Origin of the sequence: Trichococcus pasteurii (assembly GCF_900112935.1) — a bacterium.
In the GTDB taxonomy this organism is placed as follows: Bacteria; Bacillota; Bacilli; order Lactobacillales; family Aerococcaceae; genus Trichococcus; species Trichococcus pasteurii.
Genome location: NZ_FONM01000005.1, coordinates 1 through 57,671, shown reverse-complemented (window position 1 = coordinate 57,671; position 57,671 = coordinate 1). Strand labels below are relative to the sequence as shown.

At 46.7% G+C, this 57,671-nt stretch carries 56 protein-coding genes (1 of these 56 running past the window's edge); 9 read left to right on the top strand and 47 right to left on the bottom strand.

Annotated elements, in window-relative coordinates; genetic code table 11:
- A protein-coding gene (locus BM184_RS06280) for an alkaline phosphatase (protein WP_218150988.1) crosses the window boundary here: on the bottom strand, window positions 1-12 show its 5' end (the start). 1,383 nt of this gene lie to the left of the window's left edge; the window shows 12 of its 1,395 coding nt (coding positions 1-12); it begins with the start codon at window positions 10-12; its stop codon lies off the left edge, out of view.
- 214 nt (window positions 13-226) lie between these two features.
- Entirely contained in the window at window positions 227-1,066 is an 840-nt protein-coding gene (locus BM184_RS06275) for an ADP-ribosylglycohydrolase family protein (protein ID WP_086943187.1), read from the bottom strand.
- 127 nt (window positions 1,067-1,193) lie between these two features.
- On the opposite strand from BM184_RS06275, the gene BM184_RS06270 reads away from it, so the two are divergent.
- Window positions 1,194-1,481: a hypothetical protein gene (locus BM184_RS06270; protein ID WP_177208566.1), complete on the top strand. Its 288-nt coding sequence runs from the start codon at window positions 1,194-1,196 to the stop codon at window positions 1,479-1,481.
- Here BM184_RS06270 and BM184_RS06265 read toward each other — a convergent pair whose 3' ends face one another.
- The 17 genes from BM184_RS06265 to BM184_RS06190 form a co-directional block, all read right to left on the bottom strand.
- Entirely contained in the window at window positions 1,482-2,087 is a 606-nt protein-coding gene (locus BM184_RS06265; RefSeq protein WP_086943188.1) for a hypothetical protein, read from the bottom strand. It lies immediately after the preceding gene.
- Between the two features lie 178 nt (window positions 2,088-2,265).
- Window positions 2,266-2,751 carry a TMEM175 family protein gene (locus tag BM184_RS06260; RefSeq protein ID WP_256213054.1) on the bottom strand — a complete coding sequence of 162 codons (486 nt, stop codon included), beginning with the start codon at window positions 2,749-2,751 and terminating at the stop codon, window positions 2,266-2,268.
- The gene (locus BM184_RS15505) at window positions 2,748-2,861 is read right to left on the bottom strand and encodes a TMEM175 family protein (protein ID WP_256213053.1); all 114 of its coding nucleotides are present in this window, start codon (window positions 2,859-2,861) and stop codon (window positions 2,748-2,750) included. The genes BM184_RS06260 and BM184_RS15505 overlap by 4 nt, the downstream gene beginning before the upstream one ends.
- 50 nt (window positions 2,862-2,911) lie before the next feature.
- Window positions 2,912-3,232, bottom strand: a complete 321-nt coding sequence (locus tag BM184_RS06255; protein ID WP_086943189.1) for a DsrE/DsrF/TusD sulfur relay family protein — start codon at window positions 3,230-3,232, stop codon at window positions 2,912-2,914.
- A 20-nt stretch (window positions 3,233-3,252) separates the two neighbouring features.
- The gene (gene rsgA, locus BM184_RS06250; protein WP_086943190.1) at window positions 3,253-4,329 is read right to left on the bottom strand and encodes a ribosome small subunit-dependent GTPase A; all 1,077 of its coding nucleotides are present in this window, start codon (window positions 4,327-4,329) and stop codon (window positions 3,253-3,255) included.
- Between the two features lie 64 nt (window positions 4,330-4,393).
- Window positions 4,394-5,593, bottom strand: coding sequence for an ATP-binding protein (locus BM184_RS06245; RefSeq protein ID WP_086943191.1), 1,200 nt, complete (start codon window positions 5,591-5,593; stop codon window positions 4,394-4,396).
- Between the two features lie 180 nt (window positions 5,594-5,773).
- Window positions 5,774-6,121, bottom strand: a complete 348-nt coding sequence (locus BM184_RS06240) for a cyclophilin-like fold protein (RefSeq protein WP_086943192.1) — start codon at window positions 6,119-6,121, stop codon at window positions 5,774-5,776.
- A gap of 51 nt (window positions 6,122-6,172) precedes the next feature.
- Window positions 6,173-7,132: an alpha/beta hydrolase gene (locus BM184_RS06235; RefSeq protein ID WP_086943193.1), complete on the bottom strand. Its 960-nt coding sequence runs from the start codon at window positions 7,130-7,132 to the stop codon at window positions 6,173-6,175.
- 163 nt (window positions 7,133-7,295) lie between these two features.
- On the bottom strand, window positions 7,296-8,900 hold the full coding sequence (locus tag BM184_RS06230) for a phytoene desaturase family protein (RefSeq protein WP_086943194.1): 1,605 nt from the start codon (window positions 8,898-8,900) through the stop codon (window positions 7,296-7,298).
- Window positions 8,893-9,789 (bottom strand): SDR family NAD(P)-dependent oxidoreductase, encoded by an 897-nt coding sequence (locus BM184_RS06225; RefSeq protein WP_218150987.1) that lies wholly within the window; start codon window positions 9,787-9,789, stop codon window positions 8,893-8,895. The genes BM184_RS06230 and BM184_RS06225 overlap by 8 nt, the downstream gene beginning before the upstream one ends.
- A gap of 70 nt (window positions 9,790-9,859) precedes the next feature.
- Window positions 9,860-10,318, bottom strand: a complete 459-nt coding sequence (locus tag BM184_RS06220) for a nuclear transport factor 2 family protein (RefSeq protein WP_086943195.1) — start codon at window positions 10,316-10,318, stop codon at window positions 9,860-9,862.
- Between the two features lie 416 nt (window positions 10,319-10,734).
- On the bottom strand, window positions 10,735-13,005 hold the full coding sequence (gene pflB / locus BM184_RS06215; RefSeq protein WP_086943196.1) for a formate C-acetyltransferase: 2,271 nt from the start codon (window positions 13,003-13,005) through the stop codon (window positions 10,735-10,737).
- A 552-nt stretch (window positions 13,006-13,557) separates the two neighbouring features.
- Window positions 13,558-14,481: a helix-turn-helix domain-containing protein gene (locus BM184_RS06210; RefSeq protein WP_086943197.1), complete on the bottom strand. Its 924-nt coding sequence runs from the start codon at window positions 14,479-14,481 to the stop codon at window positions 13,558-13,560.
- A 95-nt stretch (window positions 14,482-14,576) separates the two neighbouring features.
- The gene (locus BM184_RS06205) at window positions 14,577-14,933 is read right to left on the bottom strand and encodes a hypothetical protein (RefSeq protein ID WP_086943198.1); all 357 of its coding nucleotides are present in this window, start codon (window positions 14,931-14,933) and stop codon (window positions 14,577-14,579) included.
- Window positions 14,917-16,245, bottom strand: a complete 1,329-nt coding sequence (locus tag BM184_RS06200; protein WP_086943199.1) for an MATE family efflux transporter — start codon at window positions 16,243-16,245, stop codon at window positions 14,917-14,919. Before BM184_RS06200 ends, BM184_RS06205 begins: the two co-directional genes overlap by 17 nt.
- A gap of 261 nt (window positions 16,246-16,506) precedes the next feature.
- Complete coding sequence (gene yghU / locus BM184_RS06195) at window positions 16,507-17,295, bottom strand: glutathione-dependent disulfide-bond oxidoreductase (protein ID WP_086943248.1); 789 nt, start codon at window positions 17,293-17,295, stop codon at window positions 16,507-16,509.
- A gap of 121 nt (window positions 17,296-17,416) precedes the next feature.
- Window positions 17,417-17,848: a hypothetical protein gene (locus BM184_RS06190; protein ID WP_086943200.1), complete on the bottom strand. Its 432-nt coding sequence runs from the start codon at window positions 17,846-17,848 to the stop codon at window positions 17,417-17,419.
- Window positions 17,849-18,052: 204 nt separating this feature from the next.
- On the opposite strand from BM184_RS06190, the gene BM184_RS06185 reads away from it, so the two are divergent.
- The gene (locus tag BM184_RS06185; RefSeq protein ID WP_086943201.1) at window positions 18,053-18,427 is read left to right on the top strand and encodes a nuclear transport factor 2 family protein; all 375 of its coding nucleotides are present in this window, start codon (window positions 18,053-18,055) and stop codon (window positions 18,425-18,427) included.
- 387 nt (window positions 18,428-18,814) lie between these two features.
- On the opposite strand, the gene BM184_RS06180 is transcribed toward BM184_RS06185, so the two are convergent.
- Both BM184_RS06180 and BM184_RS06175 read right to left on the bottom strand, forming a co-directional pair.
- Entirely contained in the window at window positions 18,815-19,417 is a 603-nt protein-coding gene (locus tag BM184_RS06180) for a class I SAM-dependent methyltransferase (protein WP_086943202.1), read from the bottom strand.
- Window positions 19,418-19,543: 126 nt separating this feature from the next.
- Window positions 19,544-20,170 (bottom strand): methyltransferase family protein, encoded by a 627-nt coding sequence (locus BM184_RS06175; protein ID WP_086943203.1) that lies wholly within the window; start codon window positions 20,168-20,170, stop codon window positions 19,544-19,546.
- 42 nt (window positions 20,171-20,212) lie between these two features.
- Between BM184_RS06175 and BM184_RS06170 the strand changes: the two genes are divergently transcribed.
- Window positions 20,213-20,392, top strand: coding sequence for a hypothetical protein (locus BM184_RS06170; RefSeq protein WP_086943204.1), 180 nt, complete (start codon window positions 20,213-20,215; stop codon window positions 20,390-20,392).
- Between the two features lie 3 nt (window positions 20,393-20,395).
- Here BM184_RS06170 and BM184_RS06165 read toward each other — a convergent pair whose 3' ends face one another.
- Window positions 20,396-20,965 (bottom strand): YdeI/OmpD-associated family protein, encoded by a 570-nt coding sequence (locus BM184_RS06165; RefSeq protein ID WP_086943205.1) that lies wholly within the window; start codon window positions 20,963-20,965, stop codon window positions 20,396-20,398.
- A gap of 296 nt (window positions 20,966-21,261) precedes the next feature.
- Window positions 21,262-22,644, bottom strand: a complete 1,383-nt coding sequence (gene rlmD, locus BM184_RS06155; RefSeq protein ID WP_086943207.1) for a 23S rRNA (uracil(1939)-C(5))-methyltransferase RlmD — start codon at window positions 22,642-22,644, stop codon at window positions 21,262-21,264.
- A 219-nt stretch (window positions 22,645-22,863) separates the two neighbouring features.
- Here rlmD and BM184_RS06150 point away from each other — a divergent pair, with 219 nt between their 5' ends.
- On the top strand, window positions 22,864-23,262 hold the full coding sequence (locus BM184_RS06150; RefSeq protein WP_086943208.1) for a VOC family protein: 399 nt from the start codon (window positions 22,864-22,866) through the stop codon (window positions 23,260-23,262).
- Window positions 23,263-23,490: 228 nt separating this feature from the next.
- Here the strand turns inward: BM184_RS06150 and BM184_RS06145 are convergent, their stop codons facing one another.
- From BM184_RS06145 to pcrA, 8 genes are all read right to left on the bottom strand, one after another.
- Entirely contained in the window at window positions 23,491-23,901 is a 411-nt protein-coding gene (locus BM184_RS06145; RefSeq protein ID WP_086943209.1) for a thioredoxin domain-containing protein, read from the bottom strand.
- Between the two features lie 124 nt (window positions 23,902-24,025).
- Window positions 24,026-25,057 (bottom strand): diacylglycerol kinase, encoded by a 1,032-nt coding sequence (locus BM184_RS06140; RefSeq protein WP_086943210.1) that lies wholly within the window; start codon window positions 25,055-25,057, stop codon window positions 24,026-24,028.
- Between the two features lie 654 nt (window positions 25,058-25,711).
- Window positions 25,712-27,142: an Asp-tRNA(Asn)/Glu-tRNA(Gln) amidotransferase subunit GatB gene (gene gatB / locus BM184_RS06135; RefSeq protein ID WP_086943211.1), complete on the bottom strand. Its 1,431-nt coding sequence runs from the start codon at window positions 27,140-27,142 to the stop codon at window positions 25,712-25,714.
- A gap of 12 nt (window positions 27,143-27,154) precedes the next feature.
- Window positions 27,155-28,609, bottom strand: a complete 1,455-nt coding sequence (gene gatA / locus BM184_RS06130; RefSeq protein ID WP_086943212.1) for an Asp-tRNA(Asn)/Glu-tRNA(Gln) amidotransferase subunit GatA — start codon at window positions 28,607-28,609, stop codon at window positions 27,155-27,157.
- Window positions 28,606-28,911, bottom strand: a complete 306-nt coding sequence (gatC, locus tag BM184_RS06125; RefSeq protein ID WP_068620989.1) for an Asp-tRNA(Asn)/Glu-tRNA(Gln) amidotransferase subunit GatC — start codon at window positions 28,909-28,911, stop codon at window positions 28,606-28,608. Before gatC ends, gatA begins: the two co-directional genes overlap by 4 nt.
- A gap of 138 nt (window positions 28,912-29,049) precedes the next feature.
- Window positions 29,050-30,183, bottom strand: coding sequence for a CamS family sex pheromone protein (locus BM184_RS06120; RefSeq protein WP_086943213.1), 1,134 nt, complete (start codon window positions 30,181-30,183; stop codon window positions 29,050-29,052).
- Window positions 30,176-32,206, bottom strand: a complete 2,031-nt coding sequence (ligA, locus tag BM184_RS06115) for an NAD-dependent DNA ligase LigA (protein WP_086943214.1) — start codon at window positions 32,204-32,206, stop codon at window positions 30,176-30,178. Before ligA ends, BM184_RS06120 begins: the two co-directional genes overlap by 8 nt.
- A 19-nt stretch (window positions 32,207-32,225) precedes the next feature.
- A complete protein-coding gene (gene pcrA / locus BM184_RS06110) occupies window positions 32,226-34,508 on the bottom strand; it encodes a DNA helicase PcrA (protein WP_177208565.1) in 2,283 nt (760 codons plus the stop codon).
- Window positions 34,509-34,837: 329 nt separating this feature from the next.
- On the opposite strand from pcrA, the gene BM184_RS06105 reads away from it, so the two are divergent.
- Window positions 34,838-35,068, top strand: a complete 231-nt coding sequence (locus BM184_RS06105; protein WP_086943216.1) for a hypothetical protein — start codon at window positions 34,838-34,840, stop codon at window positions 35,066-35,068.
- 147 nt (window positions 35,069-35,215) lie between these two features.
- Here the strand turns inward: BM184_RS06105 and BM184_RS06100 are convergent, their stop codons facing one another.
- From BM184_RS06100 to BM184_RS06050, 11 genes are all read right to left on the bottom strand, one after another.
- Entirely contained in the window at window positions 35,216-35,875 is a 660-nt protein-coding gene (locus BM184_RS06100; RefSeq protein WP_086943217.1) for a GntR family transcriptional regulator, read from the bottom strand.
- Window positions 35,876-35,916: 41 nt separating this feature from the next.
- Entirely contained in the window at window positions 35,917-37,047 is a 1,131-nt protein-coding gene (purK, locus tag BM184_RS06095) for a 5-(carboxyamino)imidazole ribonucleotide synthase (RefSeq protein WP_086943218.1), read from the bottom strand.
- A gap of 214 nt (window positions 37,048-37,261) precedes the next feature.
- Entirely contained in the window at window positions 37,262-37,882 is a 621-nt protein-coding gene (locus BM184_RS06090) for a glycoside hydrolase family 73 protein (protein ID WP_086943219.1), read from the bottom strand.
- Window positions 37,883-37,919: 37 nt separating this feature from the next.
- Window positions 37,920-38,771, bottom strand: a complete 852-nt coding sequence (locus tag BM184_RS06085) for a M15 family metallopeptidase (protein ID WP_086943220.1) — start codon at window positions 38,769-38,771, stop codon at window positions 37,920-37,922.
- 145 nt (window positions 38,772-38,916) lie between these two features.
- On the bottom strand, window positions 38,917-39,453 hold the full coding sequence (locus BM184_RS06080) for a hypothetical protein (RefSeq protein ID WP_086943221.1): 537 nt from the start codon (window positions 39,451-39,453) through the stop codon (window positions 38,917-38,919).
- A gap of 278 nt (window positions 39,454-39,731) precedes the next feature.
- On the bottom strand, window positions 39,732-40,385 hold the full coding sequence (locus tag BM184_RS06075; protein WP_086943222.1) for a CBS domain-containing protein: 654 nt from the start codon (window positions 40,383-40,385) through the stop codon (window positions 39,732-39,734).
- A gap of 3 nt (window positions 40,386-40,388) precedes the next feature.
- The gene (locus BM184_RS06070; RefSeq protein ID WP_086943249.1) at window positions 40,389-41,057 is read right to left on the bottom strand and encodes an ABC transporter ATP-binding protein; all 669 of its coding nucleotides are present in this window, start codon (window positions 41,055-41,057) and stop codon (window positions 40,389-40,391) included.
- Window positions 41,058-41,094: 37 nt separating this feature from the next.
- Entirely contained in the window at window positions 41,095-41,868 is a 774-nt protein-coding gene (locus tag BM184_RS06065) for an ABC transporter ATP-binding protein (protein ID WP_086943223.1), read from the bottom strand.
- A gap of 2 nt (window positions 41,869-41,870) precedes the next feature.
- Window positions 41,871-42,857, bottom strand: coding sequence for a branched-chain amino acid ABC transporter permease (locus BM184_RS06060; RefSeq protein ID WP_086943250.1), 987 nt, complete (start codon window positions 42,855-42,857; stop codon window positions 41,871-41,873).
- Between the two features lie 9 nt (window positions 42,858-42,866).
- On the bottom strand, window positions 42,867-43,745 hold the full coding sequence (locus BM184_RS06055; protein WP_086943224.1) for a branched-chain amino acid ABC transporter permease: 879 nt from the start codon (window positions 43,743-43,745) through the stop codon (window positions 42,867-42,869).
- 234 nt (window positions 43,746-43,979) lie between these two features.
- Window positions 43,980-45,128 (bottom strand): ABC transporter substrate-binding protein, encoded by a 1,149-nt coding sequence (locus BM184_RS06050; protein ID WP_086943225.1) that lies wholly within the window; start codon window positions 45,126-45,128, stop codon window positions 43,980-43,982.
- Between the two features lie 401 nt (window positions 45,129-45,529).
- On the opposite strand from BM184_RS06050, the gene BM184_RS06045 reads away from it, so the two are divergent.
- On the top strand, window positions 45,530-46,036 hold the full coding sequence (locus BM184_RS06045; protein WP_086943226.1) for an FUSC family protein: 507 nt from the start codon (window positions 45,530-45,532) through the stop codon (window positions 46,034-46,036).
- A gap of 68 nt (window positions 46,037-46,104) precedes the next feature.
- Here BM184_RS06045 and BM184_RS06040 read toward each other — a convergent pair whose 3' ends face one another.
- From BM184_RS06040 to BM184_RS06030, 3 genes are all read right to left on the bottom strand, one after another.
- Window positions 46,105-49,923, bottom strand: coding sequence for an ABC transporter permease (locus BM184_RS06040; RefSeq protein WP_086943227.1), 3,819 nt, complete (start codon window positions 49,921-49,923; stop codon window positions 46,105-46,107).
- A 9-nt stretch (window positions 49,924-49,932) separates the two neighbouring features.
- Entirely contained in the window at window positions 49,933-50,634 is a 702-nt protein-coding gene (locus tag BM184_RS06035; RefSeq protein WP_086943228.1) for an ABC transporter ATP-binding protein, read from the bottom strand.
- A 122-nt stretch (window positions 50,635-50,756) separates the two neighbouring features.
- Window positions 50,757-51,284 carry a nitroreductase family protein gene (locus BM184_RS06030; protein WP_086943229.1) on the bottom strand — a complete coding sequence of 176 codons (528 nt, stop codon included), beginning with the start codon at window positions 51,282-51,284 and terminating at the stop codon, window positions 50,757-50,759.
- Window positions 51,285-51,638: 354 nt separating this feature from the next.
- On the opposite strand from BM184_RS06030, the gene BM184_RS06025 reads away from it, so the two are divergent.
- Window positions 51,639-52,904: a BaiN/RdsA family NAD(P)/FAD-dependent oxidoreductase gene (locus BM184_RS06025; protein WP_086943230.1), complete on the top strand. Its 1,266-nt coding sequence runs from the start codon at window positions 51,639-51,641 to the stop codon at window positions 52,902-52,904.
- A 119-nt stretch (window positions 52,905-53,023) separates the two neighbouring features.
- Here BM184_RS06025 and BM184_RS06020 read toward each other — a convergent pair whose 3' ends face one another.
- A complete protein-coding gene (locus BM184_RS06020; RefSeq protein ID WP_086943231.1) occupies window positions 53,024-54,208 on the bottom strand; it encodes a class I SAM-dependent rRNA methyltransferase in 1,185 nt (394 codons plus the stop codon).
- Window positions 54,205-54,858, bottom strand: coding sequence for a VanZ family protein (locus tag BM184_RS06015; protein WP_086943232.1), 654 nt, complete (start codon window positions 54,856-54,858; stop codon window positions 54,205-54,207). The genes BM184_RS06020 and BM184_RS06015 overlap by 4 nt, the downstream gene beginning before the upstream one ends.
- Window positions 54,859-55,118: 260 nt before the next feature.
- On the opposite strand from BM184_RS06015, the gene BM184_RS06010 reads away from it, so the two are divergent.
- Together BM184_RS06010 and BM184_RS06005 are read left to right on the top strand one after the other, a co-directional pair.
- On the top strand, window positions 55,119-57,299 hold the full coding sequence (locus tag BM184_RS06010) for an LTA synthase family protein (RefSeq protein ID WP_086943233.1): 2,181 nt from the start codon (window positions 55,119-55,121) through the stop codon (window positions 57,297-57,299).
- Between the two features lie 81 nt (window positions 57,300-57,380).
- A partial coding sequence (locus BM184_RS06005) for a helix-turn-helix domain-containing protein (RefSeq protein WP_177208564.1) occupies window positions 57,381-57,671 on the top strand: 291 nt, incomplete at its 3' end.

The window sequence follows — 57,671 nt, the reverse complement described above, 5'->3', positions numbered from 1 at the left end:
TTTGTTTACCATTTTCCAATTCCTCCTCATATCGCATACCCAAAAATAGCTTGCTTGTTTCTTTCACTTTCCATATCAGTGTACTCCTTGAATGTCATTTTCTTGTTAACAGTATATATATTTTCTGTAAACTTTGTGAAAAAATAGTTAATTCCAATATCGAATTAGGTGGACGCAACAAAGAAAGCCTGCAGATCAACTATTGATCCATAGGCTTTCCTTTTGGTTACTGATTTATGTCTTTTATGAACCGAACCCATTCCTCATACACCGAGAACTGTTCCGCATCGAAGTAACCCAATGCTCGTTCTTTTATCTGTTCGGGGATGCCATAATGGGCTTCCGCTATCGCACCTGCAATGGCGGCCAGTGTATCGCTGTCCCCGCCAAGCGAAACCGCATTGCGGATGGCATCCTCGAACGAAGTGGATTCCAAGAAGGCCACTATTGCTTGGGGAACCGTCGCTCGGCAATCCGTTGTAAAGCGGTAGGAGTCCCTGATTTCATCAAGAGTGAAATCCAGATCATAGTAGTTTTCCCCAATCCTTTTTCTGATTTCGTCTTTGGATGAACCTGAACGCGCCATGTAGATGGCTGTAGCCGTAGCTTCCGCACCCTTTAGGCCTTCTTCATGGTTGTGGGACACACCAGTGACGGTTTCGGATAGGCGCTGTATCTCCTTTTCGGTTCTGCCTGCATACGCAACCGGACTGATTCGCATGGCCGCACCGTTGCCGAAACTGTTGTAAGGTTTGGGGTCGTCGCTGACGATCCATTGGAAAAACGCCCGGCTGAATCCACAATCGGGATAACGACGGCCGAACGACTGCATGTATTGGATGCTCAGCGTTTCTAGCAAGACATAATAGTCTGCGCTTCTTTCCTGCCCCTCACCCACGGATTCCATAACCTTCTCCGTTTCAATCAGAGCCTTGGCGACAGCAAATGTCATGATGCTGTCGTCTGTCAGCCGGCAATCTTCCGTGAATAGTTCAAAATGCTTGTCCTTGTGATTATTCCACTCGAAACGGGAACCTACTATATCCCCGATAATTGCGCCCAACATAGGATTTCCCTCCATTTCTCGCTTGAAATGTACATCCAACATTACTCCCAAAAAACGACTTCTCCATATCATCCACACATTGAAGATGTATAACTATATTAATTAAAGTAAACAAGGAGATGACCTTATGAATTGCTGCAAAAATAATGACCCAGAAGAAAAGAACCTCCCGACAGAATCCGTCTATCCGCCGAAAACCCATGACCACAACGACGCAAGAGCATCTAAGCACAGCCACAAAAAACACTTCCTGCACTTGGCTTTATGCTGCGGCTTGCCGCTGTTGTTGCTGGTCGTCTTGCCGCTGATCGGCTATCAAGGAATCCTGCTGAGCATCGCGCCGTTCATCTGCCCGATTATGATGTTTTTGATGATGCCGATGATGATGAAAGGACACAATCACAAAGAGAAATAATCAATAGACCTTCAAGTCCTTGAAAAAGCCTTCCGTCCCTTCTTCAACCCATAGTCCGATGGCGCCTTCTTTGTCCGGTCCGTGTTTCAGGTCATTGACCACCAATACGGGATGCTTCGAATTATTCACGTAAAGTTCGGCATGTTCGCCGTCCACTTTGACTTTCAGATCGATCCATTCGTCCAGATCCATGTCAGCGTAGGATTCGTACTCGCCTGGACTTTCGGCTCTGAATCGGTCGAATTTGTAGTCGGGGTATGAGAAATATTGTGTGGATCGGTTCCTTCTCAGTTGGTTTTCATTCCTGCCGTTGGTTGGGCGAATGTATAGCGATTCAAAATGCTCGTTGTTTTCATCGATGCGGAACGCAATACCAAGGAACCCTCTGGCGAATTCAGGCGCGTCCGGCAAAAGACGGCTCAAAACCTTCACTTCTATCGTGCCGTTCTTGAAGGTGGTGCCGATTACTCTGGCATAGGTCGGCTCATCAAAAGCTTTTATTTTCGGATCTTTTATGACCCTAAGCACTTCTGTTCCGTCAAAATCGAGGTTGGTGATAAAGGAATTCACTGCGATAAAGTTCTCTGCTCTCATGGCTATGTTCATACTTTTTTTCCCCTTTACATGAATGATTTGTGCTGTTCTTATCATCAGTCTAGCATGATTTTAGATTCTGTAAATTACGCACAAAAAGGTAAGTATGTAAAAAGGACGCAAGGACAGTCGGAAATTCAGATTGTCCTTGCGTCCTTAAGTCACATTTGCCTTCGTTGCTTCATTATTTTTATGATCTTTCATCCTTTTCGGTGCTGTACAACATGCGCTCAATTCGCCTATCAGGGATCAACCAGAGCAATGCCAAAATCACGTACAGTGCCTGGGCTATCCAAGGTTGAATGATTGCTAACCCGGCAGCGATCATGTAGGCTAGCATGGATATTTTCCCCTTTGTGTCATTACCGATGGCTTGCTTGAGCGTCGAACTGCCCTGTTCAGTATTGATGATCAGTTTTTGCAGCACATTATAGGCAATCGAAGCCATCAGCAACACTATGCCATAAAGTGCTGCGGGCACCGTTGCAGAATGGTTTGCACCCATCCAACCAGATGCGAAAGGAACCAACGACAACCAAAAAAGCAGATGATGGTTAGCCCAGAGAACAGGACCTGTCACCTTTTGAAGAGTGTGCAGCAGATGATGGTGATTGTTCCAATAAATCCCGACATAAATAAAGCTCAGTATGTAGCTCAAAAACGTTGGAAAGATCACAAAAGTGACTCTATCCCTTGCTCTTCCGGAATCTTCAATTCCAGGACCATGATAGTGATGATAATCGCCAACACACCATCGCTGAAAGCTTCTAGCCGATTTTCCCCCATAGCAATTTCCCTTCTATAATATGCAGGAGCTCATTAATTTCAGTGGTTTTTCAGAAAGTAACGACCTTATCCGCCCACTCGACCATCTGGACGCAATCGATCATGGTGCTGATCGGGCAAACCTCCGAACCTTCCATGTTGCGTGACTTCAGACAGGTACCGCAAGCCAATATTTCTCCGTCCAACTCGGCAAAAGCTTGTACTTGTGTAGCCACATCGTATTTTTCGTGGGTCATGTTTTCGATTTCGACGGCTTCGCCCATCAGGAAAACTTTCACCTCATGTCCGGTCTTCTTCGCGGTCACGGCGAACCTCATGGCGTTCCAGGATTTTTCGTATTCCTTTGTTTCGATGATGATTCCTAATTTCATTTTGATTCCTCCAAATTTTTTTATTTGCCCTTATCTTTTGATTTGATGTACCTCTTAGCATTCTTGATGCCGCCAAAGTCGGAAAACATGGTGCTGATTTTCTCTTTTTCGATCTGTTTGGAATTCATGCCCTCGTATTTGGCTTCCTTCTTGAGCTTCAGGTAACTCTGCAGCCGTTCTTCGGTCAGTGTGCCTTCCGCTATCGCCTTCTTGACCATGCAGCCCGGCTCGTTTTCGTGCTGACAATCCTTGAATTTACATTGTGCCGCCAATTCATCGATATCGACAAACGTCCTCGCCAGGTTGGCGCTTTCCAAACCGAGTTCGCGCATGCCCGGCGTATCGATGATGCAGCCGCCCGTCGGAATGAGGAACAGTTCCCGGTTTGTGGTTGCGTGCCGGCCTTTGTCATCTCTTCTGATTTCCCGCGTTTCAATCAGTTCTTCCCCAAGGATCCGGTTGATTAAGGTTGACTTTCCCACACCGGATGAGCCGATGAAGACGACGGTCTGGCCCAGTGTGATGTATTTCAGGACGGCCGTATATCCGTCCTTGCTCAGGCTCGACGTGACCAGTACATCAACCCCGAAAGCAATCGTCTCAATTTCATGCAACTTTTCCGGGATATCCGCACATAGATCTGCTTTCGTCAGCACAATCACCGGTGTTGCCCCGCTGTCCCACGCAATCGCAAGGTAGCGTTCCAATCTCCGCAGATTGAAATCATTGTTGAGCGACATGCAGATGAAGACAATGTCGATGTTCGCCGCCACAACCTGAACATCATGCGCTTTTCCGGCTGCTTTCCGGATAAACACGCTTTTCCTTGTCAGTGTGTGGTGGATGATGGCATGGTCCTGGCTCCCCTCATTCCGGTCGATCATCACAAAGTCGCCGACTGCCGGATAGTCCGACATATCGACTGCAGCATGGCGCATTTTCCCGGATATTTCGGCCAGCATCTCCGATTCAGCGGTCGCAACCCGGTACAATTCCTTGTATTGCGCGATGACTCTTGCCGGATGCAGGTCCGGATAAAGAGTCGCTTCCTGCGCGAACCTGTCCGTGAATCCCAGATTTATTAATTTGTCAGGCATTTCATTCACTTCCTCTCAGAAATTACTTTAGCCTTGATGAATCAAATCAAATTATCAGGATACTTTACTGATCCTCCAATAAAAATTTGATAATATTCATGTGTTTAATCCCATTCCTTGAAAAATCAAATTTATCAAAAGATAAAACATATTTTGGAAAATGGTCATTCACCGAATCAAATGCTCCAAACTCTCGTTGAATAACTTTCTCATCAGCCAAAAGATAGGCCACTTGATAATAAGCACGGTCTTTACCATCCATTACAATAAAATCAACTTCTCCTTTAGGAGTTTTACCAACATATACATCATAACCCCTGTGAATGAACTCATTGAAAATGACATTTTCTATAAGTGCACCAATTTCAGTTTTGAATCCGGTATTTTTTATTGCAGCAAATCCTAAATCGGTCAGATAATATTTATCAGATCTGGTAAGAATTTTTTTCCCACGGATGTCGTATCGGATTGCTTTGTTTATTATGAGCGATGAAGTAATGTGTTCAAGGTATTGGTAAATAGTATCGGTTGATATTTTTTTGTTGATTCTTTCGAAATAATTGGAAATTGATTTTGCAGAAAATGTTTGTGATGTATTCAGTACCATGTACTCAATTATTCTGTTTAAGGTATCTATATCTTTGATGTTACCTCGTTGCATGATATCTCTTAATACAATTGAATTATATAGATCTCTTAAGTATACTCGAGTTTCTTCTTCTGTCTGCATCAAAAACCTTTGCGGCATACCTCCATAAATCAAATACTCCATAAAGTCATCATCCGTTACAGTATCTTTTGTTATTCCTTTAAATGTACACATCTCTCTGAATGAGAATGGCATAATCTTAAAGCTCACATACCTTCCGGATAAGTGCGTCGCTAATTCTCCGGATAATAATTTCCCGTTGGAGCCAGTTATAAATATACTGCAATTTAATGCTGCCCGAAATGAGTTTATTGCTTTCTCAAAATCTTTTACATTTTGAATTTCATCGAAAAATAAATAGTATTTATCAGTATCATTTATTTTTTCTTTGATGTATTTGTGTAAATCCAGCGCGGTTTCTATAAATGAATATTCTAAATCTTCGAAATTCAAATACACAATATGAGATTCATCAATATTTCTTGCCATCAATTCCGAAATTATTTGCTTTAATAAGACAGATTTCCCTGATCTACGCATACCTATGAGGACTTTCACCAAATCTGATTCGTAAAAAGGTCTAATCTTGGATAAATAGTGCTCTCTTATAATCATTATATATCACCCTCTTTTATTTCATTATAGCAGAAAAAACGGCTTTTCATTAGTTTTTATTTCGTCCAAACGAAATAAAAACAATTATTTGAATTTTATTTCGTTTGAACCGATATAAATTTTATCTATTATTGTAAAAAAGCGAGAAATGGTCATCCCATCTCTCGCTTGATTCTGTTATCAGTTACTGAATGTGACATCGACACTCCCGCGGCCGAGGGCTTGCACAAGCCCGGCTGGATTTTCAATATGCCCGATCGGAGTGTAGCTGTAAGAAGTCGAAAAATCTTTGTAGAAAATCACCAGACAGTCGGAACCGTACACCATCACATCCCCGGCTTTGATTCTGCCGACTCGTTGGGAATCCGTTGGCAAGGTCTCCGAAAGATAATGAAATTTTTCATTCCCATTCAGTTCATCCATTTTTAGAGTCATCGGCAGTTTGTCAATCAGTGCTTGCCCAGTTGCGTTGTCGTAAAGTGTTATCAGGTAACTGGCGTCCCCGATTTTGATCGTCATCTTTGGCATCTTATCATCCCCTTATAAGTGGATTTGATTCAGAAAAGTCCGATTCGAATTTTACAGATTTTCCGTGAAGAACGACTCCAGTTTATCGAACGGAATCAGATCGGTTCTGTCGTACAGATCCACGTGGCCAGCACCGGCAACTTCAACCAGTTCCTTCGGTTCGGCCGCCATTTTATAGGCATCCTCGCTGAAATATCGCGAATGCGCATGCTCACCGATGATGAACAGGATCGGTCTCGGAGAAATCGTCTGGATGTAGTTCATCAACGGGAAGTTCATGAAAGCCATGGCGCTCGTCTTCGTGAACGCGCCGATCGAGTTCGGGTGGAATCCGCGTTTCATCGCATAATAGCCGAAGAATTCACTGCTGATCGGATCCATTCCTTCAGGGATAGAATCCACAGGCTCGCTTGGGAAAGCAGGCGTCAATTCCGGTTCATCGCCCTGGAAATCTTTCCAGCGTTGTTCACCTAGTTGGTCAAAAAGCTGTGTGCGTTGCTCATCCGTCATGCTGTCTGCCCAACCGTAGCGCATCACCCGGCTCATATCGTACATGCTTACTGTGGCAACCGCTTTGATCCGCGTGTCGACCTGCGCCGCTGTCACTGCAAACCCGCCGCTGCCGCAGATGCCGATCACACCGATTTTGTCCCTGTCCACAAATGGACGCGTGCCAATGTAATCCACAGCTGCACTGAAGTCTTCGGCAAAGATGTCCGGAGACGAAACGTGTCTTGGAGCGCCGCTGCTTTCACCGTTATAGGATTCATCGAACGCAATCGCAACAAATCCGCGTTCCGCCATATTCTGCGCATAAATCCCTGCGCCTTGCTCCTTGACGCCGCCGTATGGTGTACCGACGATAAGGGCAGGATATTTTTGGGATGTATCGATGTCCTTAGATAAGTATAAATCCGCCGCAACGGTTATGCCGTAGCGGTTTTTAAAAGTGACCTGTTCAACCGTTACCTTATCGCTGAGTTCAAAAGTTCTGTAAGTATTCTCTGTCATATCATTTCCTCCAAATTATTCATGATTTTGTTCGTTTAATCTCCAAGCAGTGCGCTTAAGTAGATTCTACGACTTCACCTGAACATTAAGTCAAATGTTTTTCAGAGAATAATTTTATGGCGGTCGAAAATAGGAGATTTAGAACTGTCGAATCATTGGATGCTCACTTGTTTTTCTTAATTATCCTGTCAGCGGCTAGTTTACCCGTAATAATACAGGTGGGTGTTCCGGCTGGATTGTATGCCCATTGCCCTACTTGATAAATGTTCGGAATAGGCGTAAGTACTGATTTGTTCACTTGCTGCATTTTATAAATAACCGGGATCGGGGCTTCAAAAGACCAGCCCACGATTGCCCCACCCGTGCTCCCGACTCGGTTTTCAACACTTAAAGGTGTAAAGGAAAATTGTTTCTCCACTTTATCTTTTAACTCAGGGCATAAACTTTCAGAAAGCACACTGATTATTTTATCTTCGATTTCCCTTCTGAACTCCTCATACCAGCCGGATTCTTCGACTTTATAGAACAATTCCGCCTCCATAAGCAGGCTGACTATCAAACCCGTTTTGCCTTCCGGGGCCAGGTCAGAATCTCTCATAGCCGGGATGGCTATTTCATAAGTGTTGAATTCCAGGAAACGATCCAGCCAGGAAAGAACTTCGGTTTTATCCGTCTCTCCCCATTTTTCCAGCATTTCCTTGAGCTCACTTTTATTGATGTTGCCCAACCCTTTTCTGGATGGTGTGTAAAACAGATGCCCATTGAAGGACTCCTTAAAATAGGACACCGGCAAATCAATTTCCAAGTAGAGCGAGAAGACAGATTCGCTAGGCCTGCCTTTTGCCATCAATGCCTTTGTGGTTTCAAACTTTTCCCTTATTTTTGGGGCCAGGTTACCCAGACTGACAATATTGTAAAAAGTTTTTAGGTCTGCAGCCCAGACAAGGTCTTCATAATAGTATTCGTTGTTGTTCTCATCGACAATTACCTGTTGGTCGGCACAGATTTTTTTTACAACCGTGTTGGGGCGTATGTCACCTTTGAACGCTTGTATTTTTTCCACTAATGCTTCGGCAAGCTTGCCTGTCCCCCCTTTTGGGTACACATAGCTGCTGTACAACGTGAAATAACTCAATGCAAAAAATGTTGGTGTGCCTTTGAAAAAATGTTGTGAAATGATATCGATAAGGGACGGATCTTTAATAAGCTCCTTGAGATCCTCCTCACAAGGTTTGGAAAGCCTTTCAATCCTGCTCATCGCGAACAGGAACTTCGGTAACCATGGCAAAAGTTCTTTTAAAAAATACTTCTTATCCCTCTTGATATCTTTAAATAATGGATTATCGATGCCATAGATGATATCGATCAGCTTCATTATTCTGATCATGACTTTTATGAACTTATCGATATCCTCTACGCTATCTGGGTAGAGGCTCACCAACAAATCTCTGTATTCGCCAACAGACTCCGGACCTTCAATGCCGATGATTTTATCCTCAACGCCCAGGGAAACCTTGCTTGAGACAACCTCAATATCAAGATTCAAGTCTTTCAGCATCGCTAAAACGACTCCTAAAATGGCTCTGGCTCCAGCATCAAAAACAAAACCATCCCTTTCAAATGAATTTACCAATCCACCAAATTCAGCATTTTTTTCGATAAGCAAAATTTTCTTGCCTGCTTGGGAAAGAAACACCGCAGACGTAAGCCCGGCAAGTCCTCCACCTACAATTATGGCATCATATCTTTTTTGTTCCGCATTATTCATTCAAATTCCCCATTTTCAAGCTTATTTCCCACAGAACTATTGCATTCTCAACATCCAGAGCTGGTGGAGCAGGTTCTTCAAGCGTTGTCAGATTGAAAAATTCACCACTGATTGCTGCCAGATCTTCAGAAACCCCTAAACAGTACATCGCTTCTGCTGCAACCGAAACAGGGTTTAACGTTTTGTCCAATACATTCTTCTTGAACCACTTGTATAATGGACCATTATCCTGTCCTGTGGCTGTTTTTACAGCTCCGGGATGCATCGCATTGATGGTTACGCCCGACCCTCGGAAATACTCTTCAAATTTTATCATCGCTAAGAGTTCAGCGAGTTTGGCCGTACCGTAGCTTTTCAAACCGGAATAACGTCTTTTTGACCAATCCAAATCATCAAAACGCATCCCCCAAGCCGCAAAGCGGTGCCCTTCTGAGTTTACCAATACAATGCGACATTTCCCCTGGGATTTTAGTTTATATTTTAAGATGTAGTTCATGATGAAAGACGAAAGGTAGTTGACCATAAAGACTTTCTCGATTCCAGTTGAAGTGATTTGTCGCTTTGTAAGATAAATGCCGGCATTATGGATAATGATATCAATCGGTTTCTCAATTTCCAGCAAACGACGGGCAGCTTGATGTGTATCAGCCATGCTGCTGAAATCAGCCAAAATATAATCACACGTTACTTTGTACGCACTCTCGATTTCGTGCTTCAAAGCTTCTGAGCGCTCTTTGTTTCTGTTGATGCAGATCAGATCCGCACCTTTTGAGGCGAACTTATTGGCAACGGCATAGCCGATTCCGGAAGTGGCACCTGTTATGACAACCAGCTTGTCCTTGCAATCATCCGAACAAATCAATGGGCTTTTGGAGTTGTTTTTTATCATGGCCCACACATTGGACAAACGATATTCCTTAAAATATTTTCTGAATTTTATCCCATTATTTTTCATATCGTCACCCAAATTTTTTCTTCATGAATTTTCTGTATCTTTTACCGAATGACGGGATGTTGTCAAATATATCTCCCCACAGATCATAATAATCCCGTTGCTCAATAATTCTGCCCTGCTCATTTAGGGTTAATCTTGAAAGACCGTATAAGATGGAGCTGGGATATTTCTTATAGCTGATCGTCATCTCCCATTCGATGAATATATCATCCCCCTGCTGCACAACTTTAACCAATTTCATATTCAAATCTTTTGAGCGTTCTGTCAGTCTGTCCGTCATTTCCTTGAATGCCGCAATACCTCTGATCTCCTGTATGGTATCTCTGAAGTAAATAGTATCGTCATAGTAAGGTAAGATGTGTGACCAATCAGGATTTCCATCGGTATTGTAGGTTTTTGACCAGAGTTCTTTTACAAGTTCCAGCGTGAGTCTGTGCTCTTTTTCCGTTTCAAATTCTTCCATATACATCATCTCTTTCTGCATATTTTGAATTCAACTATTTACCATTATTTTAGCATATTGTTGCCAACATCCCTAGTGACGAAGTCTTCCCGACTTTGAGAGTCCGCAGTGGGATTGGCGAGCAAAATTCAGAAGAACTGCTCAGCGTGGTGCCAAAAATTATCGAATACGTGAGGTAGATCCGACAATTTGACACCAGTTTGAGCCGAGATTGTCGAATGTCATGAAACTTTTGACAATTCGACATCTTGCCAGACCGAGATTGTCGAATAACTGAGGAACATTAAACAATTTGGCCCCGCCCGCAGTCAAAAAAAAGCAAGAATGCAATAAATGCATTCTCGCTTTTTTTACAGATGTCACGTTGCTTAAGTTAATGATTTTGCCGCAAAGTCAGTCTTTGTTTCTTATTTTATTTAGAAAGAACCGTGGATAACGCGTTCCAGCAAGTCTGAAATTTGTTCTTTCGTTGCTTTTGATAATTCCAACGCATACCCTGATACACGAATGGTAGCTTGCGGATAATTCTCTGGATTTCTCAGCATTTCTTCCAGTCCTTCTTTAGAAAATACATTTACGTTTAAGTGATGTCCACCGTCTTTTCCAAAGTATCCGTCCAATAGCATCGTTAAGTTCTCTATTTGAACATCACGTTCTTTTCCTAATGCTTTCGGATGAACTGCCCATGTATAGGAAGATCCATCTTTGACATCTTCAAAATCGATCGTGCTTACTGATTTCAATGCTGCCAGCGCACCTTTGTAAGGGCTGCTGTAGCTTGGGTTAGCTCCCGGAGACAATGGAGTGAACGCCTCTCTGTAGCCTTTGTACTTCGCATCTTGTCCACTGAATAGAGCACCTGTTGCTTTTCCGTAAACGATGTTTGAAGTAATTGTCAAAATAGAAGTTGTAATTTCAGCATTGCGGTAAGTAGGTTGAGCTTTCAACTTGCCGACAAATTTCTTGATCAGCATGTCAGCAATTTCGTCTGCTGCTTTTTCGTTATTACCGAATGTCGGGAACTGATCGCCTTCAACAACATAGTCGATCGGGAAGCCTTCTTCGTCACGAACGACACGGACCTTAGCGTATTTGACGGCACTCATTGAGTCAGTTGCCAAGCCGATACCCGCAATACCCGTAGCCATCATTCTGTGGAGTTTTGTATCCAGCAAACCAAATTGAACAGCTTCGTATGCATATTTATCGTGCATGTAGTGGATGATATTCAATGCTCTTACATAAGTTGTCGCTACCCAATCCATGACAGCATCGATTTTTTCCATCAGAGTGTCATAGTCGAGGTATTCATCTGTGATTGGTTCCAGGCCATCGATAACTTTACTTCTGTTTTTCTCATCGTAACCACCAGTAACGGCATAAGTCAGGATTTTAGGAAGGGAAGCTCTGGCACCGAAGAATTGGATAGAACTACCCGTATCTCCTGCTGTCGGGCTTACGCAGCAAGCGATCGAAACGTCATTACTTCCATAATAGTGACGCATAACATCGTCATTTTCATATTGGATAGCACTTGTATCAATACTTACTTTTGCACAGAAGTCCTTGAATCCTTTAGGAAGTTTTTCATTCCACATCAAAGTCATATTAGGTTCTGGTGCGTTACCCATATTATAGAGTGTTTGCAAGAATCTGAATGTATTTTTTGTCACCAATGAATTGTTGTCATCAAGCATACCTGCAAATGTCAATGTTGCCCAAGTTGGATCTCCTGCAAACAAAGCTTCGTATTCAGGCGTTCTTAGTTGACGAACGATACGAACTTTCATTACCAAGTGGTCAATCAATTCTTGCGCTTCTTTTTCAGTCAAAGTGCCTTCTTGGAGATCACGCTCGATATAGATGTCCAGGAATTCTGCAATACGCCCTAAACCTTGTGCAGCACCATTGTCTTCTTTAACCATAGCCAAGAACCCGAGGTAAACCCATTGTACTGCTTCTTGTGCATTTGCTGCCGGTCTGCTGATATCGAAGCCATAAATTTTTCCTAATTCGATCAGTTTGCCTAATGCACGATATTGCGTTGAAACTTCTTCGCGCAAACGAATGTCTTCTTCTGTATACGTTTTTGCCTGCAAGGCGTTCCAATCGTTTAGTTTTTGTTTTTTCAAATAATCAACACCATACAATGCGATACGTCTGAAGTCTGGAATGATTCGTCCGCGACCGTAAGCGTCAGGTAATCCCGTAACGATCTTATTGCGTCTAGCCATGCGAATGTCATCATCGTAAGCATCAAAGACACCTTGGTTATGCGTTTTACGGTGTTCTGTGAAAAATTCATCCAATTCAGGATCAAGTTCATAACCATAAGATTTTAATGCGGTTTCTGCCATACGGATACCACCATAAACGTTCAACCCGCGTTTCAATGGTTTTTCTGTCTGTAAACCAACGATTTTTTCTAAATCTTTGTTGATATAACCAGCCGGATGAGAAGTTATTGTACTGATAACAGAAGTGTCTGCATCCAAAACCCCGCCATTAGCGATTTCTTGCTTTTTGAGTTCTACAATCTCTTGCCACAATTCATTTGTCGCTTCCGTAGGTCCTTCCAGGAAACTGTCATCCCCAACATATTCTGTGTAGTTATCTTTGATGAATTCTTGGACGTCAATACCGTTTTGCCATTGAGAACCTTTAAAACCACGCCACGCATTATTCATAAACGAATTCCTCCATATTTTTAGAAGTTTGTTTTTATGTTCACATTATACACCATCATGACTGATTTTTATAACAGTTATACTCATTTTTTAAAAAAAAGATGGAAACCCCGTTAAATAGGGATATTTCTGTTATATAACCAGATCGAAATCTGTATCACTTGTTATATAACTGATGACGTTTTCACGAGATTCACGCTTGTATTGTCGGTATTCCCATGAGGCATACGAGAACAATTGCACATTTCCCCCACTTTATCGTTAAGAGGTACATTTGGTTTTCATCGGTACGTGCAGTTTTTTAGCTGGAGCGACTTACTGTTTACATTCTACGACTTCACCTGAACATTAAGTCAAACGTTTTTCAAAAATAATTTGGAGGTTCGAAATAGAGCTTATGAAACTACAGAATGGCCTTAGATAATTTTATAACTGATGTGCGTTCTGCCAGCAGGGAGTCCATCCAAAGAAATGGTCAGACCCAAAATTACTTTCCCCATGTTCATTCTCCTGTCTGAATGTATTTTGCTAGCTTTGATTGGACACTTTAGCTTAGTCTTCCATGAAATAATCAACCAGCTTTTTGTATTCATCCTGCGCTGAGTAGCACGTATCCATCAGATACCCTTTCGCTGTTTCGAATTCCTTCAGGCCGCGGTAATAAAACAGTTTATGGCGTTCATCGATGACAAACGGCACTATTCCCCAGCGCAAGCATTCCTTGAACAGAATGATCCGTCCAACTCTGCCATTGCCGTCCTGAAACGGATGGATTGATTCGAACTGATGATGAAAAGCAATGATATCCTCGAATTGTACGGTTTCCAGGGAGGCATAATCTGCGAGTAACTTAGCCATCTCCCCCTTGACTTTTGCTGGGGAAACGGTTCGGTTGTCGCCGACCATATTCGGTTTTGCTTTATAATCACCAACTTTGAACCATTCCTTTCTGCTGTCGGAAGTATTCGATTTGATCAAACTATGGAAGGCTTTGATCATATCCTCCGTCAATTCCTGATCCGCCACATCAATCATATAATCAAAACATTGGAAATGATTGATTGTTTCGATGATGTCATCGACAGGAGTAGCTTCTTCCTTCGGCATCGCTATCGTATTCGTTTCGTAAATATAGCGCGTCTGCTCTTCCGACAGGATGCTTCCTTCTATCCGATTGGAGTTATAGGCAAGTTTGATTTGGGTCTGATGATACAGTCCGCCCTTCAACTTCATTCCTTTCTCTTCCCTCAAAAGCTTTAACAACGGTCGTTCCGACTGCTGTTCCATTTCCAAGATATCTCCGGGCTGGCAATGCAGAAATCTGCAGATGTCCTCGATGACTTTTAATGAAACCGGCTCATTCTTCGTCAGCTTTGCCATCGTTGCGGAAGATATACCGATTCGCTTTTGTAATTCCGTTCTTAGGATGTTTCGCTCCTCCAGAAGTTTAAATAGTTTATTATACTGGATCGCCATACAATCACCTCGCCCTGATTATAGCACGAAATGTTTATTTTTATAAAGATTAAGAAGCCAACCTTCACATTCGCGAAGGTCAGCTTCTTTCGGTACTATCTATCATCCATCGCCTGAAGTGCCAGTTCCAGCGACTTGATTCTTCTTTCCAGAAGGGTTTTCTGCGGACTGCCCGGCTTCGACTTGGCGTAGATGCCTTCGATTGAGGGCAGCAAACCCGCAAGCAGGATGCGGGCTTCCGCCAATTCCTCGTGGGTGTAAGGATGGGGCTTTTCCTCCCAAACTTGTTCCAATACAGCCAAGCCGATGCGGAGTGCCTCGAGCCGTTTCGCCACCAATGTCGTATTGGCGCCTTTATCGGTCATGCTGCTCAACGCATTTTCGGATTTTCGGATCGTTGATTGGAAGGATTTCAGTGATTCCGCTTTGATTGTTTCAGTCAGGATTTCCATAAGCTATGGCCCCCTTCTCCGTCGCAGTCGCTAAGTAGAACGCAAATCCGGCAACGATCAGCTCGGAGAACACAAACGCCGACCAGATGCCCGTCATTCCCCAAATGCTGCTCAATACGATCGCCATCGGCACAATTACTGCCAGTCCTCTCAGAACCGAAAGGACGAAGGCAGCGCGTGCTTTTTCGGTGGCGCTGAGGATCATTGCCGTCACGATGTTGATTCCGACAAAGAAAAATCCAAGAAAATAGATCTTCATTCCGCTGTCCGCCAACTTGAGTATCGCCGGATCATTTTCGTTGTTGAACAGGCCGATCAGCGCTTCCGAGTTAAAGAAGGTCCCCAGGTAAATCAAAGCGGCGATGAACCCCGCCGTCAACAAAGCATAGCGGTTCACGCGCCGGACCGTCTTGCGATCCTTCAATCCGTAGTATTTGCTGATGAGCGGCTGCACGCCCTGCCCCAGCCCTGTGAAGATCGCGACCGCCACAAAGGCAATGTTCGCGACGATCCCGTAGGCGGCAACCCCTTTGTTTCCCTCAAGCCCCAAAATCAACAGGTTGAAGGTCGTCAGCACGACCGCTGAGGACACTTCCATAACGAAAGTGGAAGATCCCAGATTGAGGATGTCCTTGATCGCCGGACGCGTCAGTTTGTGCTTCAAAATAGCAGGCCGGGATTCCTTTCTTGCGAAATGGATCGAGAGGATGCCCAAACTGATGATCGGGGCAAGACTTGTCGCAAAGGCGGCACCGAACATCCCCATTTTGAAAGGGAACAGAAAAATGTAGTCCAGGATGACATTCGAAACACTGCCGCCAAGCATCGCCAGCATGGCCAGTCTGGGATTGTTGTCGTTCCGGACGAAAGCCAGGACCGTATTGTTCAGGATGAAAAATGGCGCAAACACCATAATCGTGGCCATATAGGCATGCGTCAAGGGCAATGTGACCGCATCGGCACCCAAAACCGCTGACAATGCCCTCGAACCGAACAATCCGAGCACAGCGAACAGCAAGCCTGCGAGAGTGCCCAGCTTAAGCGCTCCTGCGAAAACCGCTTCTGCTTCTTTGTGTTTGTTCCGGGATTTCAGGATGCCGAAACGGGCAGCCCCGCCGATGCCGATCATCAAACCGATACCGTGGATGATGCTGAAGACCGGGATGGCGAAATTCAATGCCGCAATCCCGGTGGCCCCCAACGCTTTTGCGATATAGTAGGTGTCGGCCAATATGTAAAACGATACGCCGATCATCCCCAGAATATTCAGGCTGACGTACTTTGAGAAGTCCTTCAATAATGATTTTTCCATGTTGCAGTCTCCTTCCGACAAAAAAAAAGGTGTCCCGGAAATACTCCTGCGAAGACCTATCGGAGTATTTCTGAACACCTTGGACTCCCTACCCGGTGGCAGAGAGAGGATTGTCTATTTGATTAACGTCTTTTGATTATAATTTTTTTGAGACTGATTGTCAATACCGCCATGGCATTCAGACAGTTCGAATGGATGACTGCTTTTTTCAGCATCAAAGATAAGCAACCAACCCTATTGTCAGTGCATTATTTCCCTGAACTACTCCCCAAGCGGTTTATACTCCACTGCAAGACCTCTTTGAACACCTGGTCGACCTGCAATACGTTTGGACCATTCCAATAGATGAGGGTATTCATCCAGATTCAAGAATTCATAAGATCCTTTGTATAGTTTTCCTAAAGCTAAACGACCGTACCAAGACCATATGGCAATATCTGCGATGGTATAGGTATCACCAGCTATATAAGGGCGTTGCGCTAAGGTTTTATCGAGCAAATCCAGTTGCCGTTTCGTCTCCATCGTGAAGCGATCAATCGGGTATTGCATAGCCTCTGGAGCGTATGCGAAAAAGTGTCCAAATCCTCCACCAACATAAGGCCCCGCCCCTATTTGCCAGAACAACCAATTAAGGGTTTCGGTCCGGCCATGGATATCAGTTGGAATCAGTTGGTCAAATTTCTCGGCTAAGTAAAGAAGAATGGAACCCGATTCAAAAATTTCCACACGCGGACTCAGACTTTGGTCAACCAGCGCCGGAATTTTGGAGTTCGGATTAATCTCGACGAAATCCGAACCGAACTGGTCACCTTCCCCAATATTGATAGTGTACAAGTCATAGTCTGCGCCCTCAACCCCCAATTCTTTCAGTTCTTCGAACATGATCGTTACTTTTATGCCATTCGGCGTTCCCAATGAATAGAGTTGGAACGGAGCCTCTCCGACTGGTAATTTTTGCTCGAAACGACTGCCGGCTGTTGGACGGTTGCCCACTTTATTTGAATTCTCTTCTTCCCACTCCCACACTTTTGGTAATTCATATGCCGTCATCATACCACTCCTCTTAATATTTATTCGTAGCTTCATCATACTACTCATGCGCCACTGTTCCCAAATTTTTGCTTATCCAACTATCGCAATTATTGGTCACCTTATGGTTTCTTTGGTTCATCTATTTTTCCGCCAACGTTTTTATGCGCTCCAGTGCTTCTGGAATCCTGATACGGAATGTCTCTTCTTGTTCTTGGGGAACGTCGATTTTGACAATTAATGTGGTCACGCCATTTTTTTCAGAAAGGGAATAACTCTCTGTGCCTCCGGTCCACTCTTTTTCGCGTTCCTGCTGCCCGCTTTCTTTTGTGTCCGCATTGTGCCTGAATAATACGTACTCATTCGGACTAAGTTTTGCTATCAGACTGGTAACACCGTAACCATTTAGGGATGACAGGAACTGGATTTCATTTCCTTCTGTCATGATGCCCTTCATGTAGGTTCCTTCATCAATAAGACTTGCCCAGTCACGGAATGTCGCATCATCCCAAAGCGTTGCCCAAACCTTATCTTTAGAGGCATGTATTTCGATTGAGAACTCCATGTTTTTCATACTTTCCTCCTTAATTAGCGTCTAACAGCTGTAATTTGCTTGATGGAAATCTTGAACGTATACTTTAGTTAGGGCATTCACAAAACAATTGTCCGTCCCCTCTGGTTATTATTATACGTCTTCATCCAGTTACATAACAAAATTTAAACAGATTGAAAGCTCTCCGGCTCTTCCGAATAAAGTATGATACATGGAGGTAATTTTATGTCTGAGCAAGTAACCGTTGAAACATTGAAGGACTTTCTGGAAGCATTCAATCGTCACGACCTGGATGCCATCATGAGCTATTTTGCAGATGATTGCATCTTCTATATGCCCCGAGGAGCCAAACCACGCGGCAATCGCTATGTCGGAAAAGCGGAGGTTAGAGCAGGCTTGGCAAGTCGATTCGAGGGTATCCCGGATGTGCATTATGGAAACGATCAGCACTGGATCTGCGGTGATTTGGGAGTATCGGAGTGGATTCTCACCGGTACAACTAAATCAGGGCAACAGCTTGAAGTGCGAGGAGTTGATCTGCTCGAGTTCGCTGGAGGAAAGATTATCCGCAAGGATTCTTTCTGGAAGATACTGGAGTGAAGGACAATGTAAAAATGGCAGACAGGTTATTTGTTAGTTTATTTCATCTGGACTGGGATCGTAGCATTCCTGTTTCCTGTTCTTTTTGGGTTTAAATAATTTGTTGCGTTAAATGTATACAAAACAGGGGGTGCCCCAAAACTATTAAAAAAGTAGTTTTGGGGCACCCCTTCTTCTGACAGCATTACTGAAGCAGTTCAAGAAATACAAAATGAGAGCCTCATCCATCTAACCCTGAACGATAAATCGAAAACGAAGAGGCTCGGACTGGCCTCTTCATTTTGTGCTTTAATTCTTTGTATATCAAATTTCTCGAAAACTCACGCGTTAATGGAGCGGATTTGATTCAATACAAACGTCAGTAGCATTTAAATAATTTATTATACGCTATTTTTTTGCATCCATAATAAATAAAGAAGCATCTTGGTTCATGAATAGTTTGGTTCCACTGTAGATGGTTTTGCTTCGGATATCCTTGTAGCCTATTTTCAGCATCGATTCTTTGAGCTGCTCTTGATCGAATCCGTTATGGACCAAATCTGAAACGACCTTATCATTCTTATTGAAATCGACAATCAGCAAGTGGCCTTCATCATTCAAAACAGCGTGGAGTTTGGCCAGAAGTGCCTCATAATCCTGAATGTGCAGCAGCACCTGTGCCATGAAAATATAGTCAGCGCGGAAATCGGGTTGGCTCGACGTTTCAAAATCAAAACACAAGGTACGTGCATTCAAAGCACCCGCATCAGCAATTTTCCGTTTTACGATATCAAGCATGTTCTCTGAAGTATCCATAAACAGCAGCGATTCAAAATCGCTCAACATATTCATTCCGACCAGGCCGGTTCCGCATCCAAAATCAATCGCCTTTTTACTTTTGGTTTCACCCAAATACTCTTTGATGGCGTCTGAAGCAACCTTTGCGATGTGGTGTCGTTCTGGATTATCATAACTGTTCGCTATGCTGTCAAATTTATCGGTGTTTCCCATATTGTGCCTCCTGTATTATTGAAGGATTTACCCATTGTTCTTAGTTATTTGCAAGCAATGTACACGCAATTGATTCTTCAGTCCCATGAGTTAATAGGATACCACATTTACACGAAGGGTCATGGGCTATCTGTTTCCATCATACTTAAATTTGGGCAAATATTTCCCCGTATATTCCATGTACTTTTTATATTCATCGCCGAAATAACCTATCAACATTGTTTCTTCTTTCGAAATTCTTAGCGGAGTCCACAAGATCATCAGTGCCGTGAAGCCCACAAAAAACGCATTAGCCGTATAGACTGCAAGGCCTATTGACCATATTATCATGGCGGTATATATCGGATGCCGCATCACGCTGTATGGTCCAGAGGTGACCAGTGTATGCTCTTCCTGTATCCTTAGATTCACGGACCAGTTCTTGTCCAAAACTTCCTGCGAATAGCTCCAAAAAATCAAGCTGATTGAAGAAACGATGACGCCAACCCATCTTAAACCGCTCGGCAAATAAAACTGGAACCAGATATTATATGTTGGAAAAAATGTATATATTACAATCACCACAGCCAACAGTATCCCGGCGATGACCCTGAATGCAAACAAAAACTTCCCTTCATTCTCAATCGCCTCGTGATCAGGTGATAGTTTGGCTCCCGATTTTTTTGCTCGAAATGCCGGAAGTATACGATTGAAAATCACGATCAATATCAGATGGGTCCAGAAAATTAACCTGAACGAAAACTCTGCATTCAACTTGTCACCCCTCTTCGCTTATTTACTCTTGGGGCATTATCGATGGTGGATATGGTTCAATCAATTTCAGTTTATCCGCTGAACAAAGTAGCCAGCACCTCTTCCGCACTCATATCCGTTATGCCGTCCGGGTCGCTCAACAATGCATTGCCGGATACATCCCATGACAAATACCTGATTCAAGGTTTCTTCATCACCATGATGCTTTATGAATCCAGATAATAACTATTTTTTATAGTATTTGTCGATTCCTCCATACCCAATAAGTTTGTTTTCCTTTGTTTTCCTGATAAAGTTATCCAGACGTTTTTTGAACTCCATAGGACGCTTCCTCGCTCCATCAATATAGGCAATCCGAATCCTTTTGTAGGCTTCCGGAAATTTTTCATAGTTCTCCCAAGCCTTTTTATCACACCTGATTAGTTCAAGAATATCCGCAGGAAATTCGTAGGGTACTCTGATTACTTCAAGAATGGTGTCTCTGACCTTAGGATGAATCATCCCCTGTGTCTCAAGCCAAATCAGCCTTTCAATATTTGCTCTAGAGTATCCACTGCCCTTTCTTCTTGGAGAGAACCGCTGAACTCTATGTAATGAATCTAATTTCTTAACAGTGCTGTCAATCCAGCCGAAACAGAGTGCCTCTTCCACTGAGTCGTTATAGGAAAGACCTTTCTCTCCTGACTCTTTTTTTGGAAACACGAGCCATATTTCCTTTTCTTTTTCGAAGTTTTCAGTAAGCCATTCCCTCCACTTATTCCTTTCACTTGTATAAAAGGTGTTTGAAAGTCCCATTTATTCTCCTCCCCGTACTATTTCCATACCTGCAGTGTCTGCGGGAACAAGTCCGTCGGCGCTGCATAAGCTGTAGCCGCCTTCGTGGAATAACTGCGGTCGCGTGCCAACGTAGCTGGGTTGGACGATGCTGGGGCTATTCTCAAAGCCGCTTTGATAAACGAGTTTGGTCCTTCACAATCATTATAGCCCCTTTGGAAGGCTATCGCTAAGCGCGACTTCTTTTTGGACTCATAAAAAGCCGCAAGGACAGTCACTTTACATGACGGTCCTTCCGGCTTTCTACTTTATTCTATTTATTTGTTGCGTGTCAACGCAACGACAGATTCTACATGTAGTGTTTGCGGGAACAGATCCACTGGTTGGATGCTGCCTACGCTGTAGCCACCTTCGTGGAACAGTTTCAGGTCGCGTGCCATTGTAGCTGGGTTGCAGCTGACGTAGACGATGCGCTCAGGAGCGATTTCCAAAGCAGCTTCGATGAAGGCCGGTTCCAAGCCTTTGCGTGGAGGATCGACAACCAAGACATCCGCTTTGACGCCTTCAGCAGCCCATTTCGGCATCACTTCTTCAGCAGCACCGACTTCGAAGGTGATGTTGTCGATGTTGTTTGCTTCAGCATTCATTTCAGCCATCTTCACGGCATCAGGAACAACTTCCATCGCATAAACGTGTTTCGCTTTTTCAGCCAATGACAGGGAGATCGTTCCGATTCCGCAATAGGCATCGATGACGGTTTCTTCGCCTGTCAATTGTGCAGCTTCGATCGCCAATTTATAAAGTTTTTCCGTTTGAATCGGGTTCACTTGATAGAATGAACGGGAAGAGATAGCGAATGTATGGCCCATCAATTTGTCGTGGTAGACATCTTCACCGTGCAATACGATCGTTTCGTCACCTAGGATGACATTGTTTTGCTTCGGGTTCACGTTTTGGACGATGCTGACCACTTCCGGTAAAGCTTCCAAAATAGCCGGAATGATTTTGCTTTGCGGGAACAGTTTCGCCGTACGCGTCACCAAGACAACCATCATTTCGCCTGTGTAATAACCGCGGCGGATCATGATGTGACGGATATTTCCGGTATGTTTTTTCTCGTCGTATGCTTTCACGTTGAATTCTTGCAGAATGTCACGGACTTTTACGATGGCTTCATCGATTTTTGGATCCTGGATCTGGAAGTTTTCCATCGGGATCAATTCATGTGTGTTGGTGCGGAAGAATCCGGTAACCAATTTGCCGTCTTTTTGACGCACTGGGATCTGTGCTTTGTTGCGGTATCCCCATGGATTTTCCATTCCGATTGTCGGTTTGACTTCGACTTCAGGCATTTTGGCAATGCGTTTCATCACTTGTTCAACATTGTTCTGTTTGAAAGCCAATTGGGCAGAGTAACGCAGATTCTGCAACGGCATCGTACCAACGCGTGTTCCTTTAATATCGCGTGTCGGGATGCGGTCAGGAGAACTGCTCAGTCTTTCCTCAATGCGGGCGAATCCAAACGATTTGCCGACTTTGGTCACTTTGATGTTGGCCCGTTCGCCCGGTAGTCCATCCGCTACAAATAATGGATAACCCTCAACTTTTGCGACACCCATACCTTCTGACGTTAAGTCCTCAAATGTTACAGTCATCTTCTCATTTTTTATTACCGGTGCTACCGTATATTGTTTTTTCATGTGTACTCCTCAGTTCATAATTTTTCATTCGGATTCATTATACCAAAAAAGAAGGCTACCCGATACAGCAAGCCCATTTGTTTGGAAAAAATAAGTACATTCTCATAATATCGACTGATGCGACGCGTCTTATCGATAGGAAGTTTCGCTCGCGTTCAGTATAATAGAAGTGTATAAACCAGTTACTGACGGGTACAGGAAGAAAGCGAGGATAACAAAATGAGCGGACAACGGATTGTTCCCTTTTTGACGTTACCGGGGACTGCAGAAGAAGCGATGCACTTTTATGTTTCCATTTTTCCGAATTCCAGCGTGACCTCCCTCACCAAAATCGATGAGGATGAACACGGGGAAGGCGGCCGCGTGATCAATGAGCAGTTTGTGTTGAATGGCCAGGATTTCATGGCAATGGATATGGAGGAAGATTTTTTGCCGGATATGACTTGGGCCGTTTCCCTCTACGTGGACTGCGAAGATGAAGCCAGCTTCGACAACTACTTTGATTCCTTATCCGCAGATGGCGTTGTGATGATGGGACCTGAAGCCGTCGGGGAATTGCGGGCGGTAGCTTGGGTGACCGACCAATTCGGCGTCACTTGGCAATTAGTGTGGAAATAATACGAATGGGCTGCTCCGGTTGGGGGCAGCCCATTCTTTGCGATTATCGGACAAGACCTGGCTGAATCGCTTGCCGGGTGCCCGATTCTTTGCCGTTATCGGACATTCTCGGGCATTTTTGCTTCTCAGTTGTCTGATTCTTCATAGTTATTGGACATCCTAGGGCATTCATGCTTCTTGGTTGTCCGATTCTTTGTGGTTATCGGACAACCCCGGACATTTCGCCTGCTATTCTTCCGCCAATAATGCCGGCAGGTCCGCAACGGTGTCCAGATTGACCGACCCGACTGCTTTGCCATCCTCCAGTCTGATCAGGACGGGCACGAACGCGACGTCGTAGGTATCCAGCACTTCGTTGTAGTTGGCATCGTTGACGCGCTTTTTCGTATTGTAGTAATAAGCGGTCTGCCCTGTTTCCGCCAATTCCTCTTCCAGGATTGGACGGAATTCCTTGCAGTAGGGGCAATCATCGTAGCCGAAATAGAGGTAGGCCACATCCTTCGCGACCACTTCTTCGTATTCCGTCTCATTTGCGATGGCCACAATTGGTGAATTCGCCTCTTTTCCGCAGGCCATGAGCAGCATCAGCAGTCCGCTCAAAAATAATAAGGACAAAAATTTCTTCTGTTTTCTCGGCATACGGCAGGTCCCCTTTTTCGTTAAAGTCTCTTTTTCCCAGTATAGCAAAAAATGCCCGATACCTCTCATCATAACACCGAGAGGCCGGGCATTCTTCTTATTTTCAATTTTTAATTCTTAATTCTTAATTCTTGCCATCGTAAGGCAAACGTTTGTCGTTCACTTCATCCGGGTGCAAGGTTTCAACTTCCTTCATGAAGCCAGTACCGGCACCTTCAAGAATGTCTTCATCTACTTTTTCGATCGGATCAGCGTAATCGGATGTATTGCCGATGATTTTGATGTGTTGCTGGTGGTTCGTGAACAAAGTCGGTGCATCACCGCCGTATTCACCATCCAAGTTGATCATCAAGCGGGACCCGTCCATGGATTCTGCCTTCACAAAGCTGGTATGTGTGTAAAGGACATTCGAATTTTCCAGATGTCTGCCCCCGTTCAACACTTGGGCCAACAGTTGCAGGATTTCGAAGATATTCGCTGTCTTCACGACAAATAGCGTGAACTTGCCGTCTCCCAAAACGATATTCGGATCGATCGTTTCAAAGCCGCCGACTGAATTGGTCAAGGCCACGAAGAACATGGATGCCATACCGTCGTAAACGCCGCCCTCATATTCGATACGCATATGCATCGGTTTGAGTTGTGGGATTTTTTCGGCGCCTTTCACCAAATAGGCAAGGTAGCCGAAAATGGTCTTGAGTTTTGCCGGGACGTCATAGGTCAGATCCGTCAGATAGCCGCCTGCTGCGATGTTAATGAAATAAGTATCATTTGATTGACCGATGTCCATCGGGATGACATTTCCGTCAGCGATGACGCGGGCTGCATCCAATAGATTTGAGCGTGGAATCTTCAAAGCACGGGCATAGTCATTTGTGGTCCCCGCAGGTATGATGCCGACTGTTGGTCTGTGGTCCAAACCGGCGATGCCGTTGATGACTTCGTTTACGGTACCGTCTCCGCCTGCTGCAACGATCAGATCAAAACCGGCCAAAGCGGCACGTTCTGCTTCTTTTGTTGCGGAAAGTGGTTCGGGTGTCGTGGCATAAGCACTGGCCTCATAGCCTGCTTCTTCCAATATTTGAAGGATGTCAATCATGCTTTTTTTCAGCATTTCTCTTCCGGAAGTAGGATTGTAAATTACTCTTGCTCTCATTCTTTTCCTCATCTTTCTAGGCTCATCTGTTATATGGGTCACAATTTATCTTTTCTTATCAAACCACTCAATTAATGATTATATCACCAAAATCATAATAATACTAATTGCTGAACTGGAAATAGATAGCTTTGTTGCAGTTTTTTTGAGAGTTAATTTATTCAGAAAAAAGCCTATATTGTGTTTTGCACAGAACCGGGAACTTTTCGCAGAAAATTAAGCAGATACAAAGGATCGAATTCCCGGCGAGACTGGCTTCATCGGGAATTGCGGGTATTTTGCATGTCGATTTCCCGGTGAGGATGGCCTCATCGGGAATACTGGGCATTTTTCTTGTTGATTTATCGGTGAACGCTGTCTCGCCGGGAATTCGAAGCATATTTCTTGCCTATTTCCCGGCGAGCTTCATTTTGATTGTGAGTGAAAAAAAGCCAACCTCCGGAAGGAAGTTGGCTGGAATGTGTTCAAACGCAAACGCGTTCTGAATCCCGAGAATAATGAGCATCAATTCTCTTGGTACAAAGATTGCCAAAGACCTCAAACGTCGCACTGTGACGTTTGAGTGCCTAAGCTGACATTACGTCACGTCCAAAAAGCGGCCGTTCTCGTAATATCCTCTTAGTGCTCGATTCCTAGAGCGGGATTCATCTCGCTCTATCTTTTTTCTAACTCCTGCGCGAGTAGTTGGTTGACCATGCCTGGGTTGGCTTGGCCTTTGGTTTGTTTCATGATTTGGCCTACGAGGAAGCCTTTGGCGCGGTCTTTTCCGGCTTTGAAGTCGTCAACGGATTGTTGGCTGTTGTCCAAAACGGCGTTGATGATCGGCAATAGTTGCGATGGATCGCTCATTTGGATCAGGCCTTCTGATTCAACGACTGCTTTGGCGTCGCCGCCTTTTGTTGCCAACAGGCGGAAGACTTTCTTGGCGATCTTCGTGCTGATGGTGCCGTCTTCGATCAACGTGATCATGCCGGCAAGGTTAGCTGGCGTCAGTTTCGTGTCGGCCAGTTCCACTTTTTCGCTGTTCAGGTAGGCGGAAACTTCGCCCATCAACCAGTTGGAAGCCAATTTGGCATCGGCGCCGGCAGCGATGGTGCCTTCGAAGAAGTCGGACATTTCTTTCGAAAGTGTCAATACCATTGCATCGTACTCAGGCAGATCGTATTCAGAAATGTATCTTTGACGGCGTTTTGCAGGCATTTCTGGGATGGATGCTTTTACGCGGTCGATCCATTCTTGGGAAATGGTCAACCCTGGCAGATCCGGTTCCGGGAAGTAGCGGTAATCACTTTCGCCTTCCTTGACACGCATCAGGATCGTTTCGCCGGTTGTTTCATCGAAACGGCGTGTTTCTTGTTGGATGACGCCGCCAGCATTCAATACTTGTGCTTGGCGTTTTTCTTCATGAGCCAAACCTCTGCGGACGAAGTTGAAGGAGTTCAGGTTCTTCAATTCCGTCTTCGTACCGAATTTTTCTTGGCCGAATGGACGGATGGAAATGTTGGCATCGCAACGCATGGAGCCTTCTTCCATCTTCACATCGGATACGTCTGTGTACATGATGATTTGGCGTACGGCATCCAGATAGGCATAAGCCTCTTCCGGAGAGCGCATATCCGCTTCCGATACGATTTCGATCAATGGCGTTCCTTGACGGTTCAAATCGACATAGGAATAGCCGTCCGATCCGTGCATGTTTTTGCCGGCATCTTCTTCAAGATGGACGCGCTCGATGCGGATCTTTTTCTTGACGCCTTCCACTTCGATTTCAACCCAGCCGTCATGGCCGATCGGGTTATCCAATTGCGAAATTTGGTATGCTTTCGGATTGTCCGGGTAGAAGTAGTTTTTGCGGTCAAAATGCGTTTCTGTCGAGATTTCGCAGTTCAAAGCCAAAGCGGCCTTCATGCAGAATTCGACTGCGCCTTTGTTGATGACCGGCAAGACGCCTGGGTAGCCCCAGTCGATGACGTTTGTGTTTGTGTTCGGTTCTGCCCCAAAGTGTGCTGGAGATGGGGAGAACATTTTTGATTCAGTTTTCAATTCCACATGGACTTCCAGTCCGATGACTGTTTCATAATTCATAATGTTTTCCTCCTACAGGTTTGGGTGTTGGTCAATATAATCGTTCGCTTGTTCCAATGCAAACGCGGCTTGATAGATTTTTGCTTCTTCGAAGTAGTTACCGATCAATTGGATACCGATCGGCATGCCGTCAGCCGAGAAGCCGCCAGGAACGGAAATGGCCGGAACGCCCGCCAAGTTGATTGTTACGGTCAACAAGTCATCCATGTACATAGCCAACGGATCGTCGTTCTTTTCGCCGATTCCGAAGGCAGTCGTTGTAGTGGTAGGTCCCAGAATCAGATCGTAGCCTGCGAAGATGTTCGCGAAGTCGCGTTTGATCAGCGTGCGGACCTGACCCGCTTTTTTGAAGTAAGCATCGTAGAAACCGGCGCTCAATGAGAAGGATCCCAACATGATGCGGCGTTTCACTTCCATCCCGAAACCTTCGGAACGGCTCTTGATGTACAATTCTTCCAATGAGTTCACATTGTCTGCGCGGTAGCCGTAACGCACGCCGTCGAAACGTTGCAGGTTGGAAGATGCTTCCGAAGAAGCGATGATGTAGTAAGCAGGGATTCCGTAAGCCAAAGTCGGCATGCTGACTTCTTCCACGGTAGCGCCCATTTCTTCGAATTGGGCAGCTGCTTTTCTTACAGCCTCTTGGATTTCAACGGATACGCCCTCTTGGAAATATTCCTTCGGCAAGGCGATCTTCATGCCCGCAACTTTTCCGTTCAGGTTCGCGCTGAATTTCGGCACTTCCATGTTTAAGCTGGTGGAGTCTCTCTTATCGTAGCCGCTGATCGCTTCCAACAACAAAGCGTTGTCGGTTACGTTGCGCGTCATCGGGCCGATTTGGTCAAGGCTGGACGCAAATGCGATCAAGCCGTAACGGGATACGCGGCCGTATGTCGGTTTCATGCCGACGATGCCGTTGAAGGCAGCCGGTTGGCGGATACTTCCGCCTGTATCGGAACCCAAGGAAGCGACAACTTCGCCGCTGGCAACCGCCGCAGCGGAACCACCGGATGATCCGCCGGGAACTTTGGTCAGATCCCAAGCATTTTTGGTTTTTTTGTAGTAGGAGTTTTCCGTACTTCCGCCCATGGCAAATTCGTCCATGTTCAGTTTTCCGACGTTTACAGCGCCGGCTTCCTTCAATTTCGTGACGACTGTTGCGTCATAGATCGGCATGAAGTCGCCCAACATACGGCTAGCCGCTGTTGTTGTCACGCCTTCTGTGACGATGTTGTCTTTGATCCCTAAAGGAATACCGTTCAGGACATTGCCGTCAGCATAGCCTTTTTCGTCAGCTGCTTGCGCTTGTTTCAAGGCGCCTTCTTCGTTCAAAGCCAAGAATGCTTCGACTTTTCCGTCTGTTTCAGCGATGCGTTTGAAGGCTGCTTGAGTCAATTCCACGGAAGAGAATTCTTTGTTGACTAAACCTTCATGCAGGCTCGTTAGCGTTTCATTGAAAATACTCATGCGCCTTCCACCTCGTTATCTAAAATTGCCGGCACTTGGATCATGCCGTCTTCGGCTGTCTTGACGTTTTTGAATAAGAGGTCGCGATCCGTACCAGGTTCCGCTACATCCTCACGCATGACATTCTTCAATGCATAGCCATGGGAAGTCACGGGTACATCCGTTGTATCGACTGCTTCCAATTGTTCCACCATGTCGATGATGTCGCCCAATTGTTCTGTAAAGTGTTTAATTTCGTGAGGAGCGAATTCCAGCTTGGCCAGTTTTGCTACGTGACGCACTTGCTCTTCAGTGATTGCCATGTAATACCCTTCTTTCTGTCGTTTTGTGTAGTCATCGTTTTTTTACATACCTATTCATTTTAGCATAAAAATCATCGGTTTGTGGGAGTTTTCGCATGTTTCAGTCATTTTCTGAAAACAGGCACATGCTGCTCTCTGTTAATCGAAGATGTGGTAACTGAAGCCTTGGCTGTCGTTTTCTCTTGTGAGGAACGATTCGATGCCGTTGATAGATTCAACCGTGATCTCAACCGGAATGTTTTGGGGCAGGAATCGCCCTGCCGCATCCGTTACGTGCTGTGTGAAGGCGATGATTTCCGTTTCCCCATAGAACTGCGTCGTGATGTCGATTTCAAGAGACATCAGTTGTCCATCGATGTATTTGCCTTCTCCGACGATTCCGTTCAGATTCGGGAAGAAATCCTGCACTTCATTTTTGAAGTTGTCAAAGTTGGAAGACTCTTCCGTCTGCGTTCCGCTTTGCAACGGGAAGACCACTTTGCTTTCATTACGGGTGATCCATTCGCCGATCGCATTCCCTTCCGTGGAGACGCCTTCGTACAGATAGACGCCGCCGACCGGGCTGTCCTGCGCCGATTGCTCATAAATGCCGATGACGATCGGGATACTCTCCAATCCCTCGGTTTGGCGCAAACGTGTAATGATCGTATCCGCATAGGATTTTGCCTGTTCTTCCAGTTTATCACGGGAAATGGCTTGCTCCATCGGCACATCGTTCACTTGGTAATAGTCGACCGAATTCATCGCCAGTCCGATGGCCATCCCAGCCAATTCGAAGCCATTTTCATTTTGGATCATATAGTCCTGTTCCAAAATCTGCTCCAGATAGATCGGCTCCCTGGTTGCCGCGTCGGTGCTGCCGTTGTCGGTCGGATTCAACCCGTCCGGATTGGAGTCGCTGTAACGCCCCAACCATAACCTTGTCGTTTCATAATCGATGACTTGGCCTTCCTGAAAAAAGTATTGGTCAGTCGGAAAAACATTTTTCGCTACATCCAACAGATCGGCCTCAAAGTCTTTGATATTGGATGTCGAGTTCAACGAGAGGCTGACGCCGCGATTCTGGCTGAATTGGTACTTGCCGTCCACGATCAAGGCCGGATAATAGTCGGTCGACAACTGATTCTGTGTCGTTTGGACAGTCACTTTTTCAGGACCGGTATTGGTTGTGTTCTCCGTCGTTTGCGTCTCTGATAGCTGTCCACAACTGGCCAACAGGAACATCGCTGCTCCAGAGACAGCCATAAAGATGACGCTTTTCGCTTTATTCACTGCTGTCACTTCTTTCCAAGTTTTTCACCATATCTTCTTCTGTCCAAACAGGGATGCCCAAAGATTGGGCTTTTGCCAATTTGCTGCCGGCATCTTCTCCGGCGACGATCCAGTCGGTCTTTTTGGAGACGCTGCCGGTCACTTTGCCGCCGAGTGCTTCGATCATTTCGGTCGCTTCGGTTCGGTTATAGTGCGTCAGTTTGCCCGTCAATACGACCGTTTTGCCGTTCCAAATGGAATCGACCGCAGCCACTTCAGCTTTTTTCTTGCCGAGGTATGTCAGATTCACGCCGTTCGCTCGGAATTCTTCGATCAGGTCCTTCACTTCAGGCAGTTGGAAATAGGCCACGACGCTGTCCGCGATGATGTCGCCCATGCCTTCGACGGCCATGATTTCTTTTTTCGTCGCCTGCATCAGGCGATCGATGGTTTCAAATTCCGCTGCCAGGCTGGCTGCCGCTTTCGAGCCGACATGACGGATGCCCAAGCCGAACAGCAGGCGTTCGCATGAGTTCCCGCGGCTCTGATCGATGGCCGTCACAATATTATGGGCGGACTTTTCTTTGATCTTATCCAATTGATAAAGGTCTTCTTCCGTCAATTTATACAGGTCGGCTACGTCCTTGACGAGCCCTTTTTCGAACATCTGGCTGACGACGCGAACGCCCAGACCGCTGATGTTCATCGCATTGCGCGAAACGAAGTGGGATAGGCCCTCTTTGATTTGGGCCGGACACTTCGGATTGATGCAGCGCAAAGCTACTTCATCCTCCAGATGCACCAAGTGGCTATCGCAAGCAGGGCACGTTTCGGGAATGACATAAGGTTCACTGTCCGGATTTCTGCGGTCGGTGAGGACATGCTGTATTTCCGGTATGATGTCGCCGGCCTTGTGGATCACGACTGTGTCGCCGATGCGCACATCCTTCTCGCGGACCAGATCGACGTTATGCAGGCTGGCGCGCTGCACGGTGGAACCGGCCAAGAATACGGGATCCATCACGGCTGTCGGTGTCACAACGCCGGTACGGCCGACTGTCCACTCGATGTCGCGTACGATCGTTTCGGCTTCTTCCGCCTTGAATTTGTAGGCGATTGCCCACCGCGGCGCTTTTACGGTATAGCCGATTTCTTCTTGGGCAGCGAAGGCATTGACTTTGATGACGATGCCGTCGATTTCGTAGGGCAAGTCTTTCCTTTTTGCTGCGATTTCTTCCGTAAATGCCCAGACTTCTTCGATCGAATCAAAGAGTCGGCGTTCCGGATTGGTCCGCAAACCGACCTGTGCCAATCGGTTCAGCAGCGCGTCCTGCGTCTCCACAGCCAATTGCTCGAAATTAGTGGCGCTATAAAGATAGATACTCAGATTACGGCTGGCCGCAATGCTGGAATCCAGTTGGCGCAGGCTGCCGGCAGCGGCATTGCGCGGATTCGCAAAAATCTCCAGACCTTTCTCATCGCGGTCCGCATTCAATTGTACGAATGACGCTTTCGGCATGTAGCATTCCCCGCGGACTTCGAAGGTCAGCGGTTCATTCAGGCGCAACGGAATGGCTTTGACCGTCCTAAGGTTCTGCGTGATGTCTTCGCCGGTGTTTCCGTCCCCACGCGTCGCTCCTTGGGTGAACAAACCATTTTCGTATTTCAACGACACAGCCAAACCGTCGATCTTCAGCTCGCAGATGTACTGCAAGGGTTGACCGGTCAGTTTGCTGATCCGTTGGTGGAACTGCAGCAAGTCCTCCTGATTGAAGGCATTCCCCAGGCTCAGCATCGGTGAATCATGCTGCACCTTGGTGAAGCCGGGCAGGATGGTTCCGCCGATGCGTTGCGTCGGTGAGTCATTCGTGATCAACTCAGGATGGGCTTTTTCCAATTTTTCCAGTTCATGATACTGTTGGTCGTATTCTTTATCTGAAATACTGGGCTTGTCCAGTACATAGTACTCGTAACTATAGCGGTTGAGGAGCGTCTTCAACGTCTCGATGCGCTCTTGGGCTTCGGTCAGACTTTCTTTCGCCATGAATGATTCCCCTCCTTGATTATGCTTTTTCGATCGGTGCAAAGGATGCCAACAAGCGTTTGATGCCGATGTTCTTGAAGGCGATATCCAGAGTCAAACCATCGCCTTCTCCGCTTGTCTGAACGACAATGCCTGTACCCCATTTTTTATGGCTGGCTTTGTCTCCGACAGCCCAACCAAGTCTGTCCGCACCGCTATTTCCGGTTTGCTGGACGGACTGCGTCGTTTTTTCACGCGGTCCGGCCGAAAACGGCTGGCTGAAGGCCTTCTCCTGACGGGTATCGCTTGCGGACTTCCAACGGTTGACCGAGCTTGCCGGTTTTGAAGAAAACATGCTTGATGTGGACCCTGAACTGTCCTCGCGGTCCAGAACGGATCCGTCCAACTCATCAAGGAAACGGGATGCCGGATTGGACATCGCACGCCCATAAAGGGTACGGGAGTAGGCATTCGTCAGGAACAGTCTCTGCTCCGCCCGCGTAATGCCGACATAGGCCAAGCGCCGTTCTTCCTCCATCTGATCCTCATCCATGAAGGAGCGGGACGATGGGAAAATGCCGTCTTCCATCCCGATGATGAAGACGATCGGGAATTCCAATCCTTTGGCTGCGTGCATCGTCATCAGCGTCACTTCGCTCTGCGGTTCTTCCTCGATCTGATCCAGATCGGAAACCAGCGCCAAATCGGTCAGGAATGCGGTCAGATCAAAATCATCTTGATTCATTTTATCGAACTCCTGTGTTACCGACAGGAATTCGTTGATGTTTTCGATCCGTGCTTCCGACTCCAAAGTCTTCTCCATTTCCAGGGCTTCCAGATAAGTCGTCTGGGAAAGCATTTCCTGCACCAATTCCGTGATCGGCAGGAATTCCTGCATTTTCTGCAGATTATCCATAGTAGTCGCGAATTTTTTTAATTCCTTCGCGGCTTTTCCGGATACACTGGACAGCGCCACATCATGGGCTGCCTGCAGCAAGGTCAGATTGTGCATATCCGCGAATTCGCGCAGTTTTTCGACGCTGGCATCGCCGATTCCGCGTTTTGGCACGTTCACGATCCGGCCGAAACTCAAATCATCGGCCGGGTTCACGATCAGACGCAAATAAGCCAGTAGGTCTTTGATTTCTTTTCTGTCGTAGAACTTACGGCCGCCGACCATCTTATAAGGGATGTTCGACTTCAGCAGGTTCTCCTCGATGACACGCGATTGGGCATTCGTCCGGTAGAGCACTGCGAAATCTCCGTATTGGCGTTTGTTTTCGCGGACTTCCTGGAGCATCTTCGAGATGACATAGCGTGCTTCGTCATGTTCGGATTGGCCCCGGTAGTAAACGATGTTCTCGCCGTCCGGATTGTCTGTCCACAACTCTTTTTCTTTCCGGTTGACGTTGTTTTGGATCACGTCATTGGCTGCACGCAGGATTTTCTTGGTGGAGCGGTAGTTTTGCTCCAACAAGACCACTTTTGCGTCCGGATAATCCTTTTCGAAGTTGAGGATGTTCTCCATGTCGGCACCGCGCCAACCGTAGATACTTTGGTCCGCATCCCCGACGACGCAGATGTTTTTGAATTTGCTGGCCAACAACTGCACCAATTGGTATTGGGCGTAGTTGGTATCCTGGTACTCGTCCACATGAATGTAGTGGAATTTATTTTGGTAGTAGGACAATGTTTCCGGATATTCCTGGAACAGTTTGGCCGTCAACATGATCAGGTCGTCGAAATCCATCGATTGGCTGTTTTCGAGCGCTTTTTGGTAATCCTTGTAGCATTCATAGACGATATTGTCGATGTATCCGCCGGCCAGATCGCCGAACTCCTTCGGTGTCTGCAGCTCGTTTTTCGCTTGGCTGATCCGCCCCAGAATCATGCGGTGATCGAATTTTTTGGAATCCAGATTTTTTTCGCGGATGATGCGTTTCATCAATGTTTCGGTTTCGCTTTGGTCGCAGATGGTGAAGGAGCGCGCATAGCCGAGCTGTTCGCTCTCTCTTCTTAGGATCCGTACGCACATGGAGTGGAAAGTGGATACCCACATGTCGTTGCCGACAGTTCCGACCAAGCGGATGACCCGCTCTTTCATTTCTTTTGCCGCTTTGTTCGTAAAGGTGATGGCTAAGATGTTCCAAGGGTTTACTGATTTTTCTTCCAGTAGATAGGCCATGCGATGGGTCAGCACCCGCGTTTTGCCGCTGCCTGCCCCCGCCATGATCAATAGTGGCCCTTCTGTTGCCAAAACGGCTTCTGCTTGCCTTGGGTTCATTCCTTTGATGAGGTCGTGTTTTTGTTGCACAATTGCCATCCTTTCTTTTGTTGCCTTTGTTTCGGAGTGTGTATGGGTACTTTTTTTATTGGTCTAAGGCGATGGTGCGGCCTTATCGATTCTGATTTGCATCATGGTTTAGTCTATCATTTTAGAGCGTGGCTATCAATGAATCCCCTGATATTTTAGATAGTTTTTACCCTGTGTTCCCCTATAAGCGATCCAGTTTCTTTTCCCCCTATTATGCCATGCTTTTCGTTTGTTTACGGCAAAATAACTTCCTTTTCCTGATGTCAGGGGTTACAATGAAGACAGTAGTCAGCATACCGATAGAAACCTGTTTGATATTAGCCTAAGGGGTGGATTTCATGACAAAAAAAGGGTTGGCGTTTTATCTGGTAAGTTTGTTTGTCATCTTAATGATTTGGTCGTTCCAGATCCCCTATTCTCAGGCCCTTTCCAGGGAAGTGGCACAAGGTATCCGTGATTCTCGGGAACAACAGTTGCTGGTGTCGGATCCGGAAAGCAATAAAGTCTACGCCACGCCTGTCAGCACCAGTGGCGGCGTCATCTCCCCCCGTGCATCAAGGCGGGACTGATCCTCCATTTGCTTCTATATGGCTACTGAGCCATCCAACATAAAAGTCCTGCCGCTGAATCATTTGGTTGATTCAGCGGCAGGACTTCTTTTTACAAAAATGATGGCTAGCTTCAAGGGTTAGCCCTTCGGAAAGGATAAATCGCCCTTACTGAGCCAAGCTATCGTTGGAGTCTTTCAACGTTTCGAAGAAGAAGAGGATGTATTCCCCCATCTTGTCGTAATCTTTGTCGCGGATGCAGAGGCTTACTTCCTGATAGAGAGCTAATAATTGCGCTTCGCTTTGATAGCGTTCTTCATCCATCAAGTCACTGTTGTCGGAATAAGTGCCGTGGATGTCTCGAGCGGTCGTCAAGATCACTTTTTTCAGGAATTGATTATCGCTTTCAGCGATAAACATCTCAAAGAGTCTGTATTCATTCGTGAAATAGCCGGTCGCATCCCGGTAACTCAGGTATTCCACTTGTCTTTCGAGTATCTTTTCAAATTCCTCATAGTCCAAGGCGATGTCGTTTTCCTTCAGATACTGCAGGTAATTCATGACGAGCCCTGCGATAAGTTCCAAGCGCTCCAATAAGCCTTCATTGGAGATCTTTTTTTCAGCTACGATATAGCCTTTATAGGGAATGGATTTCACCAGGCCTTCTTCCTCCAACAGAAGCAGCGCTGTACGGATCGGTGTCCGGCTCATGAACAAAGCTTCCGAAATGAGCTGTTCGGTAATTTTGGTTCCCGGCGGCCAGCAATTGCTGTCGATTTTATCTTTTATGTAGTCATATGCTTTATTGAATAGTCTATCCTCCATCATTAAACCCTTCCTTCACATCAGAGAGCGGCCACCAGCTTCCGTTACTCTGTCGATTCTAATAAGCCATGTTCTTCCAATTCGTTGATGAGGATATCCGGGCTGTCACCCAATAATGTGACATGCCCCATTTTCCGTTTCGCGCGGTGTTCTTTTTTTCCATAAAAATGGAAATGCCAATCCGGTTTGGTCAGCAAGAGAATCAACGCTTCATCAAGTTTTTCTTCCATGATATTGAAAGTCACGCTTGTATCGTACAGCTGGATTTCCGGAATGGGCAACCCACAGATGCAGCGGACCAGGACTTCATATTGAGAGATGCTGCAGCCATCCAGCGAATAATTGCACGAATGGTGCGGGCGGACGACCAAACGGTTCACATAGAGGGAACCCGATGAAGTCATGAATGTCTCGATCGTCAAAATTCCGGTCAGATTCATGGCCTTCGCAGCCAGCTTGCCGATGTGCTCCATTTCTTTCTGGATATTTCCTCCTACGCGTGCAGGGGTGATGGTCTTCACCAGTTTTTGCTCCCGGTAGACTGTTTCCGTGACAGGGAATGACGTGAACACATTATTCGCGTCCTGTGCGACCGTAATGGCCAACTCCATCTCGAAGGGGATCCAAGCCTCCAAAATGCACGTTCCTTTTTTGAGCAAGGCTGACGCCCTTCCAAAGTCCTCTTCACTGTACAAAAGATGCTGCACCGGCGTAGCCGCTTCAACACGGATCGGCTTCAGCACACACGGAAAGCCGATGCTTTTGACGGCTTCTTCCATGTCTTCGATGGCGGTTATCGTCGCGTAAGGCGTTACGTTGATGTTCAAGGATTCCAGAAACGCTTTTTCGATCAACCGGTCCTGGGTGATCGAAAGGCTGTCCGGATCCTGCGGTATGGCGATATAAGGATTGATTTGCGTCAGCAACATCGTATCCACGGCTTCGGATTCAAAAGTCAGGACGTCCGATTTAGCGGCGAGGTCCGTGAGCGCATCGAAATCCGTATATTTCTTGGTTATCTGCCAATCAGCTATTTGCCCAGCCGGACAGGCAGAATCGGCGTCCAAGATGCCTATTTGGTAGCCCATTTTTTTGGCTTCCAAAGCAATCATACGGGCGACATGTCCTCCGCCAATAATACCGATTGTTTTCCCGGGTAAAATTTGATTCGGCATGTGATCACACTACTCTCTTGGATTTTTCATTAGAATTTGTTAAAAAAGTCTTTACCAAATCATTTTATCACTATATTCGACGGATGTCGCCATGCAAAAACTGTCCGTTTGTCGAATTTTGGTCAGAACTGGGGGTGCATAGGCAGAAAAACGCGCAGACAACGGCCGCCCTACTAAAAGGGCCAGCCTGTCCGCGCGTTTGTGTTTGCATCTTTCAATTATCATATTCATAAAGTGCGTTCTGTTCGATGACCGCTATCAATTTTGCGGCATAATCCGGATCGGTCGCATAACCGCAATCCTGGAGAGCTTGGGCCGCTTCTTGGTATGTGGTTGCCTGCAGAACAGGAGCGTATTGATTCGGATCCCAAGTCGTACCGTTGACGAAAAGCAGTGCATGGTCCTGGACCGATTCTGCCCAGCTGCCGTATACCCTGAAGTTCGCTTGGATGGTGACCCACTCGCCGTTGTAGTATTCACTGGTAGTCAAGAGGACCGTGTTTTCCGGGTTATCGCCCTTCATGCCGTAAAGATTGTTGTAGACAGCGGACAATTCGCTCTCCCCCCAATCCGATTCGAGGATCGCTTGAGCGATGCTGATGCTGGCGTGGACACCGTAATTCGCTTGCATCTGCTGTGCGGCAGGGGCGATATTGCTGATGAAGTCCGTCCCCTGATTATTGCCGTACTCCGGGATTTCCGGCACAATCGGAGAAAAATCACCGATCAGCGACAGACTGGCCATAAAACTGATCAGCAAGAAAAATAATATCTTGACGGCTTTAGCGGGTGCAGATTGCGGTTGTTTTCGAGTCCGCTTTCTTTTTCGTGCCATATGTTCCTCCGTCTGTTTTGTTGAGCTGCTTTGACTGCTATTGTTCGCTGTTCCCGAGCGCTTCGTTTTGCTTCAGGATTGCTATGTATTCTTCCAACGTCAGATTCTGTTCCGCCATGTACATGGCGTTTTCGACGCCTACATACCGAAAATGCCAAGGTTCAAAATTGATGCCGGTGATGGCTTCTTTCGCTTTTGGATAGCGCAAGACGAAACCGAATTTGGGTGCATTTTCTTTCAGCCACAGCCCCTCAGGATAATTCTCCAGATCCGGTAATAGACCCGAGTTGCCTTCTTGGTTGGCTAAGGCAGTCGACGTGATGTCCACTGCGAGTCCGGTTGTGTGTTCACTGGCATTAGGCAAGGCGATATATTCTTCTGTTTTCGTGCGCGCCTCTTCTTCCGACAAACCGGAGGCTAGATAATTTTGATAGTTGACGTCATAGTTGGCTTGCTGTTGCTCGATGGAGCGGTAACCTGAAATCATCGTGAAATCCATTCCGGCAGCTTTACCGGCTTCCAACAGTTGCAAATAAGGTTCTTGTATCCTTCTGTCGATCGGATAACCGCTCTCGGTCAGATAGAACTCCATCGCGATTTCTCCAGCAAGTTGATTTTCTCTGTTCACCAATACCAAATTCCAATCAGCTGATGACGCTGCAGGTGTCACGATCACCTTGGACTCGGCTTCGTCAGCTGCAGCTTCGGAAGAGGATTGTGATGCTTCGGAATGAGCGCTTGTTGTCGAATCCTGCTGACTGTTTGACTGTTCATCGTCATCGGTTGTGCATCCTGTGAAAAAGAGCATCGCCAGCAAGAGTCCCGCAAGGAAACGCAGTCTTTGTGCGTACCGCTCAGGTGTATGGGAGTATTTTTTTTTCATTTCCATCTTCTTACCTCTTCTGGTCTGTAATTTTTTGCTATGCCTATTTTAGCACAACTGGCCGTCAATCCACAGCCAAAAAGTAAGTCTTAACGCTGAAACACACGAAAAGCCAAGATAATATCATCTCGGCTTTCCAGTTTATATTCTATTATTCAGTAATTTTTGTGATGGTATCAGGTGTATTTTCATTGAACCATTCAAGCAGATTGATCTTTTTCGAGTCGATCTGATGACGGATGATGCTAGGCAAACGCAGATCGATGATATCTTTGTAGCTCCAGAAATCATAGTTGCACTCGAGCCGGAGTGTGGTGATTGCCGGTCTATGGATTTCTGAATCATGGACGGTCTCATCGGTGGTGTACCATTTGAAATCGGCCAAATCCGTCGCTATCCATTTTTTGGCGACTTGATACTTCAGGAATTGATATTCTCTTACAGGGTTCTCTGCCACCTCGGGAAGAATTTCGGCATTGCGGCAAACTTTCTGGACAAGCATCCATTCATAATCTGTAAACAATTTGGAAATGATCTGCATGTTCTCGGGTTTTAAACCATGCTCTCCTTTTTTCCAGCGATCCCAGCTCTGCGGCGAGATCCCTAGTTGATTGGCATAAAAAGCTTTTTCACTGACATATTGCTCTTTGATCGTATACAAGACAATTGTTATAAGTGCATTATTCATTTATGTAACCTCCAATCTATCATGCTCTAATTATACACTTATTACGTGATAAAAGAAATGATTTGCCTGAAAAAAAAACGCTCACTCCGTTTTGGTTGGAGTGAGCGGTCTATTCAATTGCATGATGTCGGTTACTGAACAAGGTTACTCGTATCCTCGTAGTTGAGTTCTGATTCGCAGATACCACTAACGTTTCGCAAACGACTATCGTCCACAAAAGAGGTGAACGGTAGTCGTTTGCTCCAACGTACGGGTATCTAAACGCGAATCATCACATCCTATACTCTCTCGGGCTTGTAGATGATCGACCCGATTTCGTAGCCGTGTTCTTCCAGTCTGGCGCGGATGCCGTCGATGTCTTTGCTTTCCAGTTGGATGACGACTTGGACATAGCCCATTTTGCGGTAAGTCGCAATCTGTTGGATATTGATGTTCTCATCGGAGAAGATATCCGTCAGGTCTTCGAGGACGCCTTTTTTGTCTTCATGGATATTGACGACGACACGGACGCCGGGTGTGTAGTAGCCCAGCACATCGATGAAGGCGGAGAAGATATCCTTTTCGGTGATGATGCCGATCAGTCGGTTGCCTGTCTCGACGACCGGCAGTACACTGATGCCATTCTCACGCATCATTACGGCCGCTTCTTCCAAAAGAGCTTCCTTGTTGATTGTCACGACGCGTTTTTCCATGATGTCGGCCACTGTCGTTTTGTTCAACAGATAGTTGACTTCATGCATATCCAGGCTGGTCATGCTGGAAGGCGTATTGCGTTCGATGATGCCCTCTGTGATCAATCCTACGATTGTCTCGCCTTGTACGACCGGCAGACGGTGGATCTTGTGCTCTTTCATCAGATCCAAAGCTTCGATGATTTTTGTTGAAGGTTGAATCGTTACTAAATCCGTTGACATATAGCTTTGTACATCCATTTTTTAGCCTCCTAAGTAAGCTTTCTGAACTTCGTCACTTGCTAATAATTCTTCCCCGGTTCCGGTCAATACGATATTTCCCGTCTCCAATACATAACCGCGATTCGCGATCTGCAGCGCAACGTTAGCGTTTTGTTCGATCAAGAGGATCGTTGTGCCTTGTTTCTGGATATCCTGGATGATATGGAAGATTTCCTTGATGAAAATAGGCGCCAATCCCATCGAAGGCTCATCCAGAAGCAACAGCTTCGGCTTCGTCATCAAAGCGCGGCCCATCGCCAGCATCTGTTGTTCCCCGCCGGACAAAGTGGCTGCATCCTGATTCTTTCGTTCACGCAGAATCGGGAAACGTTCGAATACCGCTTCCAGATCACCGGCAAGGTTCTGCTTGTCTTTGCGTGTGAAACTTCCCAGATCAAGGTTTTCCTGTACCGTCAAACCTTTGAAGACATGGCGGCCTTCCGGAACTTGGGCAATCCCTTGTTCAACAATTTTTCTGGTCGCCACATTATGGATAGGTTTCCCCAAATATTCGATTTCGCCCGAAGATGGTTTCACCAATCCGGAAATCGTACGCAAAATGGTGGACTTCCCTGCTCCATTGGCCCCGATCAAAGTCACGATTTCGCCTTCATTCACTTCAAAGCTGATATCTTTGATGGCTTGAATCATGCCATAATGCACAGATAGATTTTTTACTTTCAGCACGTTAGTCGCCTCCTAGATAAGCCTTGATTACGGCTGGATTTTTTTGGATTTCTTCCGGCGTTCCTTTGGCAAGCAGACGGCCATATTCCAATACATAAATTCTTTCGCAGACATTCATGACCAGGGACATATCATGCTCAATCAAAACGACAGTGATTTTGAAATCTTTCTGAATTTTGCGGATCAAAGCGGTCAATTCGGCAGTCTCTTGCGGATTCATACCGGCTGCAGGCTCATCCAGGAACAGGATCTTCGGATTCGTCGCTAAAGCGCGGACGATTTCCAAACGACGTTGCTCACCGTAAGGAAGATTTTTCGCAAGTACATCATATTTCTTTTCCAATTCGAAAATGGCCAACAATTCCAAAGCTTTTTCGCGCATTTTTTCCTCCACGCGGTAAAAAGTCGGTGTCCGGAACAGGCTATGGAAGGTATTCGAGCCTTTTTTGCTGTGCATCGCAATCAATACGTTATCCATTACCGTCAACTCTTTGAACAGACGGATGTTTTGGAAGGTACGCGCCAAGCCCAAATCAGTTATCTTGTAAGGCGCCTTGTCGTTCAGCAAGATTTTTTTCCCATCCTTTTCAAATTCGATGGTTCCTTCGGTCGGCACATAAACACCGGTCAGCAAGTTGAAAAAGGTCGTTTTTCCAGCACCATTGGGCCCGATCAAACCGATAAGTTCATTCTCTTCGATGACGAAATCGACGTTGGACACAGCGGCCAAACCGCCGAAGTTTTTGGTAAGTTCTTTTACTTCTAATAGACTCATTGTTATTGAACCTCCTTCTTAGCGGAAGCTTTCTTCGCTTTGCGATTCAAAAGTCCTGATATTGTAAATTCTTTATTGCCCAACAATCCGCCTGGACGGAACACCATGATGGCGATAAGGGCTACTGCATAGAAAATCATCCGTAATTCCCCGAAAGATTGCAGGTACGTGTTCAGCACACCCAAAACGACAGCGGCCACAACGGTACCCGTGACACTGCCGATTCCGCCAAATACAACTATGATCAAAACATCGATCGATTTTTGGAAGGTGAAATCGCTGGGATTGATTACGCTGAAGTAGGTACCGTATAAAGAACCAGCGATGCTAGCTGTAGCCGCACCAATCATGAAGGCAATCACTTTATACATTGTTGTGTTCACACCCATGGATTCTGCAGCAATTTCGTCCTCGCGGATCGCGATAGTTGCGCGTCCCGGACTGCTCTTGATGTAGTTGACCGTGATGATGGTGGTGATGATCACTAAAGCAACCAGGACCATGATAAAGCTCAGATTGGATGCGAACGGGAATGAAATGCCGCTGATACCTCTGGCGCCATTCGTCAAGTCGCCCATGTTTAGGATCAGGATACGGATAATTTCAGCGATACCCAAGGTTGCGATAGCCAGGTAGTCGCCTTTCAAACGCAAGGTCGGGATACCGACAATCAAAGCCACGATGACCGAAATGATCATGCCCACAAGCAAGCCTAACAGGAAACCAGGAAAGCCTTCAACTTGGTCACCGATAACCGCTCCGCTGTATGCCCCGATTGCCATAAAACCGGCATGCCCCAACGAGAATTGCCCGGAGAAGCCGATGACCAGATTCAAGCCGATCGCTAGGATGATGTTGAGCAAAATCGTCACCAAGGTGATTTGATAGAACGGAGAAATGATGTTGGTCATAATGCCCGCATATAAAACAGCAGCCACCAGGGCGATAAGAATGAGCCAACCGAGATTATTTTTGTTAAATTGTTTCATTGCTATCACCTACACTTTCTCTTTAGTATTTTTGCCGAAGATACCGGATGGCTTGACGATCAAGATGATGATCAGGATCAGGTAAACGACCGCATCCTTGAACATCGAACCGCCGTAAGCACTCACGAGCGTCTCAATGATCCCGATAGCGTAACCGCCGACCAAGGCTCCCGGTATGATGCCGATACCGCCGAATACAGCGGCAACGAACGCTTTCAGACCAGGTGTGACACCCATCAACGGCGAAATGGAATTGTAGTAGATACCGACCAATACGCCTGCCGCTCCTGCCAAAGTGGAACCTAAAACAAAGGTAAAAGAAATGATGTTGTCCACATTGATACCCATCAATTGGGCAGCTTCCGGGTCCGTGCTGACCGCACGCATCGCTTTCCCCATTTTTGTATATTTGACGATCATTTGAAGTCCGACCATCAATACGACGGTTGTCAGGAAAATCAAGATTTGTTGGGAGTTGATGGTCACTCCCCCGAATGTCCAGTTTTGAACTTTAAGTGCTGTCGGGAAGGCCTTCACTTCAGGCCCCATAATATAAATCATGACGTTTTGCAATAAATAAGATACCCCGATGGCTGTAATCAGCGTAGCTACCCTTGTTGCCCCGCGCAAGGGTTTGTATGCCACTTTTTCGATTACTACTCCTAAAATGGCACAGAATACCATCGAAATCAGAATAGCCGGGAATAAGCCTAAGCCGACATTTTGAATCAATGTATACCCCACATAAGCGCCCACCATGTAAATTTCACCATGAGCAAAGTTAATCAATTTGATGACACCGTATACCATCGTGTATCCCAATGCGATCAACGCATAGATACTTCCCAAGGAAATACCGTTTATCAGTTGTTGAACTAAATTGTCCATTTTACACCTCTCTTTTCTTCTATATTAAACTAGAAAATTTTCTTTTATTCTACTGTATCCGTTGTACACTCTATTTTAACTTTTTTTGAATAAAGAACAACCTTTAACTGCCGCGTCCCTATTCTTTTTTTTCAAAAAGAAAGGTGCTCAGCAAGTTCTGCCAGCACCTCTTTGTTACTTTAGAATCTTTACTTTAATAGCCAGGCTTCAAATCGACACTGCTAGGGGACCGGATTATTTAGCCGGTTCAACCTTAGTATTGCCAACTTCCACGCCATCTTGTAATTCGATAACGAATGTCGGTTTGACAGGGTTGTGATTTTCATCAATTGAGAATGTTCCTGTTACGCCTTCAAAGTCTTTTGTTTCTGCTATAGCATCTGTGATATCTTGAGGATCTGTGCTTCCAGATGTTTCGATTGCATCGAAGACTAGTTTCGCAGCATCATAGGCCAAAGCTGCGAATGAATCGGCAGGTTTACCGTATTCAGCTTCGAAGGCTGCCAAGAAATCTTGCACTTTTGGATCTTCATTCATTGGTGTGAAGTGTCCTGCGTAGTAGACGTTATCCACATTGTCGGCACCGGCCAATTCAACCAATGTTGAGTTAGCGAAGCCATCCGGTCCAAGGATCGGTTGCGTGATTCCCATTTCGCGTGCTTGTTTGATGATCAATCCGCCTTCTTCATAGTAACCAGGCAAGAAGATGACATCATAATCCATTTTCGCGATGTTTGTAAGGATCGCTTTGAAGTCGGTATCGCCGGCAGTGAAATTTTCTTCAGCTACGATTTCACCGTCAAACGTTTCTTTAAATGCATCGGCCAAGCCGATTGCATAGTCTGTAGAATTATCAACCAAGATGACTGCTTTCGTTGCGCCTAAATCATTTTGTGCAAAGTCAGCAAGTGCTTTCCCTTGGAATGAATCCTGGAAGCATACGCGGAATACATATTCCAATACGGATTCGCCATCCATCGTTACCGCATCACCGGTTGCTGCCGGCAAGATTGCTGGCACTTTCGCTCTTGTTACTGCTGGAGATTGTGCATTTGCCGCACCAGTCGTTGCAGGTCCTAAGATTGCGACAACTTTGTCTTCAGTCGCTAAACGAGTTGCAACGGAAGTTGATTCAGCTGGTTCTGTTTTATTGTCGTAGGAAATGTATTCAATTTGTTTGCCTAAAACACCATCAGCTGCATTTTGTTCTGCGACAGCCAATTTGATCGCTTCGTCCATCATCGAACCATAAGCACCGCCAGCACCTGAAAATTCGAAGTTACCACCCAATTTGATTGTATCGCTCTCTTCTGTCGTCGCTCCATTGCCGCATGCTGCAAGTAAGAATACAGATGCTAAGCCCATCAATAATTTCTTTTTCATCTAAATAATCCTCCCCATCTCACTATATGTTAATAATTCGTTGCAAATCCAAAGAAAAGGCCCTCATCCTTCTCCTTAAAATTTAATGTCATTAGTATAGAATATTCTGACAATTTAAGCAACCCAATTTTCTCATTTTCTGGCAAAAAGCGAATGTTCTTTTTTTGCTCCACCTAAAAAGGCGGCGTTGCAACAAATTCAATAAATTGACTGGCCTGGCTAAGTCATTTTTCGTACAGATATAGCCGCTCTTTTTTCTCATTTTCCGGAAAGCCACTCTGAACAACACAGCAAATGCAGCTGTATTATTTGCACAATAATGCGAAAATGACTTGATAAAAGTTCAAAAATGCTTATGATTGAGATATTATTTCATTTCGAGAGGAAGTGCCGTACTTACTATGTTGCATTTGGATAAGGAGAAGTTCCGCGTAGGCATGCGTACGACCAAATCCGGCGTTGCCGTTGGATTATGCGTTTTGCTGTTCAAATTGTTGGACCGAGGTTCTCCTATGCTGGCTGGATTGGCTTCAGTCTTTGCTTTGCGTGAAGATTGCTCGCAATCACTGCATCATGGAATCCGCCGTGTCGGAGGCAATACTGTCGCCGGTATCTTGGGAGTCACATTGATCGCTGTCAAAGATTTTCTTGGACTGGATTTTTCTGTGGATTTCTTCGGTACAATCATCGCCATCATCATCCTGATCACGGTCTGCAACATCCTGGACATGTCAACGGCTATCGTCGGCGCTACCGCGACCTTCCTTGTCGTTTTCTACAATATAGACGATACCGAAAAGATCACCTACGCCATCCAAAGGGTACTGGACACAGTCATCGGCACTTCAATCGCCATCGGGGTTAACTACCTGTTGCCTGGTTCACCTCAATCACCAGCCGAAAACTGAGTATCTGCAGAACAAAAACGCGCAAGCCACCAATGAATGGCCGCTTGCGCGTTTTTTCTATTCTTTCCTCATTCGACTGACTTCAGCGCTTCGATCATGTCCACTTGTTTCAGTTTACGGTGCATGATCAGCATGACGACGCTTGAGAACAACAACGACAGCAAGCCTGAATACAGGTAGCTGATCGGCATGATGGTCGGCGGGAACATCATAAAGTCGATCTCCACCATTTTAAGAACGACTGTACTTAAAATTTTTCCGAGAACAAAGCCGGACAAAATTCCCAGCAAGGTCAATATTAAGGATTCTCTGTAGATGTACATGCTCACTTCCACATCATAGAACCCTAAAACTTTGATGGTTGACAATTCTCTGATCCGCTCCGAAACGTTGATGTTCGTCAGGCTGTACAGGACAACGAAAGCCAATGCCGCTGCCGACACGATCAATACCAAGGTGACGATATCCAGGCTCCCTAAAGTTTCAGCGAAGCTGCGGTCGACGGAGTTGATGAATGTCACCAATGCGACTGCCTTTTCTCCCATCGCTTCGGATCCAAAGCTCCGTTCCCAACTTTCCGGTTCATCAAACAGCAAAAGATCCGTTGTCGGTTCCGCGGCTTGGATGAAAATATCTTCGTAAAGGGTTGGCGTTAAGTAAATGTAATGGTTGACGTAGTTCTCGGTGACAGCCCGGATCGGAACCTGATAGGTCTGCATTTCGTCATTCCGGATTTCGATGCTGTCCCCCGGTCCGACGCCTGCCAAATTCGCCAATTTTTCGGAAATGACGGCTCCCTCATCCGTCAATGCGATCGGTTCCTGAGTTGCGCGGTCACGCAGACTGACAAAATCCGACAGATTTTTGGTTTCAAGCGGCGCGAAGACCGTGACGTTCTGCAGGTTCACACCTTTTTTATCCAGTTTATAGCTCTCTTGGACCACTTTGAGATGGTCCGTTATTTCAGGCGTCGCAGCGATCAGTTCATCATAGGAAGCGACTTCTTCCTCGCTCGCTTCCGGACGCATCGCCGTGATGGCGTTGTACCGCATCACATCGTTGAACTGTGTGTCCGCCAATCCGGAGATGGAATTTTTGATGCCGTATCCGGTCAATATCAGGGCGGTACAGCCGGCTACACCCAGTATCGTCATCATATTGCGCGCTTTGTAGCGCAGCAAGTTCCGTACCGTGATCTTCGCATTGAAACTCAGGCGATCCCAAACGAACGTCAGTCGTTCCAAAAGCACACGCTTGCCGTTCTTCGGCGCTTTCGGACGCATCATCGCTGCCGGATTTTCCCGGAGCGAGGTGTGTGCAGCCCATGCTGCCGGCCCGATGGTGCAAAGCAGCGCGATAGCTATGGAAATCAGGGCATAGGACAAGTAATAGGTAATCTTTACGGAAGGCAGACTGTACATGGACCCGTAGGCATCAAAGATGACCCCAGGGAAAATATTATAACCGGCCACCAAACCGAGCGATGTCCCCACGATGCAGGCGATCGCTGCATAAATCAAATATTTTTTGGCAATATCGAAATCACTGTAACCGAGACCTTTCAACGTCCCCATCTGCTGGCGCTGTTCATCCACCATCCGGGCCATCGTCGTGAAGCTCACCAAGGCTGCGATCAGGAAGAAAAACACCGGGAAAATCTCTGCGATTGCCGAGATGCGGTCGGCATTGTCACGGTATTCCTGATACCCAGGATTACCGGACCGATCCGTCACATAGTAGACAGGGTCGATCAGATCGGCCAAAGCTTGTTTCGCTTCCTCGACCTGCCTTTCCCCATCGGCAATCTCTGTTTCCGCATCAGCGCGTTCAGCTGTGTAATTGGCCAAGCCATCTTGATAGTCTGCTTCGCCCTGCTGGATTTCCTGCCAGGCTTCAGCAAGGGCCTGTTCACCGCTCGCGCGTTGGCTTTCCAACTCGGCCCAGCCGTTATTGATCTGTGCCTGCCCGTCCTCCAGTTGGGCCAATGCCGAGGCCAATTCCAATCTGCCGTTCTCCAATGCTGTCCCTTGTTCGGCGAACTGAGCATCTGCGGCTGCGATCTGGTCTTCGGCATCGGCCATGAATGCCGCAATTTTTTCTTCCAGCAGTTGTTGTTGCTCCAGCAATGCTCCACCTTTGGCAGCCAGTTCGGTGCCGGCTTCCTCCAAGAGACGCTGTTCTTCCAGAAGAGCGGCCTCTTCACTGGCCCGTTCCGTCTGGAAAGCCGCGGCTGCGGCGGTTAAGGCTTCTTGCCGGCTCGATAAGGAGGCACCCTCTTGCTCCAGCTCATTTTGGCGGATAGCCAAGTCCGCTTCGGCCTGCGTCAGGGCGGCCTGTTCCGCATCCAAAGTTGCCTGCTGATCAGCCATTGCCGCTAAGCGCTCTGCCACGCTCGGATCCGTCTCCGGATCCAAAGCTGCCAGGGCTTCCCTTTCGGCATCGATAGCGGCTTGCCTTGCGGAGAATTCCGTTTGCTTGACTGCTTTTTCCGTTTGGAAGTCTGTTATGTCAGCGGTGAAAATGGCCAGTTCGTTCTGATAGTCTGCCGCATCCGCCTCCAGACTCGTCTGTTCCGCCAAAAGCAGTTCGCCCTTTGCCGCCAAAGCCGCTGCCCGTTCCTGCAACTCCGCTCCTTTGTCTTCCAGTGAGGCTTGGGTCGCTTCAACCTCGCCTTGCCCATCGAGCAAACTTTGCGCCAGATCAGCGATTTCGCGGCCTTCCGGTGTATCGGGCAGGCTCGCCAGCAGCACATCCAATGAAGCCTCCGACCCGGTCTGCCCTTGCAAGGATTCTTTCTGCGCCTCCCAAGCAGCTTTCGCTTCATCGTAGAGCGCTTTGTTTTCCAGATAGGTCGCCAGGCCTGCTCGGTACTCGGCCATGCCCGCGTCGATTTCAGCTTGACTGGCCGTTAAGGTGTTCTCGGCTTCTGCGATTTCATCCAGAAACAACTGGCGATTTTCTTCGTAAGCCGCTGTCCCCTCATCCAATTGTTTCCGCGCATCCTGAAGTTCCTGCACGGCTTCCGCAAGCTTGTCCTTCCCTTCCTGCAGTTCATCTTCCGCATCTTTGATCTTCCGCTGCCCTTCCGCCCGGATTTCATTGATGCGCTCCAAAGGTCTCCCGTTCAAGGCAAGCTCCACTTCATCGGCCAGGCTGTCCACTTGGTCATCGTAGCTGTCTGTATAGCCGGTTTCTGCAGCTTCGGGAGCGATCGTCAGATAGGCCTCCGTGTAGATGCTGCCGAGTATGTCCGAAGCGGGCACGACAACGAAAGCATCCAGACTGCCCTTTCCGACATTGGTAGAGCCGCGCATCATCTTCTCAATGTACATCGGCGAATCAACGAAGCCGACGACCGTGTATTCCTGATCTTTCAAGGAAATGCGATTTTCTTTTTCTTCATCAGTAAGGTCTTCATCGGACTCATGACGGAAAGTGATGGTATCCCCAATCTGATAAGTATCGCTCAGATTCTGTTTCGCATCCAAGGCAATTTCGCCGCTTGTTTCCGGCAATCTGCCTTCGGCTACCGCATATTCATTGACCGGATCCGCACCGCTTTGCAACGGGAAGACTTTTACGAGGAAATCACTGCCTTCCATTTCGATGTCCACTGTCCGCATCGGATGGACGGTCAAATCGGGCGTTTCCGCCAAGATGGCGATATCCGCGTCTTCCAATCCGTAAGTGGACAATACCTTCAGATCATACAGGTTGTTTTCTTCATAATATTGATTGGCGGTATCCAGCATATCCGGACCCGCTGCCTTGATGCCGGCAAAGAAGGCTACTCCCAAAGTGATGATGGCCAATAACGCGAGGAAGCGTGCCTTACTTTTGCCTATCTCTATCCAAATGTCTTTCCATAGCGCCTTCTTCTTCATCATCTCCACCTCCTACCATTCGATTTCTGATACTGGTTTAGGATTGGGATTTTCATGGACCGCCCTTACTTTGGCATTGTTGATTTCGATAATCCGGTTTGCCATGGCTGCGATGGCTTGATTGTGCGTAATGACGATGACGGTCGTTCCGGTATCGAGGCACGTATCCTGCAGCAATTTGAGCACTTGTTTGCCCGTTTCGTAATCCAGTGCCCCTGTCGGCTCATCGCAAAGCAGCAGTTTGGGCTGCTTCGCCAAGGCACGGGCGATGGCGACGCGTTGCTGTTCGCCTCCGGAGAGCTGGGCCGGAAAGTTGTCCATGCGCTCGCTCAAGCCTACCGCCCGCATGACCTCAGCAGCATCGCGGGCATGCGGCGATATCTGCGAGGCAAGCTCCACGTTCTCCTTTGCGGTCAGGTTAGGCACAAGGTTATAGAATTGGAAAACGAAACCGACATCCCGCCTTCTGTAAGTCGTCAAGGCTTTTGAAGTGAACTGGGAGATATCCACGCCATCGATGCTGATGTGCCCTTCATCGGCATCATCCATCCCCCCGAGTATATTCAGAACGGTGGATTTGCCGGCTCCGCTGGGCCCCAGTATCACTACAAACTCTCCTTCGTTGATATCGAAGCTGATTTTGTCGTTGGCAGTGATCCGTGTCTCGCCCATCTGATAGAATTTGCTGACATTCTTTAAGGAAATATACGCCATAATGCATCCCTTCATTTCTTGATTGATTTGTATTTTGAATTGTTCCGGAGACGGGTATGCAAAAAACGACCCGGGAAACCTGAACGTTTCTCCTTAGGTCGTTTTTCAGTGCCTAAACCGTGCTATTCGACGATATTGCTGCCAATTTTTTCCAAAGTGCGCAGTCTGTCATGCAGATAACCGTGCGGATAGCCCGCCAACATTCCGGTGACAGGAGTGAATCCTTCGGGAATCTGCATTTTTTCGCGGATTTCCTCAACATCCAACGTGCCGTTCATCATGAGTCCCATCACGAAACAACTGCCCAACAGTTCTGCGGTTGCCTGTAGGTGCATATTTTCTACGATTGCGGCCGCACTGGCGATGCTGCCTGGTTTGGCTGGCTCCTTGGCGGAAACAACGAAAAATGCAGGTGCTCCGTACAATGGATCTTTGTCCGCATTGCCCGTAACTTCCTGGGCCGCAGATGTAATCGCTGCCAATATTTCCGGATTTTTTATGACCGTGATATGGTAATCCTCAAAACGGCCGCGGCTGATCGGTGCATTTTGCCCGGCTTGCAGCATCAGTTCCACTTGCCCTTGGGACAGCGCGAACTTCTGGAAGCTGCGTGTTGTTTGTCTCGTATACATGACTTTCGTAAAATCCATTTCATTCCCCTCACTTCTTCAAAAATAACTGTACTCTACGGCTATTATACCCTTTCGGACACAAAAATAGAACGGAAATCCAGGGCTGCAGAAAAAAATCATTCTGCATGATCGCTGCTTAGCTGTTCAGCAATCAAAGCCCCATTTCCGTTCAAGAGGGGAAGTTCTTCTGCGGGTACAGAAGAGGAAAAAGAAACGATTATCTTTGGGTATGAATACAGTATAGCCGCGATTTTTGAATATTTAATGAAGGAAAGCCTGTTTTTTCGTGATCATTCCGGGAAGAAAGCCGTTTTCAGATGGACATATCTGTGATAAAGTAAGTGCAGCAAAAGATCGGAGAAATTAAATAATATGAAAACACGCATCATTATTGTCGGTGGAGGTTCGAGCGGTCTGATGGCGGCTTGCACCGCTGCCGAAGCAGGAGCCGAAGTGACGCTCCTCGAACAAAATCCAAGTCTCGGGAAAAAATTGCTTTTGACAGGCGGCGGACGCTGCAACGTCACCAACAATCGTCCCGAAGAGGAAATCATCCGGCACATTCCCGGAAACGGAAAATTCCTGCACAGCAGCTTTACCCAATTCAGTCAATATGACATTATGACCTTCTTTATCGAACGCGGAGTCGCCCTGAAGGAAGAGGATCACGGCCGGATGTTCCCTGTCACAGACAAAGCCCGGACTATACTCGAAGCATTCATCGAGGAACTGAAGCGGCTGCAGGTCCAGATTCGGACCAACATCAAAGTGGAACGCATCCTGATCGAAAACGGACAGGTGACCGGTGTCCTTTTGGAGGATGGCGAAATCCTCCCGGCCGATCGGATCATTCTGGCAACTGGAGGAAAGGCTCTTCCGCGCACAGGCTCCAAAGGCGATGGCTATAAGTTCGCCAAAGCAGCTGGTCACACCATCACGGAACTTTACCCGACCGAAGCACCGATTACTTCCGACGCGGACTTCATCCGTTCAAGCGAACTGAAGGGACTTTCCTTGCGCAATGTTGCCCTCAGCATTAAAAATAAAAAAGGCAAAACAGTCGTGTCCCACCAGATGGACATGATCTTCACCCACTTCGGCGTATCTGGACCCGCTGCTTTGCGGTGTTCGATGTTTGTCCACCAAACAATGAAGCGCGATAAAACCGAGACCGTCACGATGTCATTGGATGTCCTGCCGGAACTCTCATTGGGTGCCGTCGAACAACAGTTGCAGAAGCTCATCAAGGCTCAGCCTGAAAAGAGCGTCAAAAACGGTTGGAAAGATCTGATGCCGGAACGCTACCTGTTGTTCGGTTGCAGCCAGGCTGCTATCGATCCGCAGAAGTCATTGAAGGAATTGACTCCGAAAGAAATCAAAGCTTTCGCCGACTTCTGCAAAAATTTCTCCTTCGAAGTGAACGGTACGCATCCTTTGGACAAAGCCTTTGTCACCGGCGGGGGCGTCTCCACGAAGGAAATCAATCCGAAGACGATGGAAAGCAAATTGACGCGGGGTCTTTATTTCTGCGGCGAACTGATCGACTACAACGGCTACACAGGCGGCTACAACATCACCGGCGCCTTTGTTACAGGGCACACTGCCGGGCAGCATGCCGCTGCAGATCTGCACGAATAACAGCATTCATCAGCAACGAGTACGGAGCCACCTCATTTTCGAGGCAGCTCCGTTTTCTTTTTTTTTATTTATGATGCGCTGTGGGGCGAAGGGATCCGGATATTCCCGGTCACTTCGGCCTATCTCGCCAGTTTCTTGATGATGAAGACTTTCAGGTAATCGCTGGTCTTGCTGCCTGCCGGAACGGAAAAATCGCTCGGCAGATGGAATGTTTCCAGAATGCGGTAATCGCAGTGGCTGTTCTTGAAGGCTTGGGCGATATCCTGTTTGAAATTCTTTTCCTTGTAGTTGGCGGCGTTGGAAGACACGATCAGCGTACCATCCGGTGCGGTGATCTGGATCAGTTCCTCCAACAATTGCGTATAATCTTTCGTTACCGAGAAGGTGCGCTTTTTGGTGCGGGCAAAGCTCGGCGGGTCGATGATGGTCACGTCATACTGCAATTCCTTGCGGATAGCGTAACGGATGAAATCGAAGACATCCATGACATAAATTTTCTGATCCTCGTCATCCAGATTGTTGACGGCAAATTGTTCTTTGGTCCGTTCCAACGAGCGGTTCGCCACATCGACACTCGTCGTTTCGATCGCCCCGCCCATGGCAGCCGCCACCGAAAAAGCGCCTGTGTAGCTGAAAGTGTTCAGCACCCGTTTGCCTGCCGCATAACGTTCCGTCAGAGCGCCGCGTACCTCGCGCTGATCCAGGAAAATGCCCGTCATCAGCCCATCGTCCAGATACGTCGCATAGTTGATGCCGTTCTCCTTCACGATCAGCGGCGTCGGGGCTTCTTCGCCCGAGACAAAGCGGCTGATCAGGCCATCATTCCGTTGGTAACGGAATTTTTCATAGATCCCCTTCGTTTCCGGAAAGATTGCTTGAAAGGCAGCAGTGATGGCGGCTTGGTAGCGGAAAATCCCCTCACTGTACCAGGAAATCACCGCAAAGCCATCATAATGGTCGATGGTGACACCAGGGATACCGTCCCCCTCCGCATTGAAAAGCCGATAGGTAGTCGTTTCCGGGTCCGCTTGCAAATCCGTACGCTTGCGTTTGGCTTTTTCGAACTTATTTTTGAAGAAAGCCTCATTGAAACTATCCGCGCTATCCAACGAAAATACCCAACCGACGCCCTTGTTCTGTTTGGCCAAATAGGCTCTTGCGACGAACGCTTGGCGGGAATCAACCAGCTCGACGATCTCGCCCTCATCGAAGCTGAGCACGTTTGGAAAATCTTCCATTTGCAGCAAGGGATTCCCTGCCTTAATTTTTTTTTCGCTTATTTGCGTAATGATTATTTTTTTCATTGTTTTCTTCCTTTATAGTCAATTGTCCGTTCTGCACTGCTTTTTTTTTTTGAAGATACCCAGATGCCGTAGCCGATTGCTGCACCCAACGTATTGAAGAAGACATCATCGATATGCGTCACGCCCGTCTGAAAGATGAGCTGGAGGAACTCGATCATGGCAGAAAAAAGAAAGCCGACCGCCGTCACTTTGAGGAAACTGCATTTTTTCCTGAACAGGTACGGACCCACGAAACCCAACGGCATAAACCAGACGACGTTCCCCCATGAATTATACCAGGCCGAAAAACCGGAATCACCATAAAAGAGTTTGACCGTATCCACCAACGGCAGCCAATGGATCGCCGTCCAATCGATTTTGTGGTACTCGACGGTCCAGAATGTCTCCTCGTTGCGGAAAACCGTCAGTTGAAGCAGCAGCACGATGTAGATAAACAGAGCATGCAACAAGCCTTCCTTATATATGGGGATTTTTTTGCCCGTCTTGCGGTGTCTGTGCAGCAGATAGGCCGCCCGCAGGACCAGCCAAATCAAATAATACAAAATGGTCTTGTCCACGCTGTTGAAAACTAATTGTATTAGCGGAAAATGATTGACGGATGATTCCAGCGAAGCAGCCACCCACTCATAAGGCCTTTGTAAAAATATCATAATCTATGCTCACCTTTGTCAGTTTTGTTCCTTTAAACAGATACATTGAAAGACCCATTTTCTCGAAAAATCCTTAAAAAAGCAACCGTTCTTGAGAAAAACTTAGGAAAAACTTTACGGGGCTTCGATTGACTATCAAAAGCATTCAGAATATAATGACACTAGCTCATTTTACATAAAATTCACAAACAACACACATTACCCTGAAAATTCACATGAAATTTACATGTGTTCCAACGATATCATAGGAGGTCTCTTTTTTGAAACAAAAATTAACTGAACAGTTGCAGACGCGCTTCGGATTTTTCCTGTTCGCCGTCGTCCTTTTCTGGCTGAAGACCTATTTCGCTTACCACACAGCGTTCTCTTTAGGCGTAGATGGCTGGTTCCAGCAGCTGATTCTTTTTATCAACCCGATTGCCACTACTTTATTGATTCTGGGGATTTCCCTTTTTGTGAAGAATCCTAAAAAAGGTTACCGGAGCTTGATTGCTCTGTATATGCTGAATTCGATCCTGTTGTTCTCAAACATCGTCTATTACCGCGAATTCACGGATTTCTTGACGATCAAGACCATTTTCGGTTCTGCCAATGCAACCAAAAACCTGGGTTCCGGCGTCATCGCCATGATGCAGCCGATCGACCTGTTCTATTGGATCGATGCTTTCGTGCTCGTCTACGTCTATAAGAAATTCGTCAGCAAAAACCGCGATGAACGCATCTTCAAGAAAAGATGGGCATTTGCGACAGTTGCCGCCTCGATTGCTCTCTTCGCCGCTAACCTGGGCTTGGCTGAGATCAGCCGCCCGCAGTTGCTGACAAGAACTTTTGACCGCAACTATATCGTCAAATACTTGGGCATCAATGTCTTCACGCTTTATGACGGCATCAAGACAGCCCAAGCCAACCAAGTGCGCGCAAGCGCGGACAGCTCGGATATGGCTACCGTTCTTGATTACTTGGGTGAACATTACGCCGAACCAAACGAAACATACTTCGGCCAAGCGGAAGGCAAAAACGTCGTCTACATCCATCTGGAAAGTATGCAACAGTTCCTGATCGATTTGTCGCTGACTGATGAAACAGGCATGACAGCAGAAGTGACGCCATTCCTGAACAGCCTGTATCACAGCAGTGATTCCTACAGTTACAGCAACATCTTCCACCAGACTGGCCAAGGAAAAACAAGTGACGCAGAACTGATGCTGGACAATTCACTGTTCGGATTGCCTCAAGGTTCGGCCTTCACACAGATCGGTGCGGATAACACGTTCCAATCGGCACCGGCCATCTTGAGCGAAACCTTTGGCTACACGTCAGCCGTTTTCCATGGAAATGTCGGTTCTTTCTGGGATCGCGATAATGTTTACAAATCTTTTGACTATGATTATTTCTTTGATGCCGACAGCAGTTACACGCTGACGGATGAAAACTCAGTGGAGTACGGTTTGAAGGATAAATTGTTCTTCCAGGAATCGGCTCAATACTTGGAACAATTGCCGCAGCCATTCTATGCGAAGTTCATAACCGTTTCCAACCACTTCCCGTTCCCTGAAGACGAGATGAACAACACCTTCGCTCTGGATACCGGCGATGAAACGATTGACGGTTATTTCAATACTGTTCATTATGCCGACGAGGCCTTGGCTGAATTCTTCCAATATATGAAGGATGCAGGCCTTTACGATAATACGATTTTCGTATTGTATGGCGACCACTTCGGAATCTCCAGCTCACGCAACGAGACCTTAGCGCCGCTCATCGGAGCGAATGCGGATTTGTGGGGTGCCTATGATGACACCATGATGCAGCGTGTTCCTTTCATCATCCATAATCCCGGTTCCGGTACTGGACAGATCAGTAATGTCTATGGCGGCCAGATTGATATCTTGCCTACCGTGATGCACCTTCTCGGTGTCGATACTTCAGCCTATGTCCAACTTGGACAAGATCTGATGTCGGCACAACACGAGGGAATCGTTACTTTCCGTAACGGCAGCATCGTGACGAGCGAATACACCATTTTAGGAAACACTGTTTATCATACCCAAACAGGTACGCTTGCTTATCAGACCGAAGAAGTGATCCAAAAGGTTGCTGAGATCCGAGCGCAAGCTGAACTGCAGCTGGCCATCTCCGATCAGATCATCAACGGCGACTTGCTTCGCTTCTATACGCCGGATGGATTCGTGCCGGTGGACAAGAGCTTGCACAGCTATGTGGATTCTCCAGCCGAACTGGAAGAGGACATCGCGGAATTGGGCGATCTGAATACTTCCTTGTACTACACGAACAACGGCGTATCAAGCGTTCCGCTTTATCAGACGGATGCTCCTGAGTTCCCGGCTAACCAAGCCGCTGCTCCTGAAGCAACCGTTACGGAAGAACAACCCGTTGCTGAGGAAGCCCCAGCAGAAGGACAGACAGAACCAGTTGAATAACCAAAAGAGCTGTCGGAATATGATATGCTACCTCTATATAGGACATTGAATTATTTCAAGTCTTATATGGGGGTTTTTTCTATGTCTAAAAGAGTTATGAAATTATCTGTCGAAAACAGAGTCAACATTGTCGAGCAATATGTGAGAAATGAAATTGGCATATCAAGAGCAGCACAAAATGCAGGAGTATCTCAAGAGACCATTCGCAGTTGGATTAGACTTTATGAGAACGGCGGTCCATCGGCCCTTTTACCGGTAAAGAAGAACAGTCATTACTCCAAGGAGTTAAAGTTGGCAGCCGTCACGGACTATCTGAACGGCCTGGGCAGCATGATTGAAATTGGAAAAAAATATGGTTTGCGGAGTAAGACG

Excerpts from the sequence above, each read along its gene's own strand:
- BM184_RS06275 (WP_086943187.1), bottom strand. The coding sequence starts at position 1,066 with ATGTTGGGCGCAATTATCGGGGATATAGTAGGTTCCCGTTTCGAGTGG.
- BM184_RS06270 (WP_177208566.1), top strand. The coding sequence starts at position 1,194 with ATGAATTGCTGCAAAAATAATGACCCAGAAGAAAAGAACCTCCCGACA.
- BM184_RS06265 (WP_086943188.1), bottom strand. The coding sequence starts at position 2,087 with ATGAACATAGCCATGAGAGCAGAGAACTTTATCGCAGTGAATTCCTTT.
- BM184_RS15505 (WP_256213053.1), bottom strand. The coding sequence starts at position 2,861 with ATGGGGGAAAATCGGCTAGAAGCTTTCAGCGATGGTGTGTTGGCGATT.
- BM184_RS06255 (WP_086943189.1), bottom strand. The coding sequence starts at position 3,232 with ATGAAATTAGGAATCATCATCGAAACAAAGGAATACGAAAAATCCTGG.
- rsgA (WP_086943190.1), bottom strand. The coding sequence starts at position 4,329 with ATGCCTGACAAATTAATAAATCTGGGATTCACGGACAGGTTCGCGCAG.
- BM184_RS06245 (WP_086943191.1), bottom strand. The coding sequence starts at position 5,593 with ATGATTATAAGAGAGCACTATTTATCCAAGATTAGACCTTTTTACGAA.
- BM184_RS06240 (WP_086943192.1), bottom strand. The coding sequence starts at position 6,121 with ATGCCAAAGATGACGATCAAAATCGGGGACGCCAGTTACCTGATAACA.
- BM184_RS06235 (WP_086943193.1), bottom strand. The coding sequence starts at position 7,132 with ATGACAGAGAATACTTACAGAACTTTTGAACTCAGCGATAAGGTAACG.
- BM184_RS06230 (WP_086943194.1), bottom strand. The coding sequence starts at position 8,900 with ATGAATAATGCGGAACAAAAAAGATATGATGCCATAATTGTAGGTGGA.
- BM184_RS06225 (WP_218150987.1), bottom strand. The coding sequence starts at position 9,789 with ATGATAAAAAACAACTCCAAAAGCCCATTGATTTGTTCGGATGATTGC.
- BM184_RS06220 (WP_086943195.1), bottom strand. The coding sequence starts at position 10,318 with ATGGAAGAATTTGAAACGGAAAAAGAGCACAGACTCACGCTGGAACTT.
- pflB (WP_086943196.1), bottom strand. The coding sequence starts at position 13,005 with ATGAATAATGCGTGGCGTGGTTTTAAAGGTTCTCAATGGCAAAACGGT.
- BM184_RS06210 (WP_086943197.1), bottom strand. The coding sequence starts at position 14,481 with ATGGCGATCCAGTATAATAAACTATTTAAACTTCTGGAGGAGCGAAAC.
- BM184_RS06205 (WP_086943198.1), bottom strand. The coding sequence starts at position 14,933 with ATGGAAATCCTGACTGAAACAATCAAAGCGGAATCACTGAAATCCTTC.
- BM184_RS06200 (WP_086943199.1), bottom strand. The coding sequence starts at position 16,245 with ATGGAAAAATCATTATTGAAGGACTTCTCAAAGTACGTCAGCCTGAAT.
- yghU (WP_086943248.1), bottom strand. The coding sequence starts at position 17,295 with ATGACGGCATATGAATTACCAAAAGTGTGGGAGTGGGAAGAAGAGAAT.
- BM184_RS06190 (WP_086943200.1), bottom strand. The coding sequence starts at position 17,848 with ATGAAAAACATGGAGTTCTCAATCGAAATACATGCCTCTAAAGATAAG.
- BM184_RS06185 (WP_086943201.1), top strand. The coding sequence starts at position 18,053 with ATGTCTGAGCAAGTAACCGTTGAAACATTGAAGGACTTTCTGGAAGCA.
- BM184_RS06180 (WP_086943202.1), bottom strand. The coding sequence starts at position 19,417 with ATGGGAAACACCGATAAATTTGACAGCATAGCGAACAGTTATGATAAT.
- BM184_RS06170 (WP_086943204.1), top strand. The coding sequence starts at position 20,213 with ATGGTGGATATGGTTCAATCAATTTCAGTTTATCCGCTGAACAAAGTA.
- BM184_RS06165 (WP_086943205.1), bottom strand. The coding sequence starts at position 20,965 with ATGGGACTTTCAAACACCTTTTATACAAGTGAAAGGAATAAGTGGAGG.
- rlmD (WP_086943207.1), bottom strand. The coding sequence starts at position 22,644 with ATGAAAAAACAATATACGGTAGCACCGGTAATAAAAAATGAGAAGATG.
- BM184_RS06150 (WP_086943208.1), top strand. The coding sequence starts at position 22,864 with ATGAGCGGACAACGGATTGTTCCCTTTTTGACGTTACCGGGGACTGCA.
- BM184_RS06145 (WP_086943209.1), bottom strand. The coding sequence starts at position 23,901 with ATGCCGAGAAAACAGAAGAAATTTTTGTCCTTATTATTTTTGAGCGGA.
- BM184_RS06140 (WP_086943210.1), bottom strand. The coding sequence starts at position 25,057 with ATGAGAGCAAGAGTAATTTACAATCCTACTTCCGGAAGAGAAATGCTG.
- gatB (WP_086943211.1), bottom strand. The coding sequence starts at position 27,142 with ATGAATTATGAAACAGTCATCGGACTGGAAGTCCATGTGGAATTGAAA.
- gatA (WP_086943212.1), bottom strand. The coding sequence starts at position 28,609 with ATGAGTATTTTCAATGAAACGCTAACGAGCCTGCATGAAGGTTTAGTC.
- gatC (WP_068620989.1), bottom strand. The coding sequence starts at position 28,911 with ATGGCAATCACTGAAGAGCAAGTGCGTCACGTAGCAAAACTGGCCAAG.
- ligA (WP_086943214.1), bottom strand. The coding sequence starts at position 32,206 with ATGGCGAAAGAAAGTCTGACCGAAGCCCAAGAGCGCATCGAGACGTTG.
- pcrA (WP_177208565.1), bottom strand. The coding sequence starts at position 34,508 with ATGGCAATTGTGCAACAAAAACACGACCTCATCAAAGGAATGAACCCA.
- BM184_RS06105 (WP_086943216.1), top strand. The coding sequence starts at position 34,838 with ATGACAAAAAAAGGGTTGGCGTTTTATCTGGTAAGTTTGTTTGTCATC.
- BM184_RS06100 (WP_086943217.1), bottom strand. The coding sequence starts at position 35,875 with ATGATGGAGGATAGACTATTCAATAAAGCATATGACTACATAAAAGAT.
- purK (WP_086943218.1), bottom strand. The coding sequence starts at position 37,047 with ATGCCGAATCAAATTTTACCCGGGAAAACAATCGGTATTATTGGCGGA.
- BM184_RS06090 (WP_086943219.1), bottom strand. The coding sequence starts at position 37,882 with ATGGCACGAAAAAGAAAGCGGACTCGAAAACAACCGCAATCTGCACCC.
- BM184_RS06085 (WP_086943220.1), bottom strand. The coding sequence starts at position 38,771 with ATGGAAATGAAAAAAAAATACTCCCATACACCTGAGCGGTACGCACAA.
- BM184_RS06080 (WP_086943221.1), bottom strand. The coding sequence starts at position 39,453 with ATGAATAATGCACTTATAACAATTGTCTTGTATACGATCAAAGAGCAA.
- BM184_RS06075 (WP_086943222.1), bottom strand. The coding sequence starts at position 40,385 with ATGGATGTACAAAGCTATATGTCAACGGATTTAGTAACGATTCAACCT.
- BM184_RS06070 (WP_086943249.1), bottom strand. The coding sequence starts at position 41,057 with ATGATTCAAGCCATCAAAGATATCAGCTTTGAAGTGAATGAAGGCGAA.
- BM184_RS06065 (WP_086943223.1), bottom strand. The coding sequence starts at position 41,868 with ATGAGTCTATTAGAAGTAAAAGAACTTACCAAAAACTTCGGCGGTTTG.
- BM184_RS06060 (WP_086943250.1), bottom strand. The coding sequence starts at position 42,857 with ATGAAACAATTTAACAAAAATAATCTCGGTTGGCTCATTCTTATCGCC.
- BM184_RS06055 (WP_086943224.1), bottom strand. The coding sequence starts at position 43,745 with ATGGACAATTTAGTTCAACAACTGATAAACGGTATTTCCTTGGGAAGT.
- BM184_RS06050 (WP_086943225.1), bottom strand. The coding sequence starts at position 45,128 with ATGAAAAAGAAATTATTGATGGGCTTAGCATCTGTATTCTTACTTGCA.
- BM184_RS06045 (WP_086943226.1), top strand. The coding sequence starts at position 45,530 with ATGTTGCATTTGGATAAGGAGAAGTTCCGCGTAGGCATGCGTACGACC.
- BM184_RS06040 (WP_086943227.1), bottom strand. The coding sequence starts at position 49,923 with ATGATGAAGAAGAAGGCGCTATGGAAAGACATTTGGATAGAGATAGGC.
- BM184_RS06035 (WP_086943228.1), bottom strand. The coding sequence starts at position 50,634 with ATGGCGTATATTTCCTTAAAGAATGTCAGCAAATTCTATCAGATGGGC.
- BM184_RS06030 (WP_086943229.1), bottom strand. The coding sequence starts at position 51,284 with ATGGATTTTACGAAAGTCATGTATACGAGACAAACAACACGCAGCTTC.
- BM184_RS06025 (WP_086943230.1), top strand. The coding sequence starts at position 51,639 with ATGAAAACACGCATCATTATTGTCGGTGGAGGTTCGAGCGGTCTGATG.
- BM184_RS06020 (WP_086943231.1), bottom strand. The coding sequence starts at position 54,208 with ATGAAAAAAATAATCATTACGCAAATAAGCGAAAAAAAAATTAAGGCA.
- BM184_RS06015 (WP_086943232.1), bottom strand. The coding sequence starts at position 54,858 with ATGATATTTTTACAAAGGCCTTATGAGTGGGTGGCTGCTTCGCTGGAA.